The following is a 56,476-nucleotide window of genomic DNA, read 5'->3' as shown; positions in this document are numbered from 1 at the left end:
CGGCGCAGGCCCTGGTCGCCGACGCCCCGGACCTGCTGCCGCTGGCCGCTGGCCGCGCTCTGCTGCCCGCCGGACCCCGGTTCGCGGACGACCTCGCCGAACTCTTCCAGGCCCGCCGCCTCAGCGAGGAGTTCCCGGCCCCCGTCACCAGCGAGGGCCAGCCGCACGAGGTGCCCGACGAGGTGCGCGAACTGCTGCCCGACGCACCGGAGTCGTACCTCGAACACGACGAACTGCTCGTCGAACCGGGCGTCGAACTGGACTGGCGCTACGTGGACGGCGTGCTGCACGCGGCCACCCTGGAAGGCGTCGCGGCGGGCCTGGCCTGGGCGGCGGGCGAGTGGCAACGCCGCTTCGAGGTGGCGGCACTCCTCGAGGACCCGTCCCGGGCCGCGGAGTTGGCCGAGGCCCGCTGGTTCGACTGATCCGAACGCCGGGGCGGGGGTCAGGCGTTCCTGGCCCCCGCCCCGACGCACCAGGCGACCCCGGTCGCGCTCGCGACGAGCGGCGACGGGCGTGCGGAGTACGAGTGCCGCCATGTGAGCCACCGCGGCCTCGCGCGAACGAGTGGAACGGCATGGTCGGCGACCATACGGTCAGTCGACCCGGCGGCTGATCCGGCGCCATACGAGCTCCAGCGCCACCGAGGCGACCGCCGCGATGCCGACCGCGGTCCACGGCGCCTCGGTGCCGACCAGGCGCAGCTTGAAGAAGGTCTGCAGCCACGGTGTGACCAGCACGACCAGGAAGCATCCGGCCATCGCCAGCACCAGGCAGATCCGCCACCAGGTGTACGGACGGGCGATGATCGCCAGTACCCACATGGAGATCAGGAACAGCGTCAGCGTCGCCGCGCTGGTCTCCGCGTCCAGCCCACCGGCACCGTGGTAGTGGTGACGTGCCATCAGGTACGTGGCGAACGTCGCGATGCCGGCGATCACTCCCATCGGCAGCGCGAACCGCATCACCCGGCGCACGAAGTGCGGGCGGGCACGCTCCCTGTTGGGCGCCAGCGCCAGGAAGAACGCGGGCACCCCGATCGTCAGCGTGCTCAGCAGCGTCAGATGCCGGGGCAGGAACGGGTACGGCACCCGCCAGATGACCACCAGCAGCGCCAGCAGCACCGAGTACACGGTCTTGGTCAGGAACAGGTTCGACACCCGGGTGATGTTCCCGATCACCCGACGCCCCTCGGCGACCACCGAAGGCAGCGTGGCGAAGCTGTTGTTCAGCAGCACGATCTGCGCCACCGCCTTGGTCGCCTCGCTGCCCGACCCCATCGACACCCCGATGTCGGCGTCCTTCAGCGCCAGCACGTCGTTGACGCCGTCCCCGGTCATCGCCACGTTGTGGCCGCGGGACTGCAACGCGCCGACCATGTCCCGCTTCTGCTGCGGGGTGACCCGGCCGAACACCGAACCGCCCTCCAGCGCCCGCGCCATCTCGTCCCGCCCACCGGGCAGTCGCCGTGCGTCGACGGGGCTGTGCGCCCCCGGCAACGCCAGCTTGGCGGCGACCGCGCCGACCGACACCGCGTTGTCCCCCGAGATGACCTTGGCGGCGACGCTCTGCTCGGCGAAGTAGCGCAGCGTCTCCCCGGCGTCGGCGCGCAGCCGCTGCTCCAGTACGACCAGGGCGGTCGGCGCGAGCCCGTCCACCACCGCCGGATCGTCCAGCGGCCTGGTCGCACGGGCCAGCAGCAGCACCCGCAGACCCCGCGCGCCCTGCTCGTCCACCCCGGCCAGCGCCGGGTGGCCGGGCGGCAGCAGCACGTCGGGCGCGCCCAGCAGCCAGGTGCGGCTCTCGCCGTGCGCCTCCCGCAGAGTCGCACCGCTGTACTTGCGGGCCGAGGAGAACGGCAGCGTGCCGGTGCAGTGCCAGCCGTCCGAGCCGTCCGGGTAGGCGTCGATGATCGCCTGGAGGCTGGCGTTCGGCCGCGGGTCGCAGGCGCCGAACGCGGCCAGCACCTTCGCCGCGTACGACTCGTCGCCGTCCAGCACCCGCAGTTCGGTGACGTCCATCCCGCCCTCGGTCAGCGTGCCCGTCTTGTCCAGGCACACGGTGTCCACCCGGGCCAGCCCCTCGATCGCGGGCAGCTCCTGCACCAGGCACTGCTTGCGCCCCAGCCGGATCACGCCGATCGCGAAGGCGATCGAGGTCAGCAGTACCAGACCCTCGGGGACCATCGGGACGATCCCGCCGACCATCCGGCGCACGGCCTCCCGCCAGTCGTGCTTCTCCACATAGAGCTGGCTGACGATCAGGCCGAGGGCGACCGGGACCATCATCCAGGTCACGTACTTGAGGATCTGGCTGATGCCGGTGCGCAGTTCGGAGTGGACCAGGGTGAACCGGCTCGCCTCCTCGGCGAGTTGGGCGGCGTAGGCCTGGCGGCCGACCTTGGTGGCGGTGAACGCCCCGCCTCCGGCCACCACGAAGCTGCCGGACATCACCGGGTCACCCGGTCGCTTGGCCACCGGGTCTGCCTCACCGGTGAGCAGCGACTCGTCGATCTCCAGGCCGTCGGCCTCCACCACGGTGCCGTCCACCACGCACTTGTCGCCGGGGCCCAGCTCGACCACGTCGTCCAGAACGAGCTCGGAGGTGGACAGCGGCACGCCGCGGCCGTCCCGGCGCACGGTGGGCTTCGCCTCGCCGATCAGCGCGAGGCTGTCGAGGGTCTGCTTGGCGCGCAGTTCCTGGATGATGCCGATCGCGGTGTTTGCGATGATCACGAAGCCGAACAGGCCGTCCTGGATCGGCCCCACCGCCACGATGATCAGGAACAGCACGCCCAGGATCGCGTTGAAGCGGGTGAAGACGTTGCCCCGCACGATGTCCGCGGTGGAGCGGGAGCTGCGCACGGGTACGTCGTTGACCTCCCCGCGCGCCACACGTTCGGCGACCTCGGCGGAGGTCAGACCGCGCGGGTTCGCCTGCGGCGGGCCGGGCCGGGCATGATCACTCATGGGTCAGACATTACGTGGCGTAAGGGGAAATTCCCCGGCCAGCCGCGCGCCGAGGGGTTGAGGGCTCACCCCGGGGGGAAATCCGCCGCACGGTGCGCGGCCGCCGTGGTGGTGCCACGGCGGTGCCGAACCGGCCGCGGCCTGTGGGCCGGTGGGGCCTCAGCCGTGCTGCTGGGGGCGGCCGGCCCGCCGCAGCGCCTCGCGCCGCCTGCGTACGTACCAGATGCCGACCACCCCGAGGCCGGCGCCGGCGAGACAGCTCCAGATCCACCAGGAGTGCCCGCGGGCGGCGAACCACCCGTAGAAGGGGAGCTGGACCAGGAAGAGGGCGAACCAGACGATCGTGCCGCCGGTAACGATCGCGACCTCGTTCGCTTCCAGCGGCTCAGGGGTTTCGTGCCGCGGTGTCCACTTCCTCGTCATAGCGCACAGCCTACGGCCCACCCCCACGGCGCCCGCGCACCCCGTCGCCGGGTGTCTACGCGCGGAGATAGCGATCACTCGCTCATAGGTTCATACTGAAACGGCCTACGCCTGACTGGATTCTTTCGTCTGAACGTCCAAATCCGGTCGGCTTCGAGAGGACCCCGCCCAGCGGCCCCGGCCGCGATTGACCCGAGGATTTCCATGCCCAGCTCGGCGACCGCTCCGGTCGGCTTCGCGAAGCCCGACTCTCCGCACCCACCCAAGAACGGTCTGGATCGTTACTTCAAGATCTCCGAGCGGGGTTCCAGCGTTTATCGAGAGATTCGCGGCGGTATCGCGACGTTCTTTGCGATGGCGTACATCATCGTGCTGAACCCGATCATCCTCGGTAGCGGCGTCGACAAGTTCGGCCACCACCTCTCCGGTGGCCAGTTGGTCACCGCGACCGCGCTGACCGCCGGCCTCACCACCTTGCTGATGGGCGTCATCGGCAACGTGCCGATCGCGCTCGCCGCCGGGCTCGGTATCAACAGCGTGGTGGCGCTGCAGCTCGCGCCCAAGATGAGCTGGCCGGACGCGATGGGCATGGTGGTGCTCGCCGGTATCGCGATCATGCTGCTGGTCGCCACCGGGCTGCGGGAGCGGGTGATGAGCGCGGTGCCGCTCGGGCTCCGCAAGGCGATCGCCATCGGCATCGGCCTGTTCATCTTCCTCATCGGACTGGTCGACTCCGGCTTCGTCTCGCGCATCCCGGACGCCGCGCACACCACGGTTCCTCTTCAGCTCGGCGCCAACGGCCACCTCAACGGCTGGCCGGTGCTGGTCTTCGTCCTCGGGGTGCTGCTCACCCTCGCGCTGATCGTGCGCAAGGTGCCGGGGGCGATCCTGATCAGCATCGTGGCGATGACCGTGCTCGCGCTGGTCATCGACTCGGTCGCCAAGCTCCCGGCCACCGCCTGGGGCCTCACCGTCCCCAAGTGGCCGGGCAACCCGGTCTCCAGCCCCGACTTCGGGCTGATCGGCAAGGTCAGCCTCTTCGGCGGCTTCCACCAGGTGGGGATCGTCACCGGTGTGCTGTTCGTCTTCACCGTCCTGCTGTCCGGCTTCTTCGATGCGATGGGAACCATCCTCGGCGTGAGCGACGAGGCGCACCTGCTGGACGAGAAGGGCGATCTGCCCCGTATGAGCCGCGTTTTGATGGTGGACGGCATCGCCACTGCGCTCGGCGGCGCCACCTCCAGCTCGGCCAACACCTGCTTCGTGGAGTCGACGACCGGTGTGGGTGAGGGCGCGCGGACCGGTCTGGCCAGCATCGTCACCGGACTGCTGTTCGTCCTGGCGCTGTTTCTGACTCCGGTGGCCACGATGGTCCCGGCGCAGGCGGCCACCCCCGCGCTGATCGCGGTGGGCTTCCTGATCCTGGCGCACAGCATCGGGGACATCGACTGGAACGACTTCACGATCGCCATTCCGGCGTTCCTGACCATGCTGATCATGCCGTTCACCTACTCGATCACCAACGGCATCGGCATGGGCTTCATGACCTTCTGCCTGCTGCGGCTGGTGGTCGGACGGGGCCGAGAGGTGCCGGTCGCGCTCTACGCGGTGTCGGCGATCTTCGCGTTCTACTACCTGATGCCTCCGCTGCACCTGACGTAGCGGTGGGCTAACCCGCGTAGAACCGCTGGGTTCTGTCCACCGAGGCCTTGAACCTCTCGTCGAAGTCATCGCGCATGAGCGTCCGGACGACATAGTCCTGGACGCTCATTCCGCGTTTGGCGGCATGATCGCCGATCCGGTCCAGCAGTTCCGTGTCTATGCGCACACTGAGCACTTTCGATCCACGCGGTCCCATACATCTACCGTCGCCCTCCGCTGTCACACGGTGCCGCTCTTTCCGGGGGCAACTCACTCGTACGGGTGAGTTCGCACACAGTCGCGTTTGGTGACCTGTATCCGGCTTTCGTTAGCGTAGGTAATGAGATAGTCTAAAGAACCGTGACCAAACTGTCCGAGGACGACCTCGCCGCGGTGAGCTCCCTGCGAGCGGCCGTGATGCGGCTGTCGCGCAGGCTGCGACACCAACGAGTGGACGAGTCGCTCAGCCCGACCGAGATGTCGGTGCTGGGCACCCTGGCCCGCTGCGGCTCCGCCACCCCTGGCGAGCTGGCGCGCAAGGAGCATGTGCAGCCTCCGTCCATGACCCGGATCGTGGCCATGTTGGAGGGCAAGGGCCTGGTCCGCCGGGACCCGCATCCGGAGGACCGCCGCCAGGTCGTGGTCAGCCAGACCGAACAGGCCGAGGCCATGCTGGCCGAGAGCCGGCGCAAGCGGAACGTCTGGCTCGCGCAGCTTGCCGAAGGGCTCACCGACGAGGAGTGGGCGACGTTGCGCGAAGCCGCGCCGGTACTGGAGAAGCTGGCGCACCTGTAGACAGCGGGAACGTCTTTCAGTCGCTACCAGCAGAGGAGACACCCCCTTGAGTTCGGCCCCCGGAGCAGACGCCGCACCCGGATCGAACCCCACCATCACGACGACAACCCGGCCGACCGAGCCGACCGACCCCACGGCGTCGGCGAAGCGGCACATGTTCAGCTCGTTGCGGAACCGCAACTACCGGCTGTTCGCCACCGGTGCCGTGATATCGAACACCGGCACCTGGATGTCCCGAATAGCCCAGGACTGGCTGGTGCTCAGCCTCACCGGTTCCTCCACCGCGGTGGGTGTCACCACCGCCCTCCAGTTCCTGCCCATGCTGCTGTTCGGGCTCTACGGCGGCGTCATCGCCGACCGTTGCTCCAAGCGCAGGCTGCTGCTGGCCACCCAGTCGGCCATGGGTCTGCTCGGCCTCGCCCTCGCGGTGCTGACGCTCAGCGGCCATGTCCAGGTCTGGCATGTCTACGCCATCGCGTTCCTGCTCGGCGTGGTGACGGTGGTGGACAACCCGACCCGGCAGTCCTTCGTCGTGGAGATGGTCGGACCGAAGGACGTGCGCAACGCCGTCAGCCTCAACTCCGCCAACTTCCAGACGGCGCGGCTGATCGGCCCGGCCATCGCCGGTGTGCTGATCAACGCGGTCGGCAGTGGCTGGGCCTTCCTGATCAACGGCCTGTCCTTCGGCGCTCCGCTGATCGGTCTGCTGCTGATGCGCAAGGAGGAGCTGCACGAGGTGGAGCTCACCCCGCGCGGAAAGGGCCAGCTGCGCGAGGGGCTGCGCTACGTGGCCTCACGGCCCGAGCTGATCTGGCCGATCGTGCTGGTCGGCTTCATCGGCACCTTCGGCTTCAACTTCCCGATCTGGCTGTCGGCGTTCGCGCACGGGGTCTTCCACGCCGGTGCGGGTACGTACGGCCTGTTCAACACCGCGATGGCGATCGGCTCGGTGGCCGGTGCGCTGCTGGCCGCCCGCCGGGCGGCGACCCGGCTGCGGATGCTGGTCGGCGCCGCGGTGGTGTTCGGCGCACTGGAGGTCGTGGCGGCGGTGTCGCCGTCGCTGTACCTGTTCGTCGCGCTGCTCGTGGTGATCGGTACGTTCGGGATCACCATCAACACGACCGCGAACTCGACGGTCCAGCTCGCCACGGATCCCGCGATGCGGGGGCGGGTGATGAGCCTGTTCATGATGGTCTTCGTCGGCGGCACGCCGCTGGGCGGCCCCCTGGTCGGCTGGATCACCGACACGTACGGCCCCCGAGTGGGCTTCCTGAGCGGCGGCCTGGTCTCCGCGGCGGCGGCGGCACTGGTGGGCCTGGCCATCAGGCAGACGGCACGGCGTATGAAACCCACACCCTGACCCGTCCGCCCGCCCTTCTCGCGGCGACTCCCGCCCCACGACGCACCGTGCGCAACGGCAGGCGAGGGCCGAGGCGATCGGGCGGGCGGGTGGGCGTCATCCCCGGACGCCACCGCGAGCGCCCCCGTGGGGGAATAACCGCCACATGAGACTCTTCGTAGCCCTCTGGCCCTCCCAGGAGGCCCTGCGCGACCTGGACCGCGCCGAGAACCGACTCCGCGCGGCCCCCGACGCGCGGAACCTGCGGTGGGCCGGGGAAGGCGGACACCACCTCACCCTGGCGTTCCTGGGCGAGGTCCCCGAGGAATCCCTCCCCGACCTGACCGCCCGCCTGGAACGCGCCGCACGGCGCCACGCACCGCTGCCGCTGCGGCTGGCAGGCGGCGGCCGGTTCGGCGACCGCACGCTGTGGGTCGGAGTGGAGGGAGACGTACGAGGGCTCGGCCACCTCGCCGACTCCCTCGCCGCGGGCGCCCGCAGAGCGGGCGTCGAGATGGAGGACCGCCCGTTCCGCGCCCATCTGACCCTGGCCCGCGGCCGCCCGCACCGGCACACCGCGCTGCGCCCGTTCACCGAACTGCTGACGGACTTCAGCAGCCACGAGTGGACCGCCGACCACATCGACCTGGTACGCAGCCACCCACCCGCCGCAGGCACGCCGGGCGCCCATCCCCGCTACGAGGTGCTGCACCGCTGGCCGCTGGGCCACTGACGCGCCATGCGCCCGGGCCCCCGGTGTACCCGGGGCACCGCCCCCCGGCCCGGGGCAGGTCCCCGGGCCGGTTAGGCTCGGACACGTGGACCCGAAGACCCGTACCCGAGTGATGACGGCGGCCCTCGTACTGCTCCTGGCCGTCGTGGTGGTAGCCGCCGCGCTGCGCTGAGCACCGCGCGGCGGCCCAGCCGACCCCGCGCCGGGCGAGCGCTACCAGGCGAAGGCCTCCGGGGAGGGACCGGTACCCGGGAAGATCCCGTCCAGCTCCGCCAGGAACTCCTCCGACAGCGAGAGATCAAGCGCCCGCAGCGCGGACTCCAGTTGCCCGGCGGTGCGCGGGCCCACGATGGGACCGGTCACGCCGGGACGGGTGAGCAGCCAGGCGAGCGCCACCTCGCCGGGCTCGTAGCCACCCTTGGCGCAGAGGTCCTCGTACGCCTGGATCTGCTCCCGCCGGGCGGTGTTCTTCAGCGCCTCGGCGGCCCGCCCGGACGCCGACCGCCTGCCGGCCGCCTCGCGCTCCTTGCGCAGTGCGCCGCCGAGCAGTCCGCCGTGCAGCGGTGACCACGGGATGACGCCGACCCCGTACTCCTGGGCGGCCGGGATCACCTCCATCTCGGCGCGCCGCTCCATCAGGTTGTACAGGCACTGCTCGCTGACCAGCCCGAGCGAACCGCGGCGGGCCGCCGTCTCGTTGGCCCGGGCGATGTGCCAGCCCGCGAAGTTGCTGGAACCCGCGTAGAGGATCTTCCCCTGCTGCACCAACACGTCGACGGCCTGCCAGAGTTCGTCGAACGGGGTGTTCCGGTCGACGTGGTGGAACTGGTACAGGTCGATGTGGTCGGTGCGCAGCCGCTTGAGGCTCGCGTCAGCCGCGCGGCGGATGTTGAGCGCGGAGAGCCTGTTGTTGTTGGGCCACTCGGCCATGTCCCCGTAGACCTTGGTGGCCAGCACGGTCTTCTCGCGGCGGCCACCGCCCTTGGCGAACCAGGAGCCGATTATCTCCTCGGTGCGGCCCTTGTTCTCGCCCCACCCGTAGACGTTGGCGGTGTCGAAGAAGTTCAGTCCCGCGGTGTGCGCCGCGTCCATGATCGCGTGGCTGTCGGCCTCGTCGGTCACGGGGCCGAAGTTCATGGTGCCCAGCACCAGTCGGGACACCTTGAGGCCGGTACGTCCGAGCTGTGTGTAGTCCATGGACGACAATCCAAGTCGTTGGAGCGCGCTCGAAGCAAGGGAGTCGCGGGGCCGCCCGAAGCTGCCCCGCCCCCTCAACAGGCCTGCTACAGACGCTCGATGACGTAGTCGACGCACGCGGTGAGCGCCTCGACGTCGGCCGGGTCGATGGCCGGGAACATCGCGACGCGCAACTGGTTGCGGCCCAGTTTGCGGTACGGCTCGGTGTCCACGATCCCGTTGGCACGCAGCGTCTTGGCGATCGCCGAGGCGTCGATGTCGTCGGAGAAGTCGATCGTGCCGATGACCTGCGAGCGCTGTGCCGGGTTGGCGACGAACGGGGTGGCGTGCCCGGACTTCTCGGCCCAGCCGTACAGCCGGGAGGAGGAGTCGGCGGTGCGCTCCACCGCCCAGCTCAGCCCGCCCTGCCCGTTGATCCACTTCAGCTGCTCGTTCAGCAGGAACAGCGTGCCGAGCGCCGGGGTGTTGTACGTCTGGTTCTTCGCCGAGTTGTCGATGGCGGTCGGCAGGTCGAAGAAGGCCGGGATGTGCCGGCCGGAACCGGCGACCCGCTCCGCCCGCTCCAGCGCGGCGGGGGAGAAGAGTGCGAGCCACAGGCCGCCGTCGGCCGCGAACGACTTCTGCGGGGCGAAGTAGTACACGTCGGTCTCCGCGATGTCGACCGGCAGGCCGCCCGCGCCGGACGTGGCGTCGACCAGGACGAGCGCGTCCGCCTCGGCGCCCGCGACCCGCTTGATCGGCATCGCGACACCGGTGGAGGTCTCGTTGTGGGTGAACGCGTAGACGTCCACCCCGGCCTCGGCGGAGGGAGCCGGGTGGGTACCGGGCTCGGAGGAGATGACCGTCGGGTCCTCCAGCCACGGAGCCATTTTGGCGGCCTTGGCGAACTTCGAGGAGAACTCGCCGAAGGACAGGTGCTGCGACTTGGACCGGATCAGGCCGTGGGTCGCGATGTCCCAGAAGGCGGTGGAGCCGCCGTTGCCGAGCACCACCTGGTAGCCCTCGGGCAGCGAGAACAGTTCGGCGATGCCCTCGCGCACCTCGCCGACGAGGTTCTTGACCGGTGCCTGCCGGTGCGAGGTGCCGAGCAGTGAGGTTCCGGTGGCCGCCAGGGCGTCGAGCGCCTCCGTACGCACCTTGGACGGGCCCGCGCCGAAACGGCCGTCGGCGGGCTTGATGTCTGCGGGAATCTGGATCTCAGCCACGAGCCGAAGCGTAGTCCGAAGCGGCCCCTTGCCGACCGGTGTTCCAGCGGATGAGACACGGGTGTCCGCGGTGGCCGGGTCGCCGGAAATCCTCCCTCGCCGATGATCAAGACGCTGATCACGGGGCACGCTAAGGAGATGACCCTGCTGCGCGTCCTGGAGGAAGCCGTCCGTGGGCAGGTCGCGTTCGACGCGGCGAGTCGGGCGCTGGTGACCATGGACGCCTCCAACTACCGGCGGGTGCCGCTCGGCGTGGTAGCGCCACGGGACGCCGACGACGTCGCGGCGGCGCTTGAGGTGTGCCGGGAGCACGGGGTGCCCGTGGTGCCGCGCGGCGGCGGTACGTCGGTCGCGGGGAACGCGATCGGCCCCGGTGTGGTGCTGGACTTCACCCGGTACATGAACCGCGTCGAGGCCGTCGACCCGGCGGCTCGCACCGCCGTCGTACAGCCGGGCGTGGTCCTGGACGAGCTGCGGCGGCAGGCGGCGGCGCACGGCCTGACCTTCGGTCCCGACCCGGCCACGCACAGCCGCTGCACGCTCGGCGGCATGATCGGCAACAACTCCTGCGGCGCGCACTCCGTGGCCTGGGGCACCACCGCCGACAACGTGCACACGCTGGACGTCCTGACCTACGGCGGCCAGCGGCTGCGGCTGGCCAGGGGAACCGACGGCCTGCCCGGCGCGCTCCGGGACGGCGTCGAGAAACTGACGTCTAATCACCTGGCCGTACTCCGTACCGGCTTCCCCGAACTGCCGCGCCGGATCTCCGGTTACGCGCTCGACCAGCTCCTGCCGGAGAAGGGCGGCCATCTGGCGCGCGCGTTCACCGGCAGCGAGGGCACCCTCGGGGTGCTCACCTCGGCCACCGTACGGCTGGTGGCGGCGCCCGCGGTACGGGCGCTGGCGGTGCTCGGCTACGTCGACGAGGGCGCCGCGGCCGACGCCGCACCCGGGCTGCTGCCGCTGCGCCCGTTGACGGTGGAGGGCATGTCCGCCGATGTGGCGGGTGGCGCCGCACGGCTGCTGCCGGGCGGCGGGGCATGGCTGTTCCTGGAGGTCGGCGGCGACTCGACCGCCGAAGTGCGGGCGAGGGCGGACGAGTTGTGCCGGGCGGCGCTGCGGGACGGGGCCGTGGACAGCGTCGTCGTCACCGAACCCGGCGGACAGCGCGCGCTGTGGCGGGTGCGGGAGGACGCCGCGGGCCTGGCGACCCGGTTGCCGGACGGTGGCGAGGCCTGGCCGGGCTGGGAGGACTGCGCGGTGCCGCCGCCCCGACTCGGCGGCTATCTGCGGGAGTTCCGCGAACTGCTGGCCCACCACGGTCTGCAGGGAGCACCGTACGGGCACTTCGGCGAGGGCTGCGTCCATGTCCGCGTCGACTTCGACCTGTCGAGCGCGGCGGTCGTCGCCCGCTTCCGCCGGTTCTCCGAGGACATGGCGCGGCTGGTGGTGGCGCACGGCGGATCGCTCTCCGGTGAGCACGGCGACGGCCGGGCCCGCTCCGAACTGCTGCCGCTGATGTACGGGCCCGAACTGGTGGACCTCTTCGGGCGGTTCAAGGACCTGTGGGATCCGGCGGACGGCATGAACCCGGGCGTCCTGGTGCGTCCCGCCCGACTCGACGAGGGGCTGCGCTTCGCGGTGCTGCCGAAGCGCCCGGTGGACGTCGAGTTCGGCTATCCGCACGACGGCGGTGACTTCTCGGCCGCGGTGCGGCGGTGCGTGGGTGTGGCCAAGTGCCGGGACCCGCAGGCCGGTTCCGGGGTGATGTGCCCGTCGTTCCGGGTCACCGGTGAGGAGCGGCACTCCACCCGGGGGCGGGCCCGGCTGCTGCACGAGATGCTGGCGGGCGAGGTGGTGGCCGACGGCTGGCGTTCACCGGAGGTACGGGAGGCGCTGGACCTGTGCCTGTCGTGCAGGGGGTGCCGCTCGGACTGCCCGGCCGGGGTCGACATGGCCACGTACAAGGCGGAGTTCCTGCACCACCACTACGCGCGGCGGCGGCGCCCGGCCGCGCACTACTCCATGGGCTGGCTGCCGGTGTGGCTGCGTGCCGCGGCGGCGCTGCGGATGGCGCCGCTGCTGAACGCGGCGGCGGCTACGCCGCTGTCCCTGGTGGCCAGGCGAGTTGGCGGCATCGCCCCGGAACGCGACATTCCGCCGCTGGCCCCTCAGCCCTTCACCCGCTGGTGGCGCACGCACCAGGGGGCTGGGGGTACGGGAGGCGCCGTCGTCCTGTTCCCCGACACCTTCACCAACTACCTCAGCCCACAGACCGGTTCCGCCGCCGTCCGGGTCCTCGAGGCGGCCGGGCTGCGCGTCGTACTGCCACCGGAACCGGTGTGCTGCGGGCTGACGTGGGTGTCCACCGGCCAACTCGACCACGCCCGCCGCGTGATGCGCCGCACCCTGGACACGCTGCGGCCCGCACTGGCCGCCGGGCTGCCCATCGTCGGCCTGGAACCAAGCTGTACGGCGGCGCTCCGCACCGACCTGCCCGAACTGCTGGGCTCCGAGGACGCCAGGCGTCTGGCCTCCTCGGTACGGACCTTCGCCCAGACGCTTGAGGAGTACGCGCCCGACTGGACCCCGCCGCGCGTCGACCGCCCGGTCGTCGGCCAGACGCACTGCCACCAGCACGCGGTGCTCGGGGACGCCGCCGAACGCCGGCTGCGCGCCAGGGCGGGGCTCACCGGCGAGCTGTCCGGCGGCTGTTGCGGTCTGGCCGGCAACTTCGGCTTCGAACGCGGCCACTACGAGGTGTCACGCGCCTGCGCCGCCGAGCAACTGCTTCCCGCGGTACGGGACGCCCCCGCCACCGCCCTGGTCCTGGCGGACGGCTACTCCTGCCGCACCCAACTGGCCCAACTGGCGGGCGCCAACGCCCAGCACCTGGCGGAGGTCCTGGCGGACGCCCTGGCGGTTCGGGGGCTTGCCCCCGACCACTGACCCGCCGCAACGGCGGGCGCCCCCGCGGTGAGGGTGCGGCGGAAGCAGGGCGCACTGCGCCCCGTCGGGTCAGTGAACGGCTTCCCCGTATCCCTCGACGTCGCGCGGGCTGCGCGGGCCAGGTCCCACATACCGCGCCGACGGGCGCACCAGTCGGCCGGTCCGCTTCTGCTCCAGGATGTGCGCGCTCCACCCGGCGGTGCGCGCGCAGGTGAACATCGACGTGAACATGTGCGCCGGAACCTCCGCGAAGTCCAGCATGATCGCCGCCCAGAACTCCACGTTCGTGGCCAGCACCCGGTCAGGACGCCGGTTGTGCAGCTCCTCCAGCGCCGCCTTCTCCAGCGCCTCGGCGACCTCGTAGCGCGGCGCGCCCAGCTCCTTGGCGGTACGCCGCAGCACCCGGGCACGCGGGTCCTCCGCCCGGTACACACGGTGGCCGAAGCCCATCAGCCGCTCGCCCTTGTCCAGCGTCTTCCTCACATACGAGACGGCGTCACCGGTGCGCTCGATCTCCTCGATCATCCCGAGCACCCGGGACGGCGCACCACCGTGCAGCGGCCCCGACATCGCGCCCACCGCGCCGGACAGCGCGGCGGCCACATCGGCACCGGTGGACGCGATGACCCGGGCGGTGAACGTCGAGGCGTTCATGCCGTGCTCGGCGGCCGACGTCCAGTAGGCGTCCACGGCCTTGACGTGCCGCGGGTCCGGCTCGCCGCGCCAGCGGATCATGAACCGCTCGACAACGGTCTCCGCCTTGTCGATCTCGCGCTGCGGCACCATCGGCAGCCCCTGTCCACGCGCCGACTGCGCCACGTAGGACAGCGCCATGACCGCCGCCCGTGCGAGGTCGTCGCGCGCCTCCTCGGCGCTGATGTCGAGCAGCGGCTTCAGGCCCCACACCGGCGCCAGCATCGCCAGCGCGGACTGTACGTCGACCCGGATGTCACCGGAGTGCACCGGGATCGGGAACGGCTCGGCGGGCGGCAGACCGGGGTTGAAGCTGCCGTCCACCAGCAGGCCCCACACGTGCCCGAACGACACGCTGCCGACCAGATCCTCGATGTCGACGCCCCGGTAGCGCAGCGAGCCGCCCTCCTTGTCGGGTTCGGCGATCTCCGTTTCGAACGCGATGACTCCCTCGAGTCCGGGTACGAAGTCGGACATCGGGCGGCTCCTCTTGATGTGGTCGACGAGTGGCTGGTGACACCTCGGTCATGCCCTGCTCGGGTGGTGGTTCACCCTGCCGAGGGGAACGCAGCAAGATATCTGTTGATGTCGAGAGGTCACAGCGGTCCAGGGGCGATTCTGTCGGTTTCGCTACGTGACCGGAAGCGTGACGTGCGGCACACTGCGTCACCTTGGCCGGGGTGGCGGCTTGCCGGACCCGCGCCGAATCACCCTGACGTGCGGTGTCACCCGCCCGGGTGAGCATTGCCCCGGCCACGCACCGGCCGCGTTCCGTGCTGCAAGATGTGCGGGTGCCCCACCCCGACCCCGCCACCATGCGGAAGCAGTACCGGGCCGCCGGACTGGACGCGCCCGAACTCGCCGCCTGCCCGTACGAGCAGTTCGCCCGTTGGTTCGCCGACGCCGCGAGCAGCGGGCTGCCGGAGCCGAACGCGATGGTCGTCTCCACGGCCGACGCCTCGGGGCGCCCCAGCTCGCGCACCGTACTGCTCAAGAGCTACGACACCAGCGGCTTCGTCTTCTTCACCAACTACACCTCGCGCAAGGGCCGCGACCTGGCGGAGAACCCTTACGCCTCGCTGCTCTTCCCCTGGCACCCGATCGCCCGGCAGGTGATCATCTGCGGCCCGGTGGTCAAGGTGACACGGGAGGAGACGGTCGCGTACTTCCGCAGCCGTCCGCACGGTTCGCAACTGGGCGCGTGGGCGAGCGACCAGTCGGCGCCGATCGGGTCGCGCGCTGAACTGGAACGGCGGTACGCGGAGCTGGCCGACCGCTATCCGGAGAGCGAGCGGGTTCCGGCGCCGCCGTTCTGGGGCGGCTACCGCGTCGACGCGGAGCAGGTGGAGTTCTGGCAGGGCCGGGAGAACCGGCTGCACGACCGGCTGGTGTACGCCCGCGAGGCGGAGGGCTGGCGGATCGAGCGGCTGTGCCCGTAGGCGGCACCGGGAAGGCGCGGCCCGGAAAAGCGGCGACCCGCGGGCTGCCGCCTGGAGGCGCCTCCAGGACCGGTCGGACGAGGTCCGGTAGCCCGCGGGTCGGGTGACTGCTTTGGATTAGGCCTGCGGCGCACGACTCGCAGGCGAGGTGCGCGGCGTCAGCCCGCAGTCACCTCACGCGTCCGATAGTCAATCATTCTTCGGACCACCTCCTCTCCGTGTACCGCCAGCCTAAGAAGGCCACCGGCGGGAGACAACTGATTTTCGCGAACGCGCTGTGGGCTGCGTCACAGGGGGGTTGAATGGGGAGATGTGCAGCCTTCCGACGCCCACGCGAAGCCGCTGAGCGGAGGCGACGAGCAGCTACTCGCCGCCCTCCTAGAAAGCATGGACGCCGCTCTGTGCGCCTTCGACCAGGACGGCCTGGTCACCCACTGGAACACCGAGGCGGCCCGGATCCTCGGCTGGACCACCGACGACGCCGTCGGCCGCCGCGGACTGGCGGGCTGGGCGGTGCGCAGCGCCGACGCCGACGAGCTGATGGCCCGGCTGCTCGGGGTGATGAAGGGGCCGGGCCGCCAGGTCCATGAGTTCGCGCTGCTGACCAAGGACGGCCATCGCGTCCTTGTGCGCGCCCAGACCGCGGCCGTCACCGCGCCCGACGGGCAGCCCGCCGGCGTGTACTGCGCCTTCTCCGAGGTGCACGCGCAGATCGACCTGGAGCGGTCCATCGCGCTCAGTGACGCGCTGTTCCAAGAGGCACCCTGGTGCGTGGTGTTGATAGACGCCGACCTGCGGCCCGCCGTCGTCAACGGATGTGCCGCGCGGGCGCTGCGCACCGACCGGGAGGCGCTGCTCGGCCGTCCGCTCGGCGAGGTGCTGGACCAGGGCGTCGAGGAACTGGAGAGCGCGCTGCACCATGTGCTCTCCGAGGGGCCGCCGACCGCGCCGCTCGACCTGTGGGTGACACTGCGCGCGGACACGCCGGGCGCCCAGCGGCACTGCTGGCGCAGCGGCTTCGTGCGGCTCGGCTCACCGCTCGGCGAGGAACCGGTGCCGCTCGGCGTCGGCTGGCTGTTCGAGGACATCACGGAGACGAAGCTGGCAGAGCAGGAGGCGTCCCAACTCCGGTTCCGCACCAACCAGTTGCGCCGTGCGGCGAACGCGGGCGCCGAGTGCGAGGACCCCATGGAGGCGGCCACCGGGTATCTGGACTACGCGCTCGCGGGCTTCGCCGACGAGGGCCTGATCGACGTGATGGGCGCGGGCGGCAAGCTGGTGCGGGCGGCCGGGACGGCGGGCGGGCCGGGGCCGTGCCTGCCGATCGCCTCCGGCGGCATCCCGGTGCCGTACGAGGAGGGGCATCCGGCGCTGCAGTCCGTCGAGCGGCTCGGCTCGGTGCGGTCGGCGGACCTCTCACCGGAGAAGGCCGCGTCCCGCCGCTGGCCGGAGGGGACGGTGTACGGGCTGTGCTCGGTGCTGCGCAGCCGGGGGCGGACGCTGGGCGTGGTGACGTTTCTGCGCGGTGCGGGACGGCGGCCGTTCGACCGTGCGGACGCGGCGTTCGCGGAGGACGTGGCGGCCAGGGTCGCCGCGGCGCTGGACATGGCGGCGCTGCTGAACCGGCGGCGTTAGGCGGCTCAGCGCCGGTAGAAGATCCGGTCGCCGTACTCGGCCAGGATCCGCCCGTTCCACTCGTGGCCGCCGTCCACGTTGCCCGACCGCAGCAGCGGCGGGGTGTGGCCGCGCTCGGCCAGCTCTCCGACCGCGGTGGCCACCACCGCCTGGAGCAGGGCGCTGGTGACGACGGTGGACGCCGGGCCGAACGGCGCCGGGACGCCCTCCGCGGTCAGCTCCGCGTCGCCGACCGGAATCTTGCTGTCGATCACCACGTCGCAGTGGTCCTTCAGATATGTCCCCGAGGAGTGCCGCGACCTGGTCTGCTCGGGGTACGCCAGCGAGGTGACGCCGATGACCTTCAGGCCCAGCGCTCGGGCGTTGAGCGCCATCTCGACCGGCAGCGCGTTGCGGCCGGACAGGGAGATGACGATCAGCACGTCGCCCGGCTCCGCGGGGCTGGTGTCCAGTACGGCCGCGGCGAGCCCGTCGACCCGCTCCAGCGCGCTGCCGAGGGTGGCGGGCACGACGTCCACGCCGATCACGCCGGGCACCGCGAGCAGGTTGATCAGGGCCAGCCCGCCCGCCCGGTACACCACGTCCTGCGCCGGGAGCGAGGAGTGACCGGCGCCGAAGACGAAGATCCGGGCGTTCCCCTCCACCGCCTCGGCGAGCAGGCGGCCCGCGTCGGCGATGCTCTCGGCGTCCTCGTCGCGTACCCGGCGCAGCAGGGCGATGGCCGCGTCGAAGTACTGTCCGGCGAGATCGTCAGCCGCCATGTCGCCGTCCTCCGCTCCTAGGTCGCCGATCACGGTGGAGCCTTCCGGTATGGGCTGTCAACCGCGAGCGGGCCGCGTTGTCGGTGGGATGCGTCAGAATTGTCAGCAGGGCCACCGCACGAGCTATTGAGGGGCACGTATGTCGGGACACCTCATCGACACGACGGAGATGTATCTCCGCACCATCCTGGAGCTTGAGGAGGAGGGTGTGGTCCCCATGCGCGCCCGTATCGCCGAGCGGCTGGACCAGAGCGGTCCGACGGTCAGCCAGACGGTTGCGCGGATGGAGCGGGACGGCCTGGTGCAGGTCGCGGGTGACCGGCACCTGGAGCTGACGGAGGAGGGACGGCGGCTCGCCACCCGCGTCATGCGCAAGCACCGGCTCGCCGAGTGCCTCCTGGTCGACGTCATCGGCCTGGAGTGGGAGCAGGTGCACGCCGAGGCCTGCCGCTGGGAGCACGTGATGAGCGAGGCGGTGGAGCGGCGGGTGCTCGAACTCCTGCGGCACCCCACCGAGTCGCCGTACGGCAACCCGATTCCCGGCCTGGAGGAACTGGGGGAGAAGGCGGAGGCCGATCCGTTCCTGGACGAGGGGACGGTCAGCCTGGTCGACCTGGACCCTGGCACGGACGGCAAGACCGTGGTGGTGCGGCGGATCGGCGAGCCCATCCAGACGGACGCGCAGCTGATGTACACGCTGCGGCGGGCCGGCATCCAGCCGGGGGCGGTCGTCAGCGTCACCGCGTCCCCCGGCGGGGTCCTGGTCGGCTCCGGCGGCGAGGCGGCCGAGCTGAGCCAGGACGTGGCGGGCCACGTCTTCGTCGCCAAGCGGTAGCACTCGCGCTCGGCGGTTCCGGTGACGCGGTTTCCGTCCACTGCGCCCGGGTGGGTGGATCGTTCCGCCCACCCGTTCGCCGTCCGGTTTGGCCTGCCTGTGGCGCAGGGTGTGCGTGGGGTCGGGAGTGCGAAGCCCGAAGGGGTGTGCGGAAGACGCTCGCAGCCCCGGTGAGCGAAGCGTCCCGGAACGGGATGGGGCCCCGACGTATGCCGGGGCCCTCCTCCCCTTCGTCCCCCGGGTGCCGTACCCGGAACCCCGAGCTCTCCGGGTCCTTCCCCTCACCCGGCGGGGGACGATCCCTCCCTGCTGGAAGTACTCCCCGCAGGGCCTCCAAAGCACACCCTCGCCTTGTCACTCGAAAGGGCGGTGTTAAGCGCCATACCCACTTCTTCGAAGGTGAGTTCGATACGGTGGGTGCGTTCGGCCAACCGGGCCGGACAGGACGGTTGACCCGGGGGTGCCGGATCGATGGTTCGTCGTGTCGAGGTGTCCGGAGCGGGCGGCGTGCGGCTCGCCGCCTGGGACTTCACAGACCAGCACAAGCCGCATGACGGATCCGCGCCGCCGGAGACGCGCGAGGTTCCGCGCCCCGCGGTGCTGATGCTGCACGGGTTGACGGGGCGCGCCGCGCACTGGGCGCCCACCGCCCGGGCGTTGGCCGCCCGCTACCGCCCGGTCGCGCTCGACCAGCGCGGCCACGGCCGCTCCGCCAAGCCGGACGGCCCGTACACCCGCGAGGCGTACATCGCTGACGTACTGGCCGCCATCGAGCAACTCCGCCTGGCGCCGGTCGTCCTGGTGGGCCACTCCATGGGCGCGCTCACCGCCTGGCAACTCGCCGCCCGCCACCCGGAGTTGGTGCGCGCCCTGGTCATCTGCGACATGCGGGCCTCGGCGCTCGGCGAGGCGAGCCAGCGGGAGTGGGAGCAGTGGTTCGCCTCCTGGCCGCTGCCCTTCGCCGCACTGGCGGACGTGCGGAGGTGGTTCGGCGCCGACGACCCCACGCTGGAGCGGCCGCGGCCCGCCCGCGGGGCGTTCTACACCGAGGTGATGGAGGAGCGCTCCGGCGGCTGGTGGCCGCAGTTCTCCTTCCGGCACATGCTTGACTCCCGCGAGCCGTGGATGCGTGACGCGCACTGGGACGAACTCGCCCAAGTCCGCTGTCCCACCCTGGTCGTACGCGGCTGGGACGGCGAACTGGGCCGCGCCGAGGCCCAGGAGATGGTCCGCGTGCTGCCGCACGGCTCGTACGCCGAAATAGCGGACGCCGGCCATCTCGTCCCGTGGGACCAGCCGGACGCCTGGCAGCGCACCCTGGAGGAGTTCCTGGCCGGCACCGTCCGCTGACGCCCCAGCGGCCGGCCCCACGGCAGCCGCCACCGCCTCAGCGGTCCCGCTGGGCGGCGGCCTCCCGGCCGCAGGCATAGGCGAGCGGGCTGATCAACTCCTCGGCGTCCGGCAGCCAGCGGTTCAACGCGGTGGGCTGCCGCGCCCACTGCACGGACCCCCGGCCCATCCGGCTCGGCGGCGCCGGTACGTAGTCCCCGTCCCCGCGGACCACCATGTCCAGCGCGGACGGCGGCCACCCCAACCGCCGTACCAGGTCCGGGACCTTGGCGCTGGCGCCGGGCAGGACGAAGAACACCAGCCTGCGGTTGGGCGTGGACAGGACCGGGCCGAGCGGTAGCTCCATCCGTTCCATCCGGGCCAGCGCCAGGCAGCCCGCCACCTCCGGCACGTCGATGACGTCGAAACTCCGGCCGGTGGGCAGCAGTACGGAGGCGCGTGGCTCTCTGGACCACATCCGGCGTACCGCCACACCGCTACCGGTCGCCTGGCCCGGCCAGTCGGTGCGGGTGGGGTGGGCGCCGGGCGCGGGGCAGCCGCTGAAGCCGCAGGAGCAGCGCAGGACGCCGCCGTTGTCCTCAAGCCAGCTGCCCGGGAACACGTCCCAGTGCCGCTCGTCCGCGTATCGCACCGCCGCCTCCAGCAGGTGTTCGGTTACGGCGAGCGGCTGCGGGGCTCCGATGGTGTCTTCCACGCGATGCACAACTTCCCTTGTCAGCAAGGGTTACGGAGGCCCTGTTCCCTCTTGGGTGGGACACGCGGGGCGCACAGGTGCACGGTTGGGGGCGCGCACGGGGGACCGGCTCCGGGGGTGGGTAGTTCCTTGACGGCACGGTGGCACGTCTCATTGCGCAAAGTACCGATAAAGAGCCGTAAAGCGGCATAACTGCCCGCCTCCGGTGGGCAGAGATCATGCAGCACGGGGAGCGACCCGGCTGCGACACCGTTAGGTACAGAGGGGGGACGACGATGGCCGCCCGACCACTGGTGGCGCGACAGCCGAACGAACGGCTGCAAGCGCTGATCCAGGAAGCCGGATGTTCCAACGCCGGCCTGGCTCGCCGCGTCAATATGTGCGGCGCCGAGCACGGCCTCGATCTGCGCTACGACAAGACCTCCGTGGCGCGCTGGCTGCGAGGTCAGCAGCCGCGCGGCCGGGCACCGGCGATCATCGCCGAGGCGCTGGGGCGCAAGCTCGGCCGCACCGTGACGATCGACGAGATCGGCATGGCCAACGGCAAGAACCTGGCCTCCGGCGTGGGTCTGCACTTCGCGCCCACCGTGCTCGGCGCGGTGGAGCAGGCCTGCGAGCTGTGGCGCAGCGACGTGGGGCGCCGCGACTTCCTGACCGGGTCCACGGTGGCGGCCTCGGCGCTGGTCGAGCCGAGCCGTGACTGGCTGATCACCGGTCCGGACACCTTGGTCTCGCGCAGCGGCGGACCGCGGGTCGGCACCGCGGACGTGGCGGCGGTACGGGCGACGACGCAGGCGCTGGTCGACCTCGACCACCGCTTCGGCAGCGGCCATGTCCGCCCGATCGTGGTGCACTACCTCAACAGCGTCGTCTCCGGACTGCTGGCGGGTTCGTACCGGGAGGCGACCGGCCGCCAACTCTTCGCCGCAGTGGCCCGGTTGACCGAGCTGGCCGGGTACATGGCGGTGGACACCGGTCAACCCGGCCTCGCCCAGCGGTACTACATCCAGGCGCTGCGGCTGGCGCAGGCCGCGGGTGACCGCGGTTACGGCGGTTACGTGCTGGCGGCCGGAATGAGCCATCTCGCCGCCTCGCTCGGCAACCCCCGGGAGATCGCGCAACTCGCCAGGGCCGCTCAGGAAGGCGCGCGCGGCCATGTCACCCCCACGGCGCAGGCGATGTTCTACGCGGCGGAGGCGCGTGGCCACGCCCTGCTCGGTGACGCCAGGGCGTGCGAGACGGTGGCGGGACGGGCGGTGGAGGCGCTGGGCCGCAGCGTCCCGGAGGACGATCCGGACTGGATCGCGCACTTCGACGAGGCCTATCTGGCCGACGAGTTGGCGCACTGCCACCGTGATCTGGACCAGCCGGGGCCCGCGATGCGCCGGGCCGAGGAGTCGCTCGCCGGGCATCCGCCGACCCGTGCCCGGCGGCGGGCGATAGGGCTGCTGGTGCTGGCCTCCGCGCAGGTGCAGGCCCGGGAGGTGGAGCAGTCCTGCCATACCGCCGCGCAGGCGGTCGAGTTGCTGGGCGGGCTGCGCTCCAACCGGGGCGCGGAGTACCTGGACGACTTCCGCCGCCGTATCGAACCGTTCTCGGACGAGCCGGTGGTAAGGGAGTTCGGGGCGCGACTTGAGGAGAGTGAGCTGGCGGCGTGACGCCGTCCCGGCGGGGTGAGGAATGTCTCGGGGCGCGCCCCCGTCCCCCGCCGGGACGCTCCAATTGTTACGGGACCGCTATACCGACGCCTTCCGCCGTTACGGAAGGCGCTGCATGCTGCGATTTCCTGGAACGTGTGCCGGGCCCGCGAGTGACCGTCAGCACATTACTGTGCGATCACTCACACGGGTGCGTAGTGGGGACTGGAATTGACCCGGTAGCGTGAGCCGACGTTCCGAAGGGCCGGTCGGGGGTCAGGGACTCAGCTCCACCCGGGGCTAGTCCCTAACGGCCACAGTTACGCAGCAGGCAGGAGTTCCGGTGATGCAGAGCGGGCGGGGAGAAGAGGCGGCGGACGGCGCGTACCGGCCGATGCCGATTCCACACGAACCGCAGGCGTCGGCGGTGCCCGAGGCCCGCGAGGGCGTCGTGCTGCCCGCGCACGGCGAACAGCACGGCGAGCAGTGGCCGCAGCCGAACCAGGTGGTGCAGCCCGCCCCCGGCCAGCCGTGGGGCGCCCCGCAGCACGCTCCGCGGCAGCCGTCCCAGCCGCAGTCCCCCCAGGGCTTCCAGCCCCCGCACGGCCTGCCCCAGCACCCGGGCGCAGGTGAGGCCACCCAGCTGCTTCCGCCCTACGGCCAGCAGTCCGAGGCGCCCCACGCCGTACCGCCGCACGGCCAGGAGTCCGAGGCCACCCAGTTCCTGCCGCCCTACGGCCAGGAGTCCGAGGCCACCCAGTTCCTGCCGCCCTACGGTGAGCAGTCCGAGGCCACCCAGTTCCTGCCGCCCTACGGCCAGGAGTCTGAGGCCACTCAGTTGCTCACTTACCCCCAGGGGTCCGAGGCGACGCAACTGCTAACCCCGTACGGTCAGCAGGCCCAGGCCGCACCGGGTGCCGAACCGCCCGCGCCCGACGGCGAGTCGGAGAAGACGCAGCTGATAGCGCCGATGCGGCAGCAGCCGGTCGAACTTCCGCGGCAGGCCGCCGAGTTGCGCCAACCGCTGCCTCCGGAGCAGCAGTTCCAGACGCCGGTACCGCCGCCGCCGTCGCAGCCGCCCGCCGCTGGTGCGCAGACGCCGCCGATGCCCAGCGCCGCGCCGTACTCCATCCGGCCGGGCGCCCCGGGCGACCAGCCGCCGGAGGAGCGCACCCAGCTCCTGACGCCGCAGCAGCCGGGCGCGCCCGCCACCGAGCAACTCCCGCGCTTCAACGAGGCGTGGCAGTCCCAGCCGCAGGACGCGACGGCGCACCACGCCGAGCAGGCACCGCCGCAGGCCAGGGACGACTACGACTTCCTGTACCGCAAGGACGGCGACCCCGGCGCCGCGCGACCGCCGCACTCCCCCTCGTACGGCAACGGCATGCCGACGCAGCCGCCGTACACCCAGCAGCCCGCACGCGACTTCGGGCAGGACGCGCCCGAGCGCCGCGCGAAGTTCGGGAAGCTCTCGCCGATGGCCGTGATCGGCATCGGGGTCGCCGGTCTCGCCGTCATAGGGGTCGCGGTCGGCGCCGCGCTCAGCGGTGGCGGCGACAACAGCGGCGACCAGCAGAAGGCGGGCGTCGCCTCGCCCGCGGCGGGCGGCGGCGCCAACGGCGCGGCGGACGCGGCGCAGGCGCAGGCCAAGCAGCTCGACTCGCTGCTCAAGGACAGCAACAGCAGCCGTGCCACTGTGATCAGCGCGGTGGCCTCCATCAAGTCCTGCTCCAACATGGGCCAGTCGTCCGCGGACCTTCGTACCGCCGCGAGCCAGCGCGCCCAGCTGATCACCAGGCTCGACCAGTTGAGCCTGGACAAGCTGCCCAACCACGACGAGCTGGTCAAGCAGCTCACCGCCGCCTGGAAGGCGTCCGCCGAGGCCGACAACGACTACGCGGACTGGGGCGATCAGGTGTCGAAGGACAAGAAGGGCTGCGACAAGGGCCACGCCAAGGGCACTCCGGCCGCGCAGAAGGGCAACGCGGCGAGCGGCCGGGCCACCTTCGCCAAGAAGAAGGCCGCCGACCTGTGGAACCCGATCGCCGGCCAGTACGGCCTGACCCAGCGGCAGTTCACCGATCTGTAGCGGCTCCGGTCAGCCGGTGCTCTCCAGTGTGTCGCGTAGGTCCACGAAGCCGCCCTTGCCGACCGCGGTCAACCGGCCGTCCTTGACGACCTGGTAGGTGACCGTCGCGTTGACCATGCGCGGATAGCCGCGCACCGCCAGCGTGTCCGCGTACCGCCAGCCCAGCGGCGGGGTGAGGCCGCCGGTGGAGACGTCATGGGCGTGGTCGAGCGCGTCACGGACGCTCTGCGCGGTGACCGGGCCCTGGCCGAGCGAGCTGACGATCTTGGTGAAGACCGTGTACGCGATCCAGGTCGTCTCCGCGCCCGGGTCGGCGACGTCGATCCGGTTGTCGCCGAAGGCATAAGTGGAGACCGCGTTGCGCATCGGGTTCCAGGCGGGGTCGCTGGCGGACGGGTACCAGCTCGTCGCGGACGCGCCCTCCAACGGGCTGTCGGCGCCCCCGGTGCTGTCCAGCAGCGACTGCTTGACGCTGCCGAGCACGGAGGCGGTGCGCACCTGCTGCCCGGGGCCGAGCCGCCGGAAGGAGTCGAAGAACGTGGCGGTACGGTCGCCGAGCACCGCCGTCACACAACGTCCCGGTTCGCCCGAGCCGATCGCCCGCTGGGCGGCACCGGTGTAGTCGGTGGCGTCGTCGGGCGCGCGGATGTCGTCGGCGGGGGCGCGGTGCCGGAACGCCAGTCCCGCGTCGAGGAACTCGGGGTACTGGTCGCCCGCGGCGGTGTCCGGGCGGACCAGCGCGGTGTGGTCGCAGATGCTGGACAGCTGGCGGCCGTTGCCGGCCAGCAGCGCGGGCGCGCCGCCGTTGACCGGATACGACAGCGGGCTGGTGAACTCCTCTGGCGCCACCCCGTACCCGCCGAGGTACGGAATGCCCGCGTTCTCCAGCGAGGCCATGAAGCTCTGGCCGTACTGGCTGTACGAGCCGACGACGGCGACCGCGTTGGCGTCCACGGCCTGCTGTGCGCAGCGTTCCGCGCGGACCGTGTCGTTGTGCTCGTCACACGTGAGGACCTTCAACGGGTGGCCGTTGATGCCGCCTTCGGCGTTGACCATCCGGGCGTAGGCCTGCGCCATCGCCGGCATACCGGGCATGTTGGTGGAGTTCGTGCCCTGCGGCGCCCAGGTCATGACCACGATCGGCGCTTTGGAGCCCGCCGCCGCCCCGGTTCCCGGCACCACACCGCAACCGCTGACGCCGCCGCCGACCAGGGTCGCCACCGTCGCTGCCAGAGCACCGAACCGTCGTATAGCGGTCATGGCTCCGTACGTTCCCCGGCCGCCGTCAACGACGGAGTGACCGCACCGCAACCGGGGGTGGCGGATAAGTGAATTGCCCGTACGCGCGGTGTGCGCGGTGTTCGCTTCGGACCGTACCTGGTGATATCCGTGCCATTCGCTGAACGTACGATCGATAACCGTGCAAGGTTCGGAGAAGTCTTCCCGGCGGGGCGCCCGCTCCTCCACGATGGGGCGTATGCCGCTCAACGACATGCCCTGGTGGCGCTGGCGCAGCAATGTGCGTTCCGCGCTGCACATGCTCAGCGATCCGGTCTTCCAGCAGGAGTGCTGGGTCGCCGGCCGTCCCGGCTACGGGGATGTGACGGACGCCGTCTACCGCCTGGTCGAGGACACCTGGTTGGACAACTGGTCCGCCGAGAAGTACGTCGGGACGATCTTCCGCGACGCGCACGAGGCGGCGCTGGTGGACGCCGCCGTGCTGCGGGTGCTGCGGATCCTGCACGAGGTCGGCGCGGACGCCCCGGCCGCCGTCTACCTGGGCCACCCCGGCTGGCCGGAGGCGGTACGGGCGGCCCGGGAGGCGCACGTACGGCTGGCGACCAACGACGGTGACGACGTGGACGCGCCGCCGCGGTCGCTGGACGTGCTGGCGATCTACACCCGGTCCCGCTGACCGGTCTCGCCAACCGGACCGCTGACCTGCGGTCCGCCGGGATGTGCGAGGCTATTGCGGTGACCGAAGCACAGCGCACCGCCCCGCAGTACGTCCTGACGCTGTCCTGCCCCGACAAGCAGGGCATCGTGCACGCCGTCTCCAGTTACCTGTTCATGACTGGTTGCAACATCGTGGACAGCCAGCAGTTCGGTGATCAGGACACCGGTCTGTTCTTCATGCGGGTGCACTTCTCGGCCGAGCCCTCGGTCACCGCAGACAAGCTGCGGGCCAGCTTCGCGGCCGTCGCCGACTCCTTCCGCATGGACTGGCGGATCTACCCCGCCGAGGAGAAGATGCGGATCGTGATCATGGTCAGCAAGTTCGGGCACTGCCTGAACGACCTGCTGTTCCGCTCGCGTATCGGCGCGCTGCCGGTGGAGATCGCGGCGGTGGTCTCCAACCACCGGGACTTCGAGGAACTGGTCGGCTCGTACGGGATCCCCTTCCACCACGTCCCGGTGACCAAGGAGACCAAGGAGCGGGCCGAGGCCGAGCTGCTGAAGCTGGTCGAGGACGAGGACATCGAGCTTGTGGTGCTCGCGCGCTACATGCAGGTGCTCTCCGACGACCTGTGCAAGCGGCTGTCCGGGCGGATCATCAACATCCACCATTCCTTCCTCCCCAGCTTCAAGGGCGCCAAGCCGTACCACCAGGCGCACGCACGCGGTGTGAAGCTGATCGGCGCGACGGCGCACTACGTCACCGCGGACCTCGACGAGGGCCCGATCATCGAGCAGGAGGTCGAGCGCGTCAGCCACGAGGCCAACCCCGATCAGCTGGTCGCCGTGGGCCGTGACGTCGAGTGCCAGGCCCTGGCCCGAGCGGTCAAGTGGCACAGCGAACACCGCGTCCTGCTCAACGGCCACCGCACGGTCGTCTTCGCGTAGGCCTCTTCCCCACCCGCCCACCCCAAGGGGCTCCGGCCCCCGGAAGGGCGGGTGGGGCTACATTCGGGACAGGCTGGCCGTCGCCGCGAGGACATCCCGGATCGCCTGGCGATCCCCCGCCTGCCCGACCGCCAGTTCCTCCGGCTCCCGGTGCCCGGCCGCCAACTGGCAGAACTCCGTCGCCTCCAGGGCGACCTGCGCGACGCTCCCCGCCTTCGAGCCCACCGCCGCCGGTGAGTCCAACGGGATGAACCAGTTGCCGCCGCCGTCGCCCTCCAACTCCAGATGGACGGAACGTCCCGGCGTGCCCGCCTCCACCCACCGTGCCGGCGAGGTGGCGAGCCCGGCCCTGCGCCGCCCGGCCAGGGCGATCGGCAACAGCCGTGCCGTCAGGTCGAGCATCGCGTTCAAGTGCCGCGGCGCGGGCGGCTCGTACGGGTAGTCGACCGCCTCCGCGATGTCTCCGGCATGGATCCAGCACTCGAACGCCCGGTCCACGAACGCGTCCCGCAACGGCAGCTCGAAGTCCCCGTAGCTGACGTCGAGTCCACCCGCGCTCCGCCCGGCGAAGGACACCGTGCGCAGCAGGGTGTGGCCCTGCTCCCGCCACTCCTCACGCACCTCGCCGCCGCTTCGGCTGCCGGTCCGTCGCCAGTACTCGATCGTCCGCTCGGTCGGATCCCGCGGCGCGTCCGCGCCCAGTGCCGCGTTCTCCCCGAGCGCGGCCCCTATCAGCCCGTCGACCGCGGTCAGATGACCGATGACGTCGGCGACGGAGGCACGCCGCGCACCGGAGTGCCACTCCAGGACGACCGGTGCGGCCCAGTCGCCAGGCCCGAGGTCCCGCAGCAGCGCGTCGAGCCGCGCGGTCTCCGCGTCGTACGGTCCCGCCCACTCGGGCACGGGTATCCGGGCCGGTCGGCGGCCCAGGCAGTTCTCCAGCACCCGGGCGCGCAGCAGCGGATCGAGGTCGAGCGAGTCCTCCGACCGCAGCAGCCCGACCGCGTCCCGCAGCCGTACGGCCTCCTCCGCGCAGGTGGCGCAGTCGGTCAGGTGCGTCTCCACCGCCGCCGTCTCCTCGGCGGAACAGGCGGACAACGCCCACGCGCCGAGCAGCGACTTCAGCGTCAGATGGTCCAGCGTTGGTGCCGTCGCGGGGAGCGGCGACGGAAGCGGTGGCCCGTCCTCCGCCGCGCCCCGGGGCAGCGGCACCCGCGGCAGTGGCGGGCCGCCGTTCTGCTCGGGGCCGCTGCCCCGCGGACCGTCTCCCATGGGCCCGGTCATCGCGAACTGCCCCGTCCCGACGGGGAGGCGGAGTCCGCCGGTGGACCGGCCTGCATGGCGGTGGAGAGCATCTGCAGACCGAGCCGGAGCCGCCGCCGTGCCTCGTCCTCGGTGAGGCCCAGCTCGGCGGCCGTCTGCCGGTAGTCGCGGCGGTGCAGATACGCCAGGTCCAAGGTGGCGCGTATCGAGGCGGGCATCGAGCTTTTGATGAAGTCGGCGCGGGCGGCGGTGTTCGCCTCGCAGACCTTCCGCTCGAACTGCTCGGCGGTGCGCTCACCGCCCTCCCTGATCCGCTCCGCCTCACACCGCCGCAGCCGGTGCACCGCCTGCCGCTGGGTGAGCGTGGCTATCCAGGAGCGCAAGTTGCCTTCCTTGGGGTCGTACGCGTCCGGGTTCTCCCAGATGTACCCGAAGACCTCGCGGGTGATCTGGTCGGCGGCGTCCTCCTCGCCCATCACCCGGTACGCGAGACCGTGCACCAGCGAGGCGAAGCGGTCGTACAGCTCGCACAGTGCCGCCTCCTCCCCTCGGGCCAGCCGCTGCTGCATCTTGCGGTCCCAGCGCGGTGGTGCGGGTGTCGCCATCCGGTCGCCCCCTCTCGGCTCACCCCATCGCTCAACGTCCATCGCTCATCACACATCCGTCACCAACGAATGTATCCGCAGGGTCTGACAACGCGCCCCGCTTTGCCACAACGAACACCCGATGGGTAGCCGGTGAGTACGGAACGGGTACCCAACCCGCCACAAGTAGAGGCCTGGTGAAGACGAGCTGTTATGGGGGTGTGACCACGGCTGAAGGGGGAAGGCATCGCCGCTGGGCATAGGGTCGGGGTGACCGGAACGGAACGACCTGCCGACGAAGGGGCAGCGAGCGGTGGCGTTGAGAGTCAAGGCGGAGCAGCGGGACGGCTGGACCGTGCTGCGAGTGTCGGGCGAGATGGACCTGGTGACCTCGCCCGCGGTGCGGCAGCACGTCCACGACGCGGTCGCCGACGGGCGGCGCAGGGTGGTGCTCGACCTGTCCGACGTGCGCTTCTGCGACTCCAGCGGGGTGGGCGTGCTGATCGCGGCGCGCCGCCTGATGCGCTCGTGCACCGGCCGTCTGCGGCTGATACTGCCCGCCAAGGGCGCGGTGGACGGCTCCCACGTCAACCGGGTGCTGGCCGCGCTGGGTGTACGGCGCCTGTTCGAGGTCTTCCAGGACCTGGACGCCGCCGTGGACGAGACGGCCCGCCCGCTGTCCGCCTGAGCCGCCGAGGGCTCACCTGACGGCGTAGTCGCGCAACGCGGGCTCCAGCAACCCGAACGCCTCCCGGGCCGCGTCGGCGAGCCCGGCGAAGAACTCCTCCTCGTCCTGCCCGGCCTCGGAGCGCCGTCGCGCCTCGTGGAACAACACCCTTTGCACCCCGGACAGTTGGGCCGCCGCCACCTGGGGCGCGATGCCGTCGGCGCCGACCTCCTCGACCAGCGTCCGCGCCAGCGCCTGCTCCTGCTGGTCGTAGATCTCCCGCAGCCGTGCCCGTAGCGCCGGGCTCTCCACGGCCAACCGCGCGAAGCCGGGCCCGACGCGGCCGAGCAGCGCGGCGTGCGCCTCGCAGTCGGCCAGGTACCTGCGGCGAAGTGCGGCGAGCGCCGACTCCCCGGGGGCACGTTCCGCGACGGTGCGCGACGGCCTGTTGACCACCTCCTCGTGCGCGTCGAAGAACAGGTCCTCCTTGCGCGGGAAGTAGTTGGTGACGGTCATCTTGGAGACCCCTGCGGCCTCGGCGATGTCCGCGATGGTGGTCTGCTCGAAGCCGCGCTCGATGAACATCAGCGTGGCGACGTGTGAGATCCGCTGCCGGGTCTGCTGCTTCTTGAGTTCGCGGAGCTGGGCCATGAGCGCATCCTAGCCAATTTCTAGGTCCGACCTAAAAATCTGCTTGACGTGATTGATTGCACGGACCTAATTTTAGGTCCGTGCTAAAAAATCTACCCGCGGCAACCGCCCGCACCGCGTTCCCGGCGGACCCCGACGTCGTGGACGCCGCTGTCTGGCGGCTCGCCGCCGTACTCCTGCTCGGCCCGGTGCTCGCCCTGCTGGACACCACGATTCGTCGGCGTCGGCCTCGGCTCCGTCGCCCGCGAACTCGGCGGCCCGCTCACCACCGTCCAGTGGGTCTCCACCGGCTATCTGCTGGCCGTCGCCCTCGTCATGCCGCTCACCGGCTGGGCGACCGAACGGTTCGGCGGCAAGGCGGTGTGGATGGCCTCCGTCGCGCTGTTCACCGCGGGCTCCGCGCTGTGCGGCGCGGCCTGGTCGGCCCCCGCGCTGATCGCCTTCCGGGTGCTCCAGGGCATCGGCGGCGGCATGATCCAGCCGGTCGGCCAGTCGATGCTGGCCCAGGCGGCGGGCCCACGGCGGCTCGGCCGGGTCATCGGCGTCAGCGTGCTGCCCATCACCCTGGCCCCCGTGGCGGGCCCGGTGCTCGGCGGCCTGATCGTGCGCGACCTCGACTGGCGCTGGATGTTCTACGTCAACGTGCCCATCGGCATCGCCACCTTCCTGCTCGCCGCCCGCGTACTGCCGGCCACCCCGCGGGCGGGCGGCCGCGGCCCGCTCGACGTGACCGGACTCGCGCTGCTCGCACCCGGCCTCGCCGCGCTCATGTACGGCTGCGCACAACGCGGTTGGGGCGTCCTGCTGGCGGGTGCCGGGCTGACCGCCGCGTACGTCGGCTACGCGCTGCGCAAACGTGATCGCGCACCCCTGATCGACCTGCGGATGTTCGCCCGCCGCGGCTTCGCGGCCGCCACCGCGTCCTCGTTCGTCCTCGGCGGCTCGCTCTACAGCGCGATGCTGCTGCTCCCGCTCTACTTCCAGCAGGTGCGCGGCGCCGACGCGATGAGGGCGGGCCTCCAGCTGGCCCCGCAGGCCGTCGGTACGGCGGCCGTCTCCCTGCTCGCCGGATACCTCGGCGACCGGTACGGGCCGCGCCCCCTGATGCTCGCGGGGCTGGTCCTCGCGCTGCTGGGCACGCTGCCGTTCGCGTTCCTCGGCCACGCCCCGGCCGACTGGCTGCTGGCCGCCGCCCTGCTGGTGCGTGGCGCCGGCCTGGGCCTGGCCATGGTGCCCGGCATGTCCGCCGTGTACGCCTCGGTCTCCGCCGAGGAGGCACCTCGGGCGGCGGGAACCGTCAACGTCGTCAACCGGCTTGGCGGTTCACTCGGTACGGCGGCGCTGACCGTGCTGCTGCAACACCAACTCACCCGTGCGCCCAGCCCGGCCGCCGCCTACGGCCACGCGTTCGCCTGGGCGTTGGCCCTGTCCGCGGTGGCGTTCGTGCCCGCGCTGTACTACCCGGCCCGCAGGAACCGGTAGTGCCGCGGCGTGAGTGGAAGATGTTCGTTCGACCGATCGTGAGGAAGAGGTCAATGGCAACGCCCCGACTGATGGCCGTACACGCCCATCCCGACGACGAGTCCAGCAAGGGTGCCGCGACCCTCGCCCGCTACGCGGCGCAGGGCGCCGAGGTGCTGGTCGTCACCTGTACAGGTGGGGAACGCGGAGACGTGCTCAACCCGTCCCTGGACCGCCCCGAGATCCGCGCCGAACTCCCGGCGGTCCGCCGCCGTGAGATGGCCGCGGCCGCCGAGGTCCTCGGCGTACGGCAGCGGTTCCTCGGCTTCGTGGACTCCGGTCTCCCGGCGGACGGCGAACCGCTGCCGGAAGGCTGCTTCGCGGCCGTCCCGGTGGCCGAGGCGGTGGCCGAACTGGTGGAGGTGATACGGGAGTTCCGACCGCACGTCGTCGTCACCTACGACCCCACGGGCGGCTACCCGCACCCGGACCACATCCAGACCCATCGCGTCGCCCTGGCCGCCTACGAGGCTCTGGAAGGCGATCCGGCGCAGCCGCTCAAGCTCTACTACCAGGCCGCCTTCGAGAAGCAGTGGTTCGCCACCCTGCACGAGGCGATGCTGCGGCGCGGTATCGCCTCGCAGATGGGCGAGGTACTGGCCAACTGGCCTGACTGGGCACCGAGGTTGGACGTCACGACGCGGATCAGGTGCGCCGAGTACTTCGAGGTACGCGATCGCGCGTTCCGCGCGCATGCCACCCAGGCTGACCCGGCGAACCCGTTCTTCGCCCACCCCCGCGACCTGGAACGCGAGGTGTGGCCGACGGAGAACTACGTCCTCGCCCGCTCCCGGGTGGCGGCATCGGCCCCGGAGGACGACCTGTTCGCGGGTGTCGTTCTCCGGTGACGGCCGTGCGGTGCACCACCAGGGCGGCCATGCCGTCGTCCAGTGTCCCGGCCGTATGGGCGAGCAGATCGGTGCGCGGCCGGTCCATCAGCAGCGCCATCGGGACCAGGCGCAACGGCTCGGGGCCGATGGCACTGGCGCGGACCCGCCGCTCCAGTTCGGTCACCTTGCTCGACCACCACCGGCCGGGCGCGTCGAGTGCGGCGGTCAACCGATGTACGGGGTGGTCGCGGCCACGAAGTTCCGTATGGCCAGCCGTGACGCGTCGCGCACCTCGTCCAGCTCGGCCCGCCCCTCGGCCCTGTGGAGCGCGGTCACCTCCTCCAGCGTCCGCTCGGCGAGCCCGGACAGCTCCGCGCTCCCGGTGAGCATCTGCGCGCGGAACATCGCCTCATGGGCCGCGTAGCGCAGCTTGTAGACCTGTTCCTGGAGTTCGGGAGTGTCCTCCTCGACCCGGTTCTCGTGCTGTACGAACCAGCGCTGCACCAGCACCCGACGGTACTCAAGGAGCGCCCCGGCGTAGCCGCAGTAGGCGTCGATCCGCTCCTGGCGCAGCTTCTCGTCCCGGGTGAGCCGCGCGGTGCGCTCCGCCGTACGGCGCTGGAAGGCGTGCGTGACGGTGGATCCCAGCAGCGTGCCCAACACGGCGATGACGCTCGGCAGAACCGCACTCATGACCGCAGTCGACCACACGCTCGCGCCCTGCGCGATGGCACGATCGCGGCATGACGCACATCACGCTCGCAAAGGGCGACATCACCACCCAACATGTCGACGCCATCGTGAACGCCGCCAACTCCTCGCTGCTGGGCGGAGGCGGTGTGGACGGGGCGATCCACCGCGGGGGCGGCCCGCAGATCCTCGCGGAGTGCCGTGCGCTGCGGGCTTCGAGGTACGGCAAGGGGCTGCCCACCGGCCGGGCGGTGGCGACCACCGCCGGCCGGCTGCCCGCGCGCTGGGTGATCCACACGGTGGGGCCGGTCTGGTCGGCGAGCGAGGACCGCTCCGCCGCGCTGGCCTCCTGCTACCGCGAATCGCTGCGCGCGGCCGACGAGTTGGGGGCGCGGACGGTGGCCTTCCCGGCGATCTCCACCGGCATCTACGGCTGGCCGATGGACGACGGCGCCCGGATCGCCGTCCGTACGGTGCGCGAGACGGAAACCTCGGTGGACGAGGTGCGCTTCGTCCTCTTCGACGACACGGCGTACCGGGCGTTCACCGAGGCGATCTCCTGAACGCGCCCCCAGGGGGCCGCTACGGGTGCAGCCGCCCCGCGAAGCGGCGCTCGAATCCGTCGCCGGTGTCCGCCGTCACCGCGTAGTCGTAGCGCCCGGCGGAGGTCGGCGCGAGCACCTCCCGCGCGGTTGCGCCCGGCGCGACGGTGACCGTGCGCGGCGCCGAACTCGGCGCGAACTGGGCCGCGTTGGCCCCGATCGTGAAGACGACCGGCTTGCCGCCCTCGTTGCTCAGGACCAGCCGGACACCGTCCGGGTGCTCCACGGCGGCGATCTCGGGGTGCCCCTTGGCCGGGTCGCTCCAGGTGCGGACGTCGCCCTTGAAGCCGCGCAGGAACCCGTCGGGCCCGTGCGCGTCGATGTCGTACGGGCCGCCGCTGACCGCCTGCGCGCTGAAGAAGTCGGTGACCGTTCCCCCGACGGGCAGGGTGTAGCGCCAGGCGCCGAACTGGCGGTGGTTGACGGTGTACATCGACAGGCCGGCACCAAGGTGGCCGAGATTGTCCACCGTGATCCACAGCAGGCCCTTCGCCGTGTCCGTACGCGACGACGAACCGAACCGGTAGCCGACCGGAAGCGCCGGCCGGTCCCCGGGCTCCACCTCGGGGAAGCTCTGCACGATCGGCGGGAAGATCGGCGGCAGCACCTTCTTGTCCTGCTCGGCGAGGTCCGCGAGCAGCTTCTTGGTGTCCGGCAGCGTGGGAAACGCGGTGGTGTTCTTGTGCCGGAAGTCGAACGCCGACATCAGGTCGCCGCACACCGTACGGCGCCAGGCGGAGATGTTGGGCTCCTTGACCCCGGTCCAGTTCTCCAGGAAGCGGAGCACGGAGGTGTGGTCGAAAACCTCGGAGTTGACGCGTCCGCCACGGCTCCACGGCGATATGACGATCATCGGCACGCGCGGTCCGAGACCGATGGGCGCGCCACCCACGAACTCGTCGGGCGTGCCGTCAGGAGCCACCGGCGGCACCACATGGTCGAAGAAGCCGTCGTTCTCGTCGTAGTTGAGGAGGACTACGGTCTTCTCCCAGACCTCCGGGTGTCCGGCCAGCGCGTCGAGCACATAGGACGCGGTGAAGTCGGCGCCCTGCGCCGGGGGATGGTTGGGGTGCTCGGACTGGTCGGTCGGCGCCACCACCCAGCTCACCGCCGGAAGCGACCCGTTGGCGACGTCCTGCGCGAAGTCGTCGGGGCCGCGTTTGGCCATGCCCCGGGTGTAGAGCGGGGAGTCCTTGGGTGCGCTCTGGAACTGCTTGAACCACGCCAGGGGGTTGTCGTCGAAGTTGTCGTCCTGCTGGTAGATCTTCCAGGAGATCCCGGCGGACTGCAGCCGCTCGGGATAGGTGGTCCAGGTGTACCCCTTCTCGCTGTTGTCGGTGACCGGCCCGCCGCCCGTGCCGCGCGGGTCGATCATTCCCGTCCACAGGTAGAGCCGGTTGGGGTTGGTGGACGCCATGGTGGAGCAGAAGTACTGGTCGCACAGTGTGAACTGGTCCGCGAGCGCGTACTGGAAGGGGATGTCCTGGCGGCGGTAGTACCCCATCGTGTACCAGGACTTGGCCGGTATCCAGTTGGTGTACTGGCCGTTCGCCCAGGCGCTGTGAGTGCCGTCCCAGGAGTGGTCGAGGTCGAAGATCCGCTGGGCGTCGGAGGTCGAGGTGTCCAGGTGCCAGGGCAGCAGCGTGGTTCCGCCGAGCTTGCCCAGCAGCTTCTGGTGCAGCACGTCGGACCCGTTCGGCAGCCGCACCAGCGAGGTGTCCTCGTAGCCGCGCACCCCGTTCAACGTCCCGTAGTAGTGATCGAAGGAACGGTTCTCCTGCATCAGGATCACCACGTGTTCGACATCGTCCAGCGTCCCGTGCGGCCCGCGCCGCGCGGTGGCGGCCATGGCCTGCCGTACCGCCCCGGGCAGCGCTCCGGAGCCGAGCGCGGCGCCACCGGCGACAGCCGAACCCAGTAGCGTGCGGCGGGAGATGGGGGACACGGCGCCTCCTGGTCGGCTCTGGTTACCGGCGGGTACAGGCCGGTGCGGCGCGATGATTCCAGCCACCGGTGAACTTTGGAAGGCTCATGTGCCGCTGGAATGCGACCAGTTGGGGGCAGTGCCCATTCGGCCCCGCCGGCGACCGTCACGCCCCCGAGAACCGTTCACGGAGCTTGTACTTGAGCACCTTGCGCAGCGCCTCGTTGCGCGGCAGCGCCGTCACGACCTCCAACTGCTCCGGGAGCTTGTGCACCGCCAGCCCCGCTGACCGCAGGAACGAGGTGACCTCGGCCAGCGTGAGCGGAGCGCCGCCCGCGGGCTGTTCCACCACCGCGCAGACGCGTTCGCCGCGCTCGGGGTCCGGCAGGCCGATCACGGCGGCGTCGCGTACGGCGGGGTGCTCGTAGAGCAGTTCCTCGATCTCCTTGGCTGAGATGTTCTCTCCCTTGCGGATGATGACGTCCTTGAGCCGCCCGGCGAGCACGAGGTGTCCGTCCGCGGTCAGCCGGCCCAGGTCGCCGGTGCGGAAGAAGCCGTTCTCGTCGAACGCGGCGGCGGTCTGCTCGGGGTCCGTGTAGCCCTGGCAGACCGCCTCCCCGCGCAGCCTGACCTCGCCGTCCACGATGCGTATCTCCATCTCGGCCGGTGGGCGGCCCTCGGTGGTCGCCAGGTTCTCGGGGGTGTCGAGCGGGGAGCCCATGGTGATCATCGGGGCCTCGGTCATGCCGTAGCCGTGGGTGAGCTGGCAGCCGAGTTCCCGTACCACCTCGTGGTACAGCTCGGGCGGCTTGGGCGCCCCGCCGCCCGCCAGCAGCCGCAGGGTGGGCAGCAGCCGTTCGCCGGCGGGCAGTTGGCGCTGAGCGGCGAGGAACAGGGCGTAGAACGCCGTGCTGCCGCCCGCCAGCGTCACGCCGTGCCCGCGGTAGGCGTCCAGTACCTCCGGAAGTGCGAACCGCTCCACAAGCAGCGCGGGGAACCCGTAGAGCAGCATCATGACCAGGTAGTCCGGACCCCCGATGTGCGCGTACGGGAAGGCGATCGAGCCGACGTCGTCCGGCCGCATCCGCAGCGCGTGGGCCAGGCAGGCGCCGCCCGCGATCAGGCTGCGGTCGGTGTGCAGCACGCCCTTGGGCGCGGAGGTGGTGCCGGAAGTCCAGTAGATCCAGCGCACCTGACGGCCGTCCGTGGGCGGGGGCGGCAGGACGCCGGGATCCGCGTCGGGCAGCCGGTCGTACACGGTGAGCCGCCTTGGCGGGCGCGGGAGCCTGCGGGCGACGCGGTCGGCCATGGCGGCGTGGTCGAAGCCGCGCCAGGTGCCGGGGGTGACCAGGAACCGGGCTTCGGTGCGCTGGACGGCATGGTGGACCTCGCGGTCCCGGTAGACCGGGATCACGGGGCTCTGCACGGCCCCCAGCCGGGCGAGCGCGGCGCAGAGCACGACCGTCTCGATCCGGGTGGGCAACTGCCAGCAGACCGGCGTGCCGGGCCGCACTCCGAGCCGGAACAGACCGGCCGCGGCACGTTCCGCGCGCTCGGCGAACCCGCCGAAGGTCATCCGGCGGTCCGTCTCGTCAAGCAGCGCCGGCGCGTCGGGGCTGAGTGCGGCGCGCCGCGCGATCAGCTCCCACAGGGTGCCGGACGTGCCGAGGTCGTACGGGGTGGTCTCGCTCATCCGGGCCTCCGGTCACGCCTTGTCGGTTGGGGGCGGCGTGGCTACGGTAGATCTGACGAAGCGTCAGATAAAGGGTTCTGGCGAAGGGGAGGCGGCCGTGGAGCTACCGAGGATCATCAGCGTCGACGACCACGTCATCGAGCCCGCCCACCTCTTCGAGACCTGGCTCCCGGCCGGGTACCGCGACCGCGGCCCCAAGCCGCTCACCGCGGGTATCGGCGAACTCGCCTACATCGGAGGGAAGTACCAGATCACCATGGACCCCGACGGCCCGCCCACCGACTGGTGGATCTACGAGGACCTGAAGTTCCCGTACAAGCGCAACATCGCGGCCGTCGGCTTCGACCGGGACGAGATGACCCTTGAGGGCATCACCCGCGATCAGATGCGGCGCGGCTGCTGGGACCCCGCCGAGCGGTTGAAGGACATGGACCTCAACCATGTCGAGGCCTCACTGTGCTTCCCCACCTTTCCGCGCTTCTGCGGCCAGACCTTCGCCGAGGCGCGGGACAAGGAGGTCGCGCTGGCCTGTGTGCGCGCCTACAACGACTGGATGGTGGAGGAGTGGTGCGGGGACAGCGCGGGGCGGCTGATACCGCTGTGCCTGATACCGCTGTGGGACGTGGGATTGGCGGTCGCGGAGATCCGGCGCAACGCCGCGCGCGGGGTCAGGGCGGTCTGCTTCAGCGAGATCCCGACCCATCTGGGGCTGCCCAGCATCCACTGCGGCTACTGGGACCCCTTCTTCGCCGTCTGCGAGGAGACCGGCACCGTCATCAACATGCACATAGGTTCGTCCTCGCAGATGCCCGCGGCCTCACCGGACGCGCCGCCCGCCGTACAGGCCAGCCTCAGCTTCAACAACGCGATGGCGTCCATGATGGACTTCCTGTTCAGTGGCGTGCTGGTGAGGTTTCCCCGGCTCAAACTCGCCTACAGCGAGGGCCAGATGGGCTGGGTGCCGTACGCCCTGGAGCGGGCCGACGACGTCTGGCGGGAGCACCGCGCGTGGGGCGGCGTGCGCGACCTGATCCCGGAGCCGCCGTCCACGTACTACTACCGGCAGGTCTTCTGCTGCTTCTTCCGCGACAAACACGGTGTCGAGTCGATCGACACCGTCGGCCGCGACAACGCGACCTTCGAGACCGACTACCCGCACGTGGACTCCACCTTCCCGCACACCAGGGAGGTGGCCCTGGACCACGTCAAGGGGCTGGACGACGAGACCGTGTACAAGCTGATGCGCGGCAACGCCATCCGGATGCTGGAGCTGGACCTTGACCGCTGAGCTGTGCGCCGGCCGGGTGGTGGCGATCACCGGTGCGGGACGTGGCATAGGCCGCGAACACGCGCTCGCCTTCGCGGCGGCGGGGGCCCGGGTGGTGGTGAACGACCTTGGCGCGGTTGACGATCCGGACGGGTTCGGTGGATCGGCCACGGTCAACGAGCCGTCCGCGGTCGATGCCCCCGGCACGCCGCAGGAGGTCGTCGCGCGGATACGGGAGGCGGGTGGCGAGGCCGTCGCCCACACCGGGGACATCGCTACCTGGCCGGGCGCCGCCTCCCTCGTGCGCACCGCGCTCGACACCTTCGGCGGCCTGGACGTACTGGTCAACAACGCCGGGGTCCTGCGCGACCGGATGCTGGTGTCCATGGACGAGGCGGAGTGGGACACCGTGGTGCGGGTGCACCTGAAGGGGCACTTCGCGCCGCTGCGGCACGCCGCCGCGTACTGGCGGCAACAGGCCAAGTCCGGCGGGCCGGTGGCGGCCCGCGTCATCAACACCACCTCAGGCGCGGGACTGCTGGGCAGCGTCGGGCAGGGCAACTACGCGGCGGCCAAGGCGGGCATCGCCGCCCTCACCGTGGTCGCGGCGGCCGAACTCGGACGCTACGGGGTGACGGTCAACGCCATCGCCCCCGCGGCCCGGACCCGGATGACCGAGCAGGCGATGCCGGAGCTGGTCGCCCGTCCGGAGAACGGGTTCGACACCTACCACCCGGGCAACGTCTCACCGCTGGTGGTCTGGCTGGGCAGCGCGGAGTCCGCCGGGGTGACCGGGCGGGTCTTCGAGGTCGAGGGCGGCCGGGTGTCGCTCGCGGACGGCTGGCGGCACGGCCCGGCGGTGGACGTGGGCCGCCGCTGGACGCCGCCCGAACTCGGCCCCGCCATCGGCCGGTTGCTGGCCAACGCGGCACCGCCCGAGCCGGTCTACGGGCAGTGACGCATGGACCTGACCTACACCGAGGAGGAGGAGGCCTTCCGCGCACGACTGCGCGCCTGGCTCACCGCCGTTCTGCCGACGCTCCCGCCCAAACCCGGCCCGGAGGACTGGCCGGGCCGCAGGGCGTACGACAGTACCTGGCAGCGGATGCTCCACGACGCCGGTTACGCCGGACTGCACTGGCCCGAGGACGCGGGCGGACGCGGCGCCACTCCCACCCAGCACCTGATCTTCCTGGAGGAGACCGAGCGGGCCGGAGCGCCGTACGTCGGCGCCCACTTCGTCGGACTGCTGCACGCCGGACCGACCATCGCCGCCGAGGGCACCCCGGCGCAGCGCCGCCGCTGGCTGCCGCCGATCCTGCGCGGCGACGACGTGTGGTGCCAGGGCTTCAGCGAACCGGAGGCGGGCTCCGACCTCGCCGCACTGCGCACCAGAGCGGTCCTGGACGGTGACACGTACGTGGTGACCGGATCCAAGATCTGGACCTCGCACGCAGAAGTCGCCGACTGGTGCGAGCTGTTGGTGCGCACCGACCCCCGGGCACCCAGGCACCGGGGGATCACCTGGTTGGCGATGCCCATGAGCGCCGACGGCATTAAGGTGCGGCCGCTGCGCACACTCGCTGGATCGAGGGAGTTCGCCGAGGTGTTCCTGGACGAGGTCCGGGTGCCGGTGGCGAACCGGGTGGGCGAGGAGAACGACGGCTGGCGCGTCACCATGGTCACGCTGTCGTTCGAACGCGGCACGGCGTTCGCCGGTGAAGTCATCGCCTGCCAAAGGACGTTGCGTGAGATCGCCGCCATGGCGCGGCGCAACGGCAGCTGGGACGACCAGGCCCTGCGGCGGCGCATCGGACGGCTGGCCGCCGAGTTCTCGGTGCTGTGGCGGCTCATCCAGTGGAACGTCAGCGCGGCGCGGGGCGGTACCGGCGTACCGGGCGCCGGGGGCTCGGTCTTCAAGCTGCGCTACTCCCAGGCGCGCCAGGAGCTGTACGACACGGCGGCGGCGGTACTGGGGGCGGACGCCCTGGACGCCGCACAGGAGTGGACCGCCGACCGTTTGTCCTCGCTGTCGTACACGATCGCCGCCGGCACCTCGCAGATCCAGAAGAACATCGTCGCCGAGCGGATCCTCGGCCTGCCGAAGGGGCCGTGACGTCGTGCGCTTCCAACTGACCGGCGAGCAGCGCGCTTTGCGCCGTGGAGTACGGGACCTGCTGTCCGGGCGGTTCGACCGGGCCCGGATGCGGGCCTGTCTGGGGGACGCCGCGGTGGATCGGAGGCTGTGGCGGGAACTGGGCGCCGCCGGGGTGTTCGGCCTGCGGCTGGACGGGATGGGCCTGGCCGAGGCCGCGTTGGTCTTCGAGGAGGCCGGGCGGGCGCTGCTGCCGGGGCCGCTGGTGGCGACGCACCTGGCGGCGGGGGCGGTGGACGGAGCGGCCGAGGGCGAGACGGTGGTCGCCGGGTGCGACGGCACATTGGTCGATCACCAGGCGGACGCGGACGCGGTGCTGTGGCTCGACGAGGGCGGCGCCCGCGTTCTCGACCCGGCCCAACTGGTCACCGTCGCGCTGCGGTCGGTGGACCCGATGACACCGCTGAACCGGGTCAGGGCGCGGACCGCCGAGGGGCGCGCGGTGCCCGATGCCGCCCGGCTGCGCCAGGAGGCCGTGCTGCTCACCGCCGCCCAACAGTGCGGCAGCGCGGGGCGGACGCTGGAGTCGGCGGTCGAGTACGCGGGTGTCCGGCGCCAGTTCGGGCGGGCGATCGGCACCTTCCAGGCGGTCAAGCACCTGTGCGCGGACATGCTGGTGCGGGTGGAGATGGCCCGTACCGCCGTCTACGCGGCGGCCGTCACCGGTGATCCGGTGGAGATCGCCGCCGCCAAGCTGCTCGCCGACGAGGCCGCCGTCCGCAACTCCCGCGACTGCCTTCAGATCTTCGGCGGGATGGGCTTCACCTGGGAGGCCGATGTGCATCTCCACATGAAACGCGCGTGGTTGTTGTCAACCCGGTTCGCTCGGGAGGGGGAGATCCAGGACGCCCTGGCGCGTTCCCTTTCCGCTCCCGGGATCTGGTAATGATGACCGGGCGGGTACACGGCGTTGCCGCTGGTCGCCAACGGTTGCGGAATGGTGCGATATGCCCGGAATAAGGAGTCACAGAGCGTCGATATCGGGTTGTGTCCGAGGTGTAACTCGTAACGGCGTGGAGTCGGCGCCCCGCTCGGGTACCCTCCATCGGGTGCGAGTGGTTCAGGGGCGCAACAATCGCGACGGTCGTCATGGCGGAGTCCAAGCGGCAACCGGCGCGGTGCTCCACGATGCTCGCGGACGGGGAGAACTCGCCCGTCGGCGCTGGACACGCACGGTGTCGCGCCCATCCACTACCCGTAACGAGCGCGGCCGCGGGGCAGTATGCAGCATGTGTACCGCGTTCCGTTGGAATATGACCGAAGCGCTTGTTGCGGTGACTGTACGTCAATCATGCTGTCCTTCGTCGGCGTCACGGTCGGTGACGGTACGGAGGCGCGAGGCGATGTGTCCGCCGGTTCGGATGGTGTGAGCGGTGCAGGTGCTTCAGGTGCAGTTGGAGGTCTTTCCTGACCCGGCCGAGGTGGGCCGGGCCCGTAGATGGGCCCGCTCCCGGCTGCAGCGGTCGGGCATAGGGGCGGACGAGCCGCTGGCCGAGACACTGCTCCTGCTCATCTCCGAGCTGGTCACCAACGCGGTGGTGCACACCGGCTGTCCGGCCGTGCTGCGGATGCTCTTCCCGGAGGTCGAGGCCTGCGACACGGGCGCCAACGGGACGGTGCGCGTGGAGGTCGCCGACGCCAGCGCCAAGCCTCCGGCGCCACGGCACGCCCAGGGTGACGAGACCGGCGGCCGCGGCCTGGAGCTGGTGGACGGCCTCGCCGACCGCTGGGGCTGGGAGCGGGAGGGCGCCGGCAAGCACATCTGGTGCGAGGTGGACCGCGGCGAGACGGCCCCCGCGGCCACTTCCGCCCGGTACCTGTGCGACGAGCGGCCCATGGCGGCCTACGGCGACGCCATCGGATACCGGGACGACGACCGCGCCGCCGCGGGAACCGTCTCGGGGTCGGCCACCGCTCCCAGGCGCTCGGGCGCCGCCAGAACGGGCTACCTGATCGCCACCGGTGCGACCGGGCTGCCCACCCCGCCGACGAACGGCTCGGGTGTCGCGCTCAGCAGGAACGCGTAGCGGCCGTCCTCGGCGCAGGCCGCGGACAGTTCCTCCAGATTCCAGTTCTGCCCCTGTGGCATGCCCATCTCCACCAGATGGAGCGCGTGCACCGGCAGCCACAGGCCGTCGATCTCGGGCGGGAAGACCTCGAAGGTCAGCGTGTCATCGGCGACCGCCGCCACGTCGCGGGCGTGGAACCACTCGGGGGTGCGGATCGACAGCCCGGGCGACGGGTACGCGTAGCCCTGCCGGTCGCCGCCCAGATACCGCTGGATCTGCCCGGTGCGTACGACAACGATGTCGCCACAGTGGACCCTCGTACCCGCCAGTTCCTCGGCGGTGTCCAGGTCTTCGGGCGTCACGGCATGGCCCTCGGCAAGCCGTTCGACGCCGTGTGCGCGGGCGACGTCCAGCAGGACACCGCGGGAGACCAGGCTGGTGATCTTCTCGGTTCCGCCGAACTCGGCGCCCTGGTGCGCGGTGACGGTGCTCGCGGGGCGGCCGTTGTAGAGGCGGCCGGAGTGCGAGACGTGCCCGAAGCCGTCCCAGTGCGTGGCCGCCTGCAGTCCCATCGTGACCACGTCGTCGCTGGTGGCCACCGTGTCTGGGCCGAACAGCTGCCAGTTGACGGAGGTCATCGTGTGCAGTGGGTTCACCCGGCCCGGGATCGCGCCGGTCTGCACCCCGTCCTGCCTCAGGGGCAGTGCGAGCGGGACGCGGCGGCCGCTTCGGACGGTGCGGACCGCTTCGCGCACCACCTCGTCGGTGATCAGGTTGAGCGTGCCGATCTCGTCGGCGGGGCCCCAACGCCCCCAGTTGTTCACGCGTTTGGCGATGTCATGAAACTGCTCGGGCATCGGCATCCGGGCCTCCTGCGGGGGCTGCGGGGCTTCCGGGGACGCGGGGCTTGCGCGATGGGTCACCGGTGTTCCTAGAATCTAACGCACCGTCAGAAACTGGGGAAGTTCCGTGGGAAGGTTCGGCCGTGGGCGACTTCTTGACCGGCAAGGTCATCGCGATAACCGGCGCGGGGCGGGGGATCGGACGGGCCGTCGCGCTCGCCTGCGCCGCCGAGGGCGCCAAGGTCGTGGTCAACGACCACGGCGTCTCCGTCGAGGGCGGCGAACCGACCAGCGAGGTGGCGGCGGCCGTGGTCAAGGAGATCGAGGCGGCGGGCGGCGACGCCGTCGCCGTGGCCGACGACGTGGCGACCATGTCCGGCGGCGCCCGGGTCGTCGCCACGGCCGTCGAGGCGTACGGGCGGATCGACGGGGCGGTGTGCGTCGCCGGAATCCTGCGCGAGCGCATGCTGTTCAACATGACCGAGCAGGAGTGGGACCCGGTCGTCGCCACCCATCTCAAGGGCACCTTCACCGTCTTCCGCGCCGCCTCCGCCGTGATGCGCCAGCAGCGCTCCGGCACCCTGATCGGCTTCACCAGCGGCAACCACCAGGGCAGCGCCGCCCAGGCCAACTACTCCGCCGCCAAAGGCGGCGTCATCTCCCTCGTCCGCAGCGCCGCACTCGGCCTGCACAAGTACGGTGTGACCGCCAACTGCGTCGCACCGATCGCCCGCACCCGGATGTCCGCCAACGTCCCCATGGAACTCAAGGAGATGGGCGATCCCGAGGATGTCGCGCCGTTCGTGGTCTACCTCCTCAGCGACCGCGCCCGCGAGATCACCGGCCAGGTGTACACCGTCGCCGGCCCCAAGATCGCGGTCTGGGCCCAGCCCCGCGAACTACGCGCCGCCTACGCGGAGGGCACCTGGACACCGCAGCGCATCGCGGACCTCCTGCCCGGCACCGTAGGTACCGACCCGATGCCGTTGCTCGCCCAACTCGAGGCCATGCGACAGGCCGCCGCCACCGGCGACCGCCCCAACGCTTAGGAACCGTCATGGACTTCACCTTCGGTCCGCGCGCCGAGGCGTTCCGCACCGAGGCACGGGCCTGGCTCGCCGAGCATCTGACGCCCACCACGACCAACGGCCGGGCGTGGGAACGCGAGTTGGGCGCGCACGGCTGGATCGGCCTGGGCTGGCAAACCCCGGACGGCGAGCGCGCACCGCTCGACGGCGCACGCGGACCGTATGGGAACCGGCACGGCTCGCTGGTCGAACAGGTCGTCTGGGGCGAGGAGTACGCCCGCGCCGCCGCACCGTCCCGCTGCGGCCACATCGGCGAGAACCTGCTCGCCCCCACCCTGCTCGCCCACGGCACCGCCGCCCAACGCGACCGATTCCTGCCGCCCATCGCCCGTGGCGAGGAACTGTGGTGCCAGGGCTACAGCGAACCAGGCGCCGGATCCGACCTCGCGGGCGTGCGCACCGGGGCCGTCCGGGACACCGGAGCAGCCGACTACCGCGTCACCGGCCAGAAGATCTGGACGTCTCTGGCGCTCGATGCGGACTGGTGCTTCGTCCTGGCCCGCACCGAGCCCGGCTCCACGCGGCACCGCGGACTGTCCTTCCTGCTGGTGCCCATGGACCAGCCCGGCCGCGTCGAGGTCCGGCCCATCCGCCAGATGTCCGGGGAGAGCGACTTCAACGAGGTGTTCTTCGACGGCGCGTACGCGTCCGTGGACCACCGAGTCGGTGCCGAAGGCGATGGCTGGCGCATCGCCATGGCCCTCCTCGGCTTCGAACGCGGCGTCTCCACCCTCGTGCAGCAGATCGGCTTCGCCCGGGAGTTGGACGACATCATGGCGCTCGCCGTCGACAACGGCGCCGCCGACGACCCGGTGTTGCGTGACCGCCTGATCCGGCAGTGGGCCGACCTGCGCATCATGCGCTGGAACGCGCTGCGCACCCTTGGCACCACGGACCCGGCGGCCCCGAGCATGTCCAAACTCCTGTGGGGCCGCTGGCACCAGCGCCTCGGCGAACTGGCGATGGCGGTACGAGGCGCCCCCGCCTCGGCGGGCCCCGTCCTCCGGCCCGCGTCATCATCTTCGGTCGCCGGATCCGACGACCCGAACGCTGACCTTCCATATCAACTCGACTCCCTTCAGCGGATGTTCCTGTTCAGCCGCGCCGACACCATCTACGGCGGATCCGACGAGATCCAGCGGACGATCATCGCCGAGCGCGTCCTCGGGCTCCCGAAGGAACCCCGCCCATGACCGCCGAGTCCGCCCCCGGGCGGCCCACCGAGTCCGGCGTCACCATCAGCGGTGGCGCGGGCGGTCAGACGCGCCCACCGGCGTACGAGCCACCCCATGGACTCCTTGCGGGACGTACCGTCCTGATAACCGCCGCCGCGGGCACCGGAATCGGCTTCGCCACCGCCGAACGCTGCGCCGAGGAAGGCGCCACCGTGGCCATCAGCGACCGCCACGAACGCCGCCTGGCCGCGTCCGCCGAGCAACTCGCCGACATCATGGGCAGCAAGCCCCTCGCAGTGCCCTGCGATGTGACCGTCGAGGCCGACGTACGGCGGCTGTTCGCGACCGCCAGTGCCGAACTCGGCTGTATCGACGTCCTGGTCAACAACGCGGGCCTGGGCGGTACCGCCGAACTCGTCGACATGACCGACGAGCAGTGGTGCCAGGTCCTCGACACCACGCTGGGCGGCACCTTCCGCTGCACCCGCGCCGCCCTACGGCACATGTGTCCCCGGGGCACCGGCGTGATCGTCAACAACGCCTCCGTACTGGGCTGGCGCGCCCAGGCCGGACAGGCCCACTACGCCGCGGCCAAGGCCGGTGTCATGGCGCTGACCCGATGCGCGGCCATCGAGGCCGCCCCGCACGGTGTGCGGGTCAACGCCGTCGCCCCCTCTCTCGCCATGCACCCCAACCTGGCCAAGGTCACCAGTGACGCACTGCTCGGCGAACTCACCTCCCGCGAGGCCTTCGGCCGCGCCGCCGCACCCTGGGAGGTCGCCAACGTGATCGTCTTCCTTGCCAGCGGCTACAGCTCCTATCTGACCGGTGAGGTCATATCGGTCTCCTCTCAACACCCCTGATACCGCGGCCGCTTGCATGTCCAGCGGGTGACCGGACCAACGAGCCCAGCGAAGGGCACCGACGAATGAAGCGCTACGCGCACTGGATCAACGGACGGCGCCAGCCCGCCCAGAACCACTATCCGGTCGTCAACCCCGGCACCGAGCAGGTCATCGGCCTTGCCCCGGAAGCGACCCGAGACGATGTGGACGCCGCGGTCCAAGCCGCGCGCACCGCGTACGAGGACTGGAGCCGCACCACGCCCCGGGAGCGCGCCGCCGTGCTGGACAGCGTCGCGGACCTGCTGGCCGCCCGTGCCAAGGACCTCGTGCCGCTGCTCCAGGCAGAGACCGGGGCGACGATGCGGGTGGCGTCCACCATGCAACTGCCCACGGCCGCGGAGCGCTTCCGGCGCTATGCGCGTGGGGCGACCGAGGCTGACACGATCCCCTTGGCGCCGCTGCCGGTGAAGGCGTCCCCGCTGGCCCCCGGAGGACTGCTCGGCGCGGCGGCCGTCCGGCGCCCGGTCGGCGTCGTCGGCTGTATCACCTCGTACAACTTCCCCGTGGTGAATCTGGCGGGGAAGGCCGCTCCGGCACTGGCCATGGGCAACACGGTCGTGGCCAAGCCCGCGCCGCAGGACCCGTTGACCTGTCTCCTTCTCGGCGAGATCTTCCAGCAGGCCGGCCTGCCGGACGGAGTGTTCAACGTGGTGGCCGGATCCGGTGCCGCGGCCGGTGAGGACCTGGTCGGGCACCCCGATGTCGACATGATCAGTTTCACTGGTTCCACCTCCGTGGGTAAGGCGATAGCCGAATCGGCTGGACGGTCGATGAAGCGAACCCTCATGGAACTCGGTGGCAAGGGAGCCGCGATCGTCCTGGACGACGTGACCGACGGGGCACTGAAAAACGCGGTGGGCGGCGTCGGCTCAACGTGGTCGTTCCACAGCGGACAGATCTGCACGGCACCGACCCGGGTACTCGTCCATCGCGCGCTGTACGAGAAGGTCGTCACCGGTCTTCAACGCTACGCCGAGGCACTGACAACCGGGGACCCTGTGGATAACTCCACGATCGTCGGCCCGTTGATCAGCGCCGCCCACCGCGACCGCGTCGAGTCCTATATCTCCGGGGCCCGGGACCAGGGCGCCCGCATCGTCACCGGCGGTACCCGTCCCGATCTCAAGCCCGGGTACTACGTGGCGCCCACCCTCATCGCCGACGTCCGGCCGGAGACGGCGGTGGCCCAGGAGGAGATCTTCGGGCCGGTGGTCGTCGCCATCCCCTTCGACACCGAGGCCGACGCGGTCGAGATCGCCAACGGCACCGCGTACGGCCTGTACGACTACGTCTTCTCGGGCGACGCCGGTCGCGCCTGGCGGCTCGCCGGTCGGCTGCGCAGCGGGAACGTCGGGATCAACACCGTGCAGCGGCATCCCGAAACGCCCTTCGGCGGATTCAAGGACAGCGGAGTCGGCCGGGACGGCGGCTCCTTCGGCCTGCACGCGTACAGCGAACTCCAGTCGGTGGTCTGGCCCTCGTGAGGAACCGGCGGTCGTGAGGACGGTGGATATGAGAGGCGTCATCTTCGACGGCGAGCAGCCCCGGGTCGTGGACGACCTCGCGGTACGCGCACCCGGGCCGGGCGAAGTCGAGGTCCGCATCCGGGCCGCGGGGTTGTGCCACAGCGACCTTTCGGTGATCGACGGCACGATCCCCTTCCCGGTACCCGTCGTGCTCGGTCACGAGGGCGCGGGCGTGGTCGAGTCGGTCGGCGCGGGCGTGAGCCACGTCGCGCCCGGCGATCACGTCGCGCTGTCCACGTTGGCGAACTGCGGTACCTGCGCCGAGTGCGATCAAGGCCGTCCGACCATGTGCCGCAGTGCGATGGGCCGTCCGGAACGGCCGTTCAGCCGTGGCGGCGAGGCGCTCTACAACTTCGCGGCCAACTCCGCTTTCGCGGAGCGCACCATCGTCAAGGCGGTGCAGGCGGTGCCCATCCCCAAGGAGGTCCCCCTCACCTCAGCGGCGTTGATCGGCTGCGCGGTCCTGACCGGCGTCGGCGCCGTTCTCAACCGGGCCAGGGTCGGCCTCGGCGAATCGGTGGTCGTCATCGGCACCGGTGGCATCGGCCTGAACGTCATCCAGGGCGCGCGGCTCGCCGGTGCGCGGCGCATCGTCGCCATCGACGCGAACCCGGCGAAGGAAGCGGCCGCCCGGCAGTTCGGCGCCACCGACTTCATCGACGCCTCGGAGGACGCCGACCCGGTCAAGGCCGTCCATGCCCTTCTGCCGACCGGCGCCGACCACGCCTTCGAATGCGTGGGGCACGTCAGACTCATCCGTCAGGCCGTCGACCTGCTGGACCGGCACGGCCAGGCCGTACTGCTCGGCGTACCGCCCGCGGGCGCCGAGGCTTCGTTCCAGGTCTCCACCATGTACCTGGACAAGTCCATTCTCGGCTGCCGGTACGGATCCTCACGGCCGCAGCGGGACATCGCGCTGTACGCCGAGCTGTACCGCCAACGTCGGCTCCTGCTCGATGAGTTGGTCACCAGGAGCTATCCGGTCGAGGAGTTCGCCGAAGCAGCCGACGACGCGCGTCACGGGCGGGTGGCCCGGGCGGTCCTCACCTTCTGAAGGGGCCTGGCGTCGGCCGACGTTCCGGCCTTCTCGCCTTGCGAGTCCAGTGGAAGGCCGTGCCGCGGCTCTAGCCGGAGACGGTGCCGAAGCGTCCCTGGTGGAAGATGAGCGGCGACGGCGCACCTCGCCGCGGGGTGCCCAGGGCGGCGACATGGCCGACGACAATGAGGTGGTCGCCGCCTGTGTGCACGGCGTGAATCGTGCAGTCGATCCAGGCGGGGACCCCGGCGAGCAGCGGCGCACCGGTCGCGGGGGCGGGAGACCATTCCACTCCGGCGAACTTGTCGCCGCCGCTGACGGCGAATGCCCGGCACAGTTCGCTCTGGTCGGCGCCGAGCACGTTGGCGCAGAAGACTCCGGCGCCGGCGATCCGTGGCCAGGTGCTGGACGTACGGCCGACCATGAACGCGACCAGCGGCGGGTCCAGCGACAGCGAGACGAAGGACTGGCAGGCGAAGCCGGCGGGGCCGCGCCCCTTGTCGGGTGCGCCTGGTGCGGTGATGACCGTGACGCCGCTGGCGAAGTGGCCCAGCACCCGGCGGAACTCGCCCTGATCCAGCGGTGCCCGCTCGTCCTCTCGTACCGCGCGCAGTTCCGGTCGTGGCATCGCCGCGACGGGAGCGGCGGTTGTCGGTGCCCCGACCGACCTGAGGTAGCGGACCGCCGTAGCCGCCATTCCCGCGTGTCCCATCACATTAACCATTAAAACTGACGCTTAGTCAGATTGGAAGGTGTGGGGGCTTCGCTGTCGGTCAGCGGCCCCGGAAGTGCGGGGTGCGGCGTTCAACGAAGGCCAGGACGCCTTCCTGGGCGTCCGCGGTGGTCATGTTGATCTCCTGAGCGGCGGCTTCGGCGGCGAACGCGGTGCTCCGGTCCGACACCAGTGAGGAGTTGACCAGTTGCTTGGTGAGCGCCAGCGCGCGGGTGGGGCCGGACGCCAGCCGACAGGCCCACTCCCGGGTGGCCTTCATCAACTCGTCGGCGGGCACGACACGGTTGACCAACCCCAGACGCTGGGCGGCGTCCGCAGGCAGGTCGTCGCCGAAGAACATCAGCTCCTTGGCGCGCTGCGGACCGACCAGCCGGGGGAGCAGATAGGCGCCACCTCCGTCGGGGACGAGTCCGCGTCGCACGAACACCTCGATGAACCTCGCGCCCTCGGCCGCGATGACGAGGTCGCAGGCGAAAGCGAGGTGTGCCCCGACCCCGGCGGCGGTGCCGTTCACCGCCGCGATCACCGGCTTCTCGCAGTCCAGCACGGCGGCGATCAGCCGCTGGGCGCCGCGCCGTATGGTTCGCGCGACGTCGCCCGCGATGCGTTCGCCGGGAGGTCGGCTCGCGCTGGCGGGGTTGCCTGGGCGGGGGGCGGACCTGGCGCGCAAGTCGGCTCCGGCGCAGAACGCCCGGCCCGTACCGGTGATCACGACGGACCTGACCAGCGGATCGCCGGAGGCGTCGCCCAGCAGGCCGACGAGGCGTTCGCGCTGGTCGGGGGCGAGCGCGTTCATCGCCTCCGGCCGGTTGAGGGTGATCCAGGAGACGCCGTTGTCAGTGGCCTGGAGTACAAAGGAATCGACGGACGGACCGATGGATTCTTCGGGGGAGGAAGTCATGAACGTCCTTGGTCGCGATCGGAAGTCTCGGCCGCCCACACGGCGTCGGCCGGTTGCCGCACGCGGCTCACCGGCACACCGCGAGCGCGTCCAGCGCCACGGCGCCCTGACCGCGCGGCAGCACCATCAACGGGTTGATGTCCAGTTCGGCGAGGCTGTCGTCGAGTTCCATCGCCATGCGCTCCAGGCGCAGGACAACATCCACCAACGCCTCTGTGTCGGCGGGCGGTTGGCCGCGTACGCCGTCGAGAAGGGGGTACCCGCGCAGCTCCCGGAGCATCGCGTGGGCCTCCTCGGCCCCGAACGGTGGTACGCGAACCGCTGTGTCCCGCAGGACCTCGACCAGTACGCCGCCGAGCCCGACCGTCACGGTGGGCCCGAACAGCGGGTCGTGGCTGACACCGACGACCATCTCCACGCCCTGCTCCACCATCTGGCAGACCAGGATTCCGTCCAGCTCGAAGTTTCCGAAGCGGGCGATGTCGGTCAGCTCCCGGTAGGCGTCCCGGACCTGGCTGGCGGAGGTCAATCCGACCTGGACAAGCCCGAGTTCGGTCTTGTGCGAGAGCCGGGCTCCGGATGCCTTCATCACGATCGGGTAGCCGACGAGTCCCGCCGCGCGCACCGCCCCGGCGGCACTGTTCACCAACTGCTCGCGTGGCACGCGGATTCCGTAAGCCCGCAGCAACTGCTTGGCCGCGTGTTCACTCAACTGCTGGCCGCGGCACAGCAGTGGTCGGGCCTTGCGGACGGACGGGGAGAGCGTGCGTGGAGCGTCGGCGAAGGGAGACCGGTAGTCGGCGACGAATCGGTGGTGGTCGAGGTAGGCCTTGATCGCGTTGACACAGTTGCCGAAGGTGCGGAACGTGACGACCTTGGAGGAGCCCAGGAGCGTGCTGCGATAGGCCGCCTCGGTGCCCACCGGCGAGCCCCACACCACGCACACCAGCTTGTCCGTGCGCTCCGCCGCGTCCACCAGGTCCTGGGCCAGCTTGTCGCTCATGGGCGGGAACGGCCCGGTGATGGGGCAGACCAGTACGCCCACTGCCGGGTCGGCCAGGATCGCGTCGATGATCTTGCGTCCCCGCCAGTCACCCACTGGGTGGCCGCCGTTGTCCACCGGATTGGCCACGTTCAGGTACTCGGGTATCCACTGGTGCAACTCGGACTGCTTGTGTTCGGACAGCACGGGCAGTGGCAGACCCGCCGCGCTGGCCAGGTCGGAGAAGTGCGCGCCGGTGCCGCCGGAGATGGAGTAGACGACGACACCATCGGCGCTCGGCGGTTTGGCGCGTGCCAACAGCTGGGCGGTGTCCTGGAGTTCGTCGAGGCCGTTGACCCGGATGACGCCGAACTGCTTGAAGGCCGCGTCGGTGACGGCGTCCGAGCCGGTCAGCTTGCCGGTGTGCGAGGCGGCCGTACGAGCGCCGGTCTCGGTCCTGCCGACCTTGATCGCGACGATCGGGACCTTGTTCCTGGCCGCCCGATCGGCGGCGAGCATGAACGAACGGCCGTCCTTGAGCCCTTCCACATATGCGGCGATGGCCCCCACCTCGGCCTGTTCGGCGAAGTACGAGATGAAGTCGGCCGCTTCCAGGTCGGACTCGTTGCCGGTGGGCGCCCAGTGGCTGAGCCGGATGCCCAACTCCTGAAGGGCGAAGACCGGGCGGCCCTGATGGCCTGACTGGGTGATCAACGCGATCGCTGGGCCTTCCAGGTCGTCGCGGAACCGCTCGAAGGCGTTGAGATTGGTGTTCGGCCCGAGCAGCCGCAGGCTCGAGCGGGTCACCGCCTCGGCCAGACGCTGCTGGGCGGCGGCGCCCGCCGCACCGGTCTCGGCGAACCCGGAGGCGAACGCGACAGCGAACTTCGCCTTGGCCTCGGCCAGTTGCTCCACCACCGGCAGCGGGTCGGCGACCAGTAGCACGGCGAGGTCCAGCGGCTGCGGCAACTGCGCTACGGACCCGTGGCAGGGCAGCCCGAAGACCGTCTCGCGCCCCGGGTTGACGGGAAGGAGCCGGGCGCCGACGCGTTCGGCCCAGGCCATCAGCTGACGGGTGATGCCGGTGTTCGGCTTGCCCTCGGCGTCCGAGGCGCCGATCACGGCCACCGTCTCCGGGTGGAAGAACCGGTCGAGGTCGGGCACCGGGGCGTACAGCGGCCGTCCGCTGACGTCGAGGTCCGCGGCGCCGTGCACGGTGGGTGCAGGACGCTCACCGCAGGCCACGGCCCGCGCCGAACGGGGATCGGTGCTGAGGCTGCCGTGTGTCGATCCAAGCATGGGTCCCGCCCGTTCCTGATGCGGTGTTGACGTAACTGACGCATAGTCAGATTACTGAATGGATTGGGCGGCAGGAACTGGTCAGTAGCGAGAAGCTTCCACAGGGGCGCGTGTGGACCGAGGGGTAGGGAGGGCTTCGCCCAGGGAGCGGGCGGTGGATCAACGAACGTGCCAGATGCCGGGGATTCGATGAGGGAGGAGTTCGGTGATGCACACACTCTGGCTTACCGGCGGCGACTGGCTCGCCGTGCTGCGCATAGGCCTCGGTCTGTGGTGGTTGGAGAGTTGGCGGCACAAGGACAAGCGGGCCTGGTTCGAGCGCGGTTCGGGCATCGCCTGGGCAGCGGATATCGCGGGGAAGCACCGCTGGGCCTTGGTGCGCAACGGCTTCAGTGCCGTCGTGGCCCCTCGGCCCAAGGCGATCGCCCATGTGGTGGTCTACGCCGAACTCGCCCTCGGCCTGGGTCTGACGCTCGGGTTGCTCACGCCGATAGCCCTGGTGGGCGGCCTACTGCTCAACCTCGTCTATTTCATGCTGATGATCCACGACTGGGCCGAGCAGGGGCAGAACTCGATGATGGCGCTGATATCGCTGGTGGGACTGTTCGCCATGTGCTGGCAGCACTGGTCACTCGACGCGGCGTTCGGACTCTTCTGACGGTGGAACGTGAGCGGAAGGAACAGCCATGCCAGAAGTGCGCTTCGACCGGCCGGAGATCGACTCCTTCACCCGCCCCTACTGGGACGCGGCGGCCGAAGGCAGGTTGCTGGTCAGACGGTGCCGGGACTGCGGGGTCGCGCACCACTATCCGCGTGAGTTCTGTCCGGGCTGCTGGAGCGAAGCCGTCGACTGGGAGGAGGCCAGTGGTAAGGCCACGCTCTACACCTGGTCGGTTGTCCATCGCAACGATCTGCCGCCCTTCGGGAACCGTGTGCCTTACATCGCCGCGGTGGCCACTCTCGCCGAAGGGCCGCGCATGATGACGGAGGTGGTCGACTGCACGGAGTCCGATCTGCGGATCGGAGCTGAACTTCGGGTGGCCTTCCGCACCATGGCGGACGGCGGAACGTGCACGATCCCCGTATTCCGCTTGGCCGGTACAGGTGTTGAATGAGTGCATGGTGCGACCTGTCGAACTCCAGGCCTACGGACTGACGTTGCGCCCCTGGGAGGAGGGCGATGCGAAGGCCGCGCTACGCGGTCTGTCGGACCCGGACTTCAACCGCTGGAACACGCCCGCGGCGCGGATCGAGGACGAGAGGGGCGCGCTGAGGTTCATACGCAGCCGCAGGGAGGGGTGGGTGCGTGGTGACATGCTCTCGTTCGCCGTCTCCGAGGACGGCGATGTGCGTGGCCATGTCGGCGTGCAGTTGTCCGACCCGAGGATGCGCAGTGGACGGGTCGGCTACTGGGTGATCCGGGAGGAGCGGGGACGGCGCATAGCGGCGCGGGCGCTTGAGGCGGTCACCCGGTGGGCGTTTCGCGATCTCGGCCTCTACCGGCTGGAGTTGGGCCACGATCTCGACAACGAGGCGTCCTGTGCGGTCGCCCGCCGGTGCGCGTACGCCTATGAGGGGCTGTTGCGTGGCGCGCGGATCGATCTGGACGGTGTGCCTCGCGACCTGCATCTGCACGCCCGACTCGCCGTCGATCCGGCACCCGAGGCGCCGACCGCTCCCTGACCGTGCCGGTTCCGGCCGCGCGGCGCCAGGTGTGTCAGTCGCGCCCCAGGACGACGGTGCCCGAGGAGCAGAACCAGCCGCCCGTCCCGGAGGCCACAGCCAGCCGGGGGAGCCGCCCACCCGCTCCGCGCACCTGGTGGCCGCCCGCCTCGCCCCTCAACTGCCGTACGGCTTCCACGAGAAGGAACAGTCCGCGCATACCGGGATGGCAGGCGGACAGCCCGCCACCGTCGGTGTTGACCGGGAGTTCGCCATCGGTCAGCAGCCGCCCCTTCGTGACGAAGGCCCCGCCCTCGCCCTTGCCGCAGAAGCCCAGGTCCTCCAGCGTCACCAGCGTCATGTAGGTGAACGCGTCGTAGATCTGGGCGACATCGATCTCGGACGGTCGGATTCCGGCGCGTTCGAAGGCAAGCCGTCCGGAGACCGTCGCGGGTGAGACGGTGAAGTCCTCCCACTGGGACGTCGCGGAGTGCGATACGCACTCGCCGGTGCCCAGGATCCAGACAGGCGGCTTGGCGGTGTCCGGTACGTACTCCTCGGCGGCGAGCAGTACAGCGCAGCCGCCGTCGGAGCGGATGCAGCAGTGCAGCTTGGTGAACGGATCGGCGATCATCGGGCCCGAGAGCACCTCGTCCACGGTGATCGGTGTGCGGTACATCGCGTCGGGGTTGCGGCTGGCGTTCCCCCGGGCCTGGACTGCCACCTCGGCGAGCTGTTCCAGCGTGGTGCCGTACTCGTGCATATGGCGGCGGGCGGCCATCGCGTACTTGGCGATCAGCGTGTGGCCGTAGGGCGCCTCGAACTGCAGCGGGCCATGGGCGCCCAGGGAGAGGTTTGCGGTTCGGCGTCCGGCCTTGAGATCGGCGCGGGCGGTGGAGCCGTAGGCCAGCAGGACGGCGTTGGCGTGCCCGGCGGTGATGGCGTCGGCGGCGTGCGCCGCCATCACCTCCCAGGTCGAGCCGCCAACGGAGGTGGAGTCGACCCAGGTGGGGCGCAGTCCCAGGTATTCGGCCACCTCGACGGGTGCCAGGGTGCCCAGTCCCGCCGAGCCGAAGCCGTCGATGACCGACCGGTCGAGTCCGCTGTCCGCCAGGGCGCGTCGGGCGGCCTGCGCGTGCAGGGCGTAGGCGGTGCGCTCATCGACCCGGCCGCAGTCGGCCAGGGCCACGCCGACGACGGCGACCTTGCGGAGGGCACGGGATATCACGGATGTCGACAC

50 protein-coding genes and 1 pseudogene (1 of these 51 running past the window's edge) are annotated in these 56,476 nt (G+C 71.0%); 31 read left to right on the top strand and 20 right to left on the bottom strand.

Annotated features, from left to right (window positions below; all coding sequences use genetic code 11):
* On the top strand, positions 1-425 hold the final stretch of the coding sequence (locus P3G67_RS30595) for a sacsin N-terminal ATP-binding-like domain-containing protein (protein ID WP_276096400.1). It extends 2,701 nt beyond the left edge of the window; 425 of the gene's 3,126 nt are visible here — the last part of the coding sequence; the start codon falls outside the window, past its left edge; its stop codon occupies positions 423-425.
* A 171-nt stretch (positions 426-596) separates the two neighbouring features.
* On the opposite strand, the gene P3G67_RS30590 is transcribed toward P3G67_RS30595, so the two are convergent.
* Positions 597-2,969, bottom strand: coding sequence for a cation-translocating P-type ATPase (locus P3G67_RS30590; RefSeq protein WP_276096390.1), 2,373 nt, complete (start codon positions 2,967-2,969; stop codon positions 597-599).
* Positions 2,970-3,128: 159 nt separating this feature from the next.
* Positions 3,129-3,392 carry a DUF2530 domain-containing protein gene (locus P3G67_RS30585; RefSeq protein ID WP_276096389.1) on the bottom strand — a complete coding sequence of 88 codons (264 nt, stop codon included), beginning with the start codon at positions 3,390-3,392 and terminating at the stop codon, positions 3,129-3,131.
* 204 nt (positions 3,393-3,596) lie between these two features.
* Between P3G67_RS30585 and P3G67_RS30580 the strand changes: the two genes are divergently transcribed.
* Complete coding sequence (locus tag P3G67_RS30580; RefSeq protein WP_276096388.1) at positions 3,597-5,054, top strand: NCS2 family permease; 1,458 nt, start codon at positions 3,597-3,599, stop codon at positions 5,052-5,054.
* 7 nt (positions 5,055-5,061) lie between these two features.
* Here P3G67_RS30580 and P3G67_RS30575 read toward each other — a convergent pair whose 3' ends face one another.
* Positions 5,062-5,250 (bottom strand): ribbon-helix-helix protein, CopG family, encoded by a 189-nt coding sequence (locus P3G67_RS30575; protein ID WP_269855605.1) that lies wholly within the window; start codon positions 5,248-5,250, stop codon positions 5,062-5,064.
* A 200-nt stretch (positions 5,251-5,450) separates the two neighbouring features.
* On the opposite strand from P3G67_RS30575, the gene P3G67_RS30570 reads away from it, so the two are divergent.
* The 3 genes from P3G67_RS30570 to thpR all read left to right on the top strand — a co-directional run bounded on the left by P3G67_RS30570 (position 5,451) and on the right by thpR (position 7,900).
* On the top strand, positions 5,451-5,828 hold the full coding sequence (locus P3G67_RS30570) for a MarR family winged helix-turn-helix transcriptional regulator (RefSeq protein WP_255932890.1): 378 nt from the start codon (positions 5,451-5,453) through the stop codon (positions 5,826-5,828).
* A 46-nt stretch (positions 5,829-5,874) separates the two neighbouring features.
* Positions 5,875-7,188: an MFS transporter gene (locus P3G67_RS30565; protein ID WP_276096387.1), complete on the top strand. Its 1,314-nt coding sequence runs from the start codon at positions 5,875-5,877 to the stop codon at positions 7,186-7,188.
* Positions 7,189-7,333: 145 nt separating this feature from the next.
* Positions 7,334-7,900, top strand: coding sequence for an RNA 2',3'-cyclic phosphodiesterase (thpR, locus tag P3G67_RS30560; RefSeq protein ID WP_276096386.1), 567 nt, complete (start codon positions 7,334-7,336; stop codon positions 7,898-7,900).
* A 213-nt stretch (positions 7,901-8,113) separates the two neighbouring features.
* Here thpR and P3G67_RS30555 read toward each other — a convergent pair whose 3' ends face one another.
* Both P3G67_RS30555 and serC read right to left on the bottom strand, forming a co-directional pair.
* The gene (locus P3G67_RS30555; protein ID WP_276096385.1) at positions 8,114-9,097 is read right to left on the bottom strand and encodes an aldo/keto reductase; all 984 of its coding nucleotides are present in this window, start codon (positions 9,095-9,097) and stop codon (positions 8,114-8,116) included.
* An 86-nt stretch (positions 9,098-9,183) separates the two neighbouring features.
* Positions 9,184-10,302 carry a phosphoserine transaminase gene (serC, locus tag P3G67_RS30550; protein WP_276096384.1) on the bottom strand — a complete coding sequence of 373 codons (1,119 nt, stop codon included), beginning with the start codon at positions 10,300-10,302 and terminating at the stop codon, positions 9,184-9,186.
* Between the two features lie 138 nt (positions 10,303-10,440).
* On the opposite strand from serC, the gene P3G67_RS30545 reads away from it, so the two are divergent.
* On the top strand, positions 10,441-13,254 hold the full coding sequence (locus P3G67_RS30545) for an FAD-binding and (Fe-S)-binding domain-containing protein (protein ID WP_276096383.1): 2,814 nt from the start codon (positions 10,441-10,443) through the stop codon (positions 13,252-13,254).
* Positions 13,255-13,323: 69 nt separating this feature from the next.
* Here P3G67_RS30545 and P3G67_RS30540 read toward each other — a convergent pair whose 3' ends face one another.
* Entirely contained in the window at positions 13,324-14,424 is a 1,101-nt protein-coding gene (locus P3G67_RS30540) for a citrate synthase 2 (RefSeq protein WP_276096382.1), read from the bottom strand.
* Positions 14,425-14,762: 338 nt separating this feature from the next.
* Here P3G67_RS30540 and pdxH point away from each other — a divergent pair, with 338 nt between their 5' ends.
* Both pdxH and P3G67_RS30530 read left to right on the top strand, forming a co-directional pair.
* Positions 14,763-15,386 carry a pyridoxamine 5'-phosphate oxidase gene (gene pdxH / locus P3G67_RS30535; protein WP_276096399.1) on the top strand — a complete coding sequence of 208 codons (624 nt, stop codon included), beginning with the start codon at positions 14,763-14,765 and terminating at the stop codon, positions 15,384-15,386.
* Positions 15,387-15,698: 312 nt separating this feature from the next.
* Positions 15,699-17,021 carry a PAS domain-containing protein gene (locus tag P3G67_RS30530; protein WP_276096381.1) on the top strand — a complete coding sequence of 441 codons (1,323 nt, stop codon included), beginning with the start codon at positions 15,699-15,701 and terminating at the stop codon, positions 17,019-17,021.
* 5 nt (positions 17,022-17,026) lie between these two features.
* Here P3G67_RS30530 and P3G67_RS30525 read toward each other — a convergent pair whose 3' ends face one another.
* Entirely contained in the window at positions 17,027-17,782 is a 756-nt protein-coding gene (locus P3G67_RS30525) for an SIS domain-containing protein (RefSeq protein ID WP_276096380.1), read from the bottom strand.
* A 139-nt stretch (positions 17,783-17,921) separates the two neighbouring features.
* Here P3G67_RS30525 and P3G67_RS30520 point away from each other — a divergent pair, with 139 nt between their 5' ends.
* On the top strand, positions 17,922-18,617 hold the full coding sequence (locus P3G67_RS30520) for a metal-dependent transcriptional regulator (RefSeq protein ID WP_269855614.1): 696 nt from the start codon (positions 17,922-17,924) through the stop codon (positions 18,615-18,617).
* Positions 18,618-19,088: 471 nt separating this feature from the next.
* On the top strand, positions 19,089-19,967 hold the full coding sequence (locus P3G67_RS30515; RefSeq protein WP_276096379.1) for an alpha/beta fold hydrolase: 879 nt from the start codon (positions 19,089-19,091) through the stop codon (positions 19,965-19,967).
* 37 nt (positions 19,968-20,004) lie between these two features.
* Here P3G67_RS30515 and P3G67_RS30510 read toward each other — a convergent pair whose 3' ends face one another.
* Positions 20,005-20,661 (bottom strand): bifunctional DNA primase/polymerase, encoded by a 657-nt coding sequence (locus P3G67_RS30510; protein WP_269855616.1) that lies wholly within the window; start codon positions 20,659-20,661, stop codon positions 20,005-20,007.
* A gap of 275 nt (positions 20,662-20,936) precedes the next feature.
* Here P3G67_RS30510 and P3G67_RS30505 point away from each other — a divergent pair, with 275 nt between their 5' ends.
* Together P3G67_RS30505 and P3G67_RS30500 are read left to right on the top strand one after the other, a co-directional pair.
* Positions 20,937-22,319 carry a transcriptional regulator gene (locus P3G67_RS30505; RefSeq protein WP_276096378.1) on the top strand — a complete coding sequence of 461 codons (1,383 nt, stop codon included), beginning with the start codon at positions 20,937-20,939 and terminating at the stop codon, positions 22,317-22,319.
* Between the two features lie 325 nt (positions 22,320-22,644).
* Positions 22,645-24,387, top strand: coding sequence for a hypothetical protein (locus P3G67_RS30500; RefSeq protein WP_276096377.1), 1,743 nt, complete (start codon positions 22,645-22,647; stop codon positions 24,385-24,387).
* 9 nt (positions 24,388-24,396) lie between these two features.
* Here the strand turns inward: P3G67_RS30500 and P3G67_RS30495 are convergent, their stop codons facing one another.
* Entirely contained in the window at positions 24,397-25,647 is a 1,251-nt protein-coding gene (locus P3G67_RS30495) for an ABC transporter substrate-binding protein (RefSeq protein ID WP_276096376.1), read from the bottom strand.
* A gap of 154 nt (positions 25,648-25,801) precedes the next feature.
* Here P3G67_RS30495 and P3G67_RS30490 point away from each other — a divergent pair, with 154 nt between their 5' ends.
* Together P3G67_RS30490 and purU are read left to right on the top strand one after the other, a co-directional pair.
* Positions 25,802-26,302: an SCO4402 family protein gene (locus P3G67_RS30490; protein WP_443072535.1), complete on the top strand. Its 501-nt coding sequence runs from the start codon at positions 25,802-25,804 to the stop codon at positions 26,300-26,302.
* Between the two features lie 41 nt (positions 26,303-26,343).
* Positions 26,344-27,231, top strand: coding sequence for a formyltetrahydrofolate deformylase (gene purU / locus P3G67_RS30485; protein WP_269855620.1), 888 nt, complete (start codon positions 26,344-26,346; stop codon positions 27,229-27,231).
* Positions 27,232-27,288: 57 nt separating this feature from the next.
* Here the strand turns inward: purU and P3G67_RS30480 are convergent, their stop codons facing one another.
* Positions 27,289-28,515, bottom strand: a complete 1,227-nt coding sequence (locus P3G67_RS30480; RefSeq protein WP_449343264.1) for a maleylpyruvate isomerase family mycothiol-dependent enzyme — start codon at positions 28,513-28,515, stop codon at positions 27,289-27,291.
* On the bottom strand, positions 28,512-29,099 hold the full coding sequence (locus P3G67_RS30475; RefSeq protein WP_269855622.1) for a sigma-70 family RNA polymerase sigma factor: 588 nt from the start codon (positions 29,097-29,099) through the stop codon (positions 28,512-28,514). The genes P3G67_RS30480 and P3G67_RS30475 overlap by 4 nt, the downstream gene beginning before the upstream one ends.
* 292 nt (positions 29,100-29,391) lie before the next feature.
* On the opposite strand from P3G67_RS30475, the gene P3G67_RS30470 reads away from it, so the two are divergent.
* Positions 29,392-29,766, top strand: a complete 375-nt coding sequence (locus P3G67_RS30470; protein ID WP_269855623.1) for an STAS domain-containing protein — start codon at positions 29,392-29,394, stop codon at positions 29,764-29,766.
* A 12-nt stretch (positions 29,767-29,778) separates the two neighbouring features.
* Here the strand turns inward: P3G67_RS30470 and P3G67_RS30465 are convergent, their stop codons facing one another.
* Positions 29,779-30,396 carry a TetR/AcrR family transcriptional regulator gene (locus P3G67_RS30465; protein ID WP_276096374.1) on the bottom strand — a complete coding sequence of 206 codons (618 nt, stop codon included), beginning with the start codon at positions 30,394-30,396 and terminating at the stop codon, positions 29,779-29,781.
* A 90-nt stretch (positions 30,397-30,486) separates the two neighbouring features.
* Here P3G67_RS30465 and P3G67_RS30460 point away from each other — a divergent pair, with 90 nt between their 5' ends.
* Together P3G67_RS30460 and mca are read left to right on the top strand one after the other, a co-directional pair.
* Positions 30,487-31,878, top strand: a complete 1,392-nt coding sequence (locus P3G67_RS30460; RefSeq protein ID WP_313881635.1) for an MDR family MFS transporter — start codon at positions 30,487-30,489, stop codon at positions 31,876-31,878.
* 53 nt (positions 31,879-31,931) lie between these two features.
* Positions 31,932-32,765 (top strand): mycothiol conjugate amidase Mca, encoded by an 834-nt coding sequence (mca, locus tag P3G67_RS30455; RefSeq protein WP_276096373.1) that lies wholly within the window; start codon positions 31,932-31,934, stop codon positions 32,763-32,765.
* A gap of 207 nt (positions 32,766-32,972) precedes the next feature.
* On the opposite strand, the gene P3G67_RS30450 is transcribed toward mca, so the two are convergent.
* On the bottom strand, positions 32,973-33,440 hold the full coding sequence (locus P3G67_RS30450) for a hypothetical protein (protein ID WP_276096372.1): 468 nt from the start codon (positions 33,438-33,440) through the stop codon (positions 32,973-32,975).
* Positions 33,441-33,490: 50 nt separating this feature from the next.
* On the opposite strand from P3G67_RS30450, the gene P3G67_RS30445 reads away from it, so the two are divergent.
* Positions 33,491-34,000: an O-acetyl-ADP-ribose deacetylase gene (locus P3G67_RS30445; protein ID WP_276096371.1), complete on the top strand. Its 510-nt coding sequence runs from the start codon at positions 33,491-33,493 to the stop codon at positions 33,998-34,000.
* A gap of 19 nt (positions 34,001-34,019) precedes the next feature.
* Here P3G67_RS30445 and P3G67_RS30440 read toward each other — a convergent pair whose 3' ends face one another.
* Both P3G67_RS30440 and P3G67_RS30435 read right to left on the bottom strand, forming a co-directional pair.
* Positions 34,020-35,984, bottom strand: coding sequence for a phosphocholine-specific phospholipase C (locus tag P3G67_RS30440; RefSeq protein WP_276096370.1), 1,965 nt, complete (start codon positions 35,982-35,984; stop codon positions 34,020-34,022).
* A 145-nt stretch (positions 35,985-36,129) separates the two neighbouring features.
* A complete protein-coding gene (locus P3G67_RS30435) occupies positions 36,130-37,656 on the bottom strand; it encodes a class I adenylate-forming enzyme family protein (RefSeq protein ID WP_276096369.1) in 1,527 nt (508 codons plus the stop codon).
* 97 nt (positions 37,657-37,753) lie between these two features.
* Between P3G67_RS30435 and P3G67_RS30430 the strand changes: the two genes are divergently transcribed.
* The 5 genes and pseudogenes from P3G67_RS30430 to P3G67_RS30410 all read left to right on the top strand — a co-directional run.
* The gene (locus P3G67_RS30430; protein ID WP_276096368.1) at positions 37,754-38,944 is read left to right on the top strand and encodes an amidohydrolase family protein; all 1,191 of its coding nucleotides are present in this window, start codon (positions 37,754-37,756) and stop codon (positions 38,942-38,944) included.
* A complete protein-coding gene (locus P3G67_RS30425; protein ID WP_276096367.1) occupies positions 38,934-39,881 on the top strand; it encodes an SDR family oxidoreductase in 948 nt (315 codons plus the stop codon). Before P3G67_RS30430 ends, P3G67_RS30425 begins: the two co-directional genes overlap by 11 nt.
* A 3-nt stretch (positions 39,882-39,884) precedes the next feature.
* Positions 39,885-41,039: an acyl-CoA dehydrogenase family protein gene (locus P3G67_RS30420; protein WP_276096366.1), complete on the top strand. Its 1,155-nt coding sequence runs from the start codon at positions 39,885-39,887 to the stop codon at positions 41,037-41,039.
* A 4-nt stretch (positions 41,040-41,043) separates the two neighbouring features.
* On the top strand, positions 41,044-41,964 hold the full coding sequence (locus P3G67_RS30415; RefSeq protein ID WP_276096365.1) for an acyl-CoA dehydrogenase family protein: 921 nt from the start codon (positions 41,044-41,046) through the stop codon (positions 41,962-41,964).
* Between the two features lie 487 nt (positions 41,965-42,451).
* Positions 42,452-42,862, top strand: a pseudogene (locus tag P3G67_RS30410) (ATP-binding protein); the annotation flags it as partial.
* Between the two features lie 161 nt (positions 42,863-43,023).
* Here the strand turns inward: P3G67_RS30410 and P3G67_RS30405 are convergent.
* Positions 43,024-43,950: a cyclase family protein gene (locus tag P3G67_RS30405; RefSeq protein WP_276096397.1), complete on the bottom strand. Its 927-nt coding sequence runs from the start codon at positions 43,948-43,950 to the stop codon at positions 43,024-43,026.
* Between the two features lie 122 nt (positions 43,951-44,072).
* On the opposite strand from P3G67_RS30405, the gene P3G67_RS30400 reads away from it, so the two are divergent.
* From P3G67_RS30400 to P3G67_RS30380, 5 genes are all read left to right on the top strand, one after another.
* Positions 44,073-44,978 (top strand): SDR family oxidoreductase, encoded by a 906-nt coding sequence (locus tag P3G67_RS30400; protein ID WP_276096364.1) that lies wholly within the window; start codon positions 44,073-44,075, stop codon positions 44,976-44,978.
* An 8-nt stretch (positions 44,979-44,986) separates the two neighbouring features.
* Positions 44,987-46,210 carry an acyl-CoA dehydrogenase family protein gene (locus P3G67_RS30395; RefSeq protein ID WP_276096363.1) on the top strand — a complete coding sequence of 408 codons (1,224 nt, stop codon included), beginning with the start codon at positions 44,987-44,989 and terminating at the stop codon, positions 46,208-46,210.
* The gene (locus tag P3G67_RS30390) at positions 46,207-47,055 is read left to right on the top strand and encodes an SDR family oxidoreductase (protein WP_276096362.1); all 849 of its coding nucleotides are present in this window, start codon (positions 46,207-46,209) and stop codon (positions 47,053-47,055) included. Before P3G67_RS30395 ends, P3G67_RS30390 begins: the two co-directional genes overlap by 4 nt.
* A gap of 65 nt (positions 47,056-47,120) precedes the next feature.
* Positions 47,121-48,581 carry an aldehyde dehydrogenase family protein gene (locus P3G67_RS30385; RefSeq protein WP_276096361.1) on the top strand — a complete coding sequence of 487 codons (1,461 nt, stop codon included), beginning with the start codon at positions 47,121-47,123 and terminating at the stop codon, positions 48,579-48,581.
* Positions 48,582-48,609: 28 nt separating this feature from the next.
* The gene (locus P3G67_RS30380) at positions 48,610-49,677 is read left to right on the top strand and encodes a Zn-dependent alcohol dehydrogenase (RefSeq protein WP_276096360.1); all 1,068 of its coding nucleotides are present in this window, start codon (positions 48,610-48,612) and stop codon (positions 49,675-49,677) included.
* Between the two features lie 70 nt (positions 49,678-49,747).
* Here P3G67_RS30380 and P3G67_RS30375 read toward each other — a convergent pair whose 3' ends face one another.
* From P3G67_RS30375 to P3G67_RS30365, 3 genes are all read right to left on the bottom strand, one after another.
* The gene (locus tag P3G67_RS30375; protein ID WP_276096359.1) at positions 49,748-50,371 is read right to left on the bottom strand and encodes a flavin reductase family protein; all 624 of its coding nucleotides are present in this window, start codon (positions 50,369-50,371) and stop codon (positions 49,748-49,750) included.
* Between the two features lie 61 nt (positions 50,372-50,432).
* Entirely contained in the window at positions 50,433-51,293 is an 861-nt protein-coding gene (locus P3G67_RS30370; RefSeq protein WP_276096358.1) for an enoyl-CoA hydratase/isomerase family protein, read from the bottom strand.
* Between the two features lie 67 nt (positions 51,294-51,360).
* On the bottom strand, positions 51,361-53,574 hold the full coding sequence (locus P3G67_RS30365; RefSeq protein ID WP_276096357.1) for an acetate--CoA ligase family protein: 2,214 nt from the start codon (positions 53,572-53,574) through the stop codon (positions 51,361-51,363).
* Positions 53,575-53,782: 208 nt separating this feature from the next.
* Here P3G67_RS30365 and P3G67_RS30360 point away from each other — a divergent pair, with 208 nt between their 5' ends.
* From P3G67_RS30360 to P3G67_RS30350, 3 genes are read left to right on the top strand one after another with little or no spacing between them, the layout of a single operon-like run.
* Positions 53,783-54,232, top strand: coding sequence for a DoxX family protein (locus P3G67_RS30360; RefSeq protein WP_276096356.1), 450 nt, complete (start codon positions 53,783-53,785; stop codon positions 54,230-54,232).
* Positions 54,233-54,260: 28 nt separating this feature from the next.
* On the top strand, positions 54,261-54,689 hold the full coding sequence (locus P3G67_RS30355) for a Zn-ribbon domain-containing OB-fold protein (RefSeq protein ID WP_276096355.1): 429 nt from the start codon (positions 54,261-54,263) through the stop codon (positions 54,687-54,689).
* Between the two features lie 4 nt (positions 54,690-54,693).
* A complete protein-coding gene (locus tag P3G67_RS30350) occupies positions 54,694-55,257 on the top strand; it encodes a GNAT family N-acetyltransferase (protein ID WP_276096354.1) in 564 nt (187 codons plus the stop codon).
* Positions 55,258-55,291: 34 nt separating this feature from the next.
* Here P3G67_RS30350 and P3G67_RS30345 read toward each other — a convergent pair whose 3' ends face one another.
* Positions 55,292-56,476, bottom strand: a complete 1,185-nt coding sequence (locus P3G67_RS30345; protein WP_276096353.1) for a thiolase C-terminal domain-containing protein — start codon at positions 56,474-56,476, stop codon at positions 55,292-55,294.

The organism is Streptomyces silvisoli (genome assembly GCF_029269905.1).
GTDB classification, from domain to species: domain Bacteria; phylum Actinomycetota; class Actinomycetes; order Streptomycetales; family Streptomycetaceae; genus Streptantibioticus_A; species Streptantibioticus_A silvisoli_A.
Note: the sequence above shows the minus strand (reverse complement) of the source record. Positions and strands in the feature narration are given on the sequence as shown.

What these genes read in the sequence shown, in the direction of transcription:
- P3G67_RS30385 (WP_276096361.1), top strand. Translation starts at nt 47,121, where the DNA reads ATGAAGCGCTACGCGCACTGGATCAACGGACGGCGCCAGCCCGCCCAG.
- purU (WP_269855620.1), top strand. Translation starts at nt 26,344, where the DNA reads ATGTGCGAGGCTATTGCGGTGACCGAAGCACAGCGCACCGCCCCGCAG.
- P3G67_RS30375 (WP_276096359.1), bottom strand. Translation starts at nt 50,371, where the DNA reads ATGGGACACGCGGGAATGGCGGCTACGGCGGTCCGCTACCTCAGGTCG.
- P3G67_RS30465 (WP_276096374.1), bottom strand. Translation starts at nt 30,396, where the DNA reads ATGGCCCAGCTCCGCGAACTCAAGAAGCAGCAGACCCGGCAGCGGATC.
- P3G67_RS30350 (WP_276096354.1), top strand. Translation starts at nt 54,694, where the DNA reads ATGGTGCGACCTGTCGAACTCCAGGCCTACGGACTGACGTTGCGCCCC.
- P3G67_RS30380 (WP_276096360.1), top strand. Translation starts at nt 48,610, where the DNA reads ATGAGAGGCGTCATCTTCGACGGCGAGCAGCCCCGGGTCGTGGACGAC.
- P3G67_RS30365 (WP_276096357.1), bottom strand. Translation starts at nt 53,574, where the DNA reads ATGCTTGGATCGACACACGGCAGCCTCAGCACCGATCCCCGTTCGGCG.
- P3G67_RS30555 (WP_276096385.1), bottom strand. Translation starts at nt 9,097, where the DNA reads ATGGACTACACACAGCTCGGACGTACCGGCCTCAAGGTGTCCCGACTG.
- P3G67_RS30370 (WP_276096358.1), bottom strand. Translation starts at nt 51,293, where the DNA reads ATGACTTCCTCCCCCGAAGAATCCATCGGTCCGTCCGTCGATTCCTTT.
- pdxH (WP_276096399.1), top strand. Translation starts at nt 14,763, where the DNA reads ATGCGGAAGCAGTACCGGGCCGCCGGACTGGACGCGCCCGAACTCGCC.
- P3G67_RS30360 (WP_276096356.1), top strand. Translation starts at nt 53,783, where the DNA reads ATGCACACACTCTGGCTTACCGGCGGCGACTGGCTCGCCGTGCTGCGC.
- P3G67_RS30500 (WP_276096377.1), top strand. Translation starts at nt 22,645, where the DNA reads ATGCAGAGCGGGCGGGGAGAAGAGGCGGCGGACGGCGCGTACCGGCCG.
- mca (WP_276096373.1), top strand. Translation starts at nt 31,932, where the DNA reads ATGGCAACGCCCCGACTGATGGCCGTACACGCCCATCCCGACGACGAG.
- P3G67_RS30545 (WP_276096383.1), top strand. Translation starts at nt 10,441, where the DNA reads ATGACCCTGCTGCGCGTCCTGGAGGAAGCCGTCCGTGGGCAGGTCGCG.
- P3G67_RS30570 (WP_255932890.1), top strand. Translation starts at nt 5,451, where the DNA reads ATGCGGCTGTCGCGCAGGCTGCGACACCAACGAGTGGACGAGTCGCTC.
- P3G67_RS30505 (WP_276096378.1), top strand. Translation starts at nt 20,937, where the DNA reads ATGGCCGCCCGACCACTGGTGGCGCGACAGCCGAACGAACGGCTGCAA.
- P3G67_RS30395 (WP_276096363.1), top strand. Translation starts at nt 44,987, where the DNA reads ATGGACTTCACCTTCGGTCCGCGCGCCGAGGCGTTCCGCACCGAGGCA.
- P3G67_RS30590 (WP_276096390.1), bottom strand. Translation starts at nt 2,969, where the DNA reads ATGAGTGATCATGCCCGGCCCGGCCCGCCGCAGGCGAACCCGCGCGGT.
- P3G67_RS30520 (WP_269855614.1), top strand. Translation starts at nt 17,922, where the DNA reads ATGTCGGGACACCTCATCGACACGACGGAGATGTATCTCCGCACCATC.
- P3G67_RS30495 (WP_276096376.1), bottom strand. Translation starts at nt 25,647, where the DNA reads ATGACCGCTATACGACGGTTCGGTGCTCTGGCAGCGACGGTGGCGACC.
- P3G67_RS30580 (WP_276096388.1), top strand. Translation starts at nt 3,597, where the DNA reads ATGCCCAGCTCGGCGACCGCTCCGGTCGGCTTCGCGAAGCCCGACTCT.
- P3G67_RS30355 (WP_276096355.1), top strand. Translation starts at nt 54,261, where the DNA reads ATGCCAGAAGTGCGCTTCGACCGGCCGGAGATCGACTCCTTCACCCGC.
- P3G67_RS30480 (WP_449343264.1), bottom strand. Translation starts at nt 28,515, where the DNA reads ATGACCGGGCCCATGGGAGACGGTCCGCGGGGCAGCGGCCCCGAGCAG.
- P3G67_RS30445 (WP_276096371.1), top strand. Translation starts at nt 33,491, where the DNA reads ATGACGCACATCACGCTCGCAAAGGGCGACATCACCACCCAACATGTC.
- P3G67_RS30435 (WP_276096369.1), bottom strand. Translation starts at nt 37,656, where the DNA reads ATGAGCGAGACCACCCCGTACGACCTCGGCACGTCCGGCACCCTGTGG.
- P3G67_RS30540 (WP_276096382.1), bottom strand. Translation starts at nt 14,424, where the DNA reads ATGTCCGACTTCGTACCCGGACTCGAGGGAGTCATCGCGTTCGAAACG.
- P3G67_RS30420 (WP_276096366.1), top strand. Translation starts at nt 39,885, where the DNA reads ATGGACCTGACCTACACCGAGGAGGAGGAGGCCTTCCGCGCACGACTG.
- P3G67_RS30405 (WP_276096397.1), bottom strand. Translation starts at nt 43,950, where the DNA reads ATGCCGATGCCCGAGCAGTTTCATGACATCGCCAAACGCGTGAACAAC.
- thpR (WP_276096386.1), top strand. Translation starts at nt 7,334, where the DNA reads ATGAGACTCTTCGTAGCCCTCTGGCCCTCCCAGGAGGCCCTGCGCGAC.
- P3G67_RS30515 (WP_276096379.1), top strand. Translation starts at nt 19,089, where the DNA reads ATGGTTCGTCGTGTCGAGGTGTCCGGAGCGGGCGGCGTGCGGCTCGCC.
- P3G67_RS30390 (WP_276096362.1), top strand. Translation starts at nt 46,207, where the DNA reads ATGACCGCCGAGTCCGCCCCCGGGCGGCCCACCGAGTCCGGCGTCACC.
- P3G67_RS30475 (WP_269855622.1), bottom strand. Translation starts at nt 29,099, where the DNA reads ATGGCGACACCCGCACCACCGCGCTGGGACCGCAAGATGCAGCAGCGG.
- P3G67_RS30585 (WP_276096389.1), bottom strand. Translation starts at nt 3,392, where the DNA reads ATGACGAGGAAGTGGACACCGCGGCACGAAACCCCTGAGCCGCTGGAA.
- P3G67_RS30450 (WP_276096372.1), bottom strand. Translation starts at nt 33,440, where the DNA reads ATGAGTGCGGTTCTGCCGAGCGTCATCGCCGTGTTGGGCACGCTGCTG.
- P3G67_RS30575 (WP_269855605.1), bottom strand. Translation starts at nt 5,250, where the DNA reads ATGGGACCGCGTGGATCGAAAGTGCTCAGTGTGCGCATAGACACGGAA.
- P3G67_RS30525 (WP_276096380.1), bottom strand. Translation starts at nt 17,782, where the DNA reads ATGGCGGCTGACGATCTCGCCGGACAGTACTTCGACGCGGCCATCGCC.